This window comes from Ruegeria sp. CDSA246, from assembly GCF_059611225.1.
On the sequence record NZ_JBXWPD010000018.1, the window covers coordinates 1 to 57,671 of the forward strand.

Annotated in this window: 49 protein-coding genes (1 of these 49 running past the window's edge); 20 read left to right on the forward strand and 29 right to left on the reverse strand. The window is 55.4% G+C overall.

Annotated features, from left to right (window positions below):
- Nucleotides 1-32: 32 nt before the first annotated feature.
- The 7 genes from AC2FI9_RS19515 to AC2FI9_RS19545 all read right to left on the reverse strand — a co-directional run bounded on the left by AC2FI9_RS19515 (nucleotide 33) and on the right by AC2FI9_RS19545 (nucleotide 6,278).
- Nucleotides 33-812, reverse strand: coding sequence for a serine hydrolase domain-containing protein (locus AC2FI9_RS19515; protein WP_496769964.1), 780 nt, complete (start codon nucleotides 810-812; stop codon nucleotides 33-35).
- Between the two features lie 411 nt (nucleotides 813-1,223).
- A complete protein-coding gene (locus AC2FI9_RS19520) occupies nucleotides 1,224-1,793 on the reverse strand; it encodes a hypothetical protein (RefSeq protein ID WP_496769967.1) in 570 nt (189 codons plus the stop codon).
- A gap of 153 nt (nucleotides 1,794-1,946) precedes the next feature.
- Entirely contained in the window at nucleotides 1,947-2,048 is a 102-nt protein-coding gene (locus AC2FI9_RS19525) for a DUF2474 family protein (RefSeq protein ID WP_496726963.1), read from the reverse strand.
- Nucleotides 2,045-3,046: a cytochrome d ubiquinol oxidase subunit II gene (cydB, locus tag AC2FI9_RS19530; protein WP_496769969.1), complete on the reverse strand. Its 1,002-nt coding sequence runs from the start codon at nucleotides 3,044-3,046 to the stop codon at nucleotides 2,045-2,047. Before cydB ends, AC2FI9_RS19525 begins: the two co-directional genes overlap by 4 nt.
- Nucleotides 3,046-4,428 (reverse strand): cytochrome ubiquinol oxidase subunit I, encoded by a 1,383-nt coding sequence (locus AC2FI9_RS19535; protein WP_496769973.1) that lies wholly within the window; start codon nucleotides 4,426-4,428, stop codon nucleotides 3,046-3,048. The genes cydB and AC2FI9_RS19535 overlap by 1 nt, the downstream gene beginning before the upstream one ends.
- A 398-nt stretch (nucleotides 4,429-4,826) precedes the next feature.
- Nucleotides 4,827-5,117: a hypothetical protein gene (locus AC2FI9_RS19540; RefSeq protein ID WP_496718691.1), complete on the reverse strand. Its 291-nt coding sequence runs from the start codon at nucleotides 5,115-5,117 to the stop codon at nucleotides 4,827-4,829.
- Between the two features lie 153 nt (nucleotides 5,118-5,270).
- Nucleotides 5,271-6,278 carry a helix-turn-helix domain-containing protein gene (locus AC2FI9_RS19545; RefSeq protein WP_496769976.1) on the reverse strand — a complete coding sequence of 336 codons (1,008 nt, stop codon included), beginning with the start codon at nucleotides 6,276-6,278 and terminating at the stop codon, nucleotides 5,271-5,273.
- A gap of 397 nt (nucleotides 6,279-6,675) precedes the next feature.
- On the opposite strand from AC2FI9_RS19545, the gene AC2FI9_RS19550 reads away from it, so the two are divergent.
- Together AC2FI9_RS19550 and AC2FI9_RS19555 are read left to right on the forward strand one after the other, a co-directional pair.
- Complete coding sequence (locus AC2FI9_RS19550) at nucleotides 6,676-7,056, forward strand: hypothetical protein (RefSeq protein ID WP_496769980.1); 381 nt, start codon at nucleotides 6,676-6,678, stop codon at nucleotides 7,054-7,056.
- A complete protein-coding gene (locus AC2FI9_RS19555; RefSeq protein ID WP_496742054.1) occupies nucleotides 7,053-8,270 on the forward strand; it encodes an HlyD family secretion protein in 1,218 nt (405 codons plus the stop codon). Before AC2FI9_RS19550 ends, AC2FI9_RS19555 begins: the two co-directional genes overlap by 4 nt.
- A gap of 1,058 nt (nucleotides 8,271-9,328) precedes the next feature.
- On the opposite strand, the gene AC2FI9_RS19560 is transcribed toward AC2FI9_RS19555, so the two are convergent.
- Nucleotides 9,329-9,499, reverse strand: coding sequence for a hypothetical protein (locus AC2FI9_RS19560; protein ID WP_496770108.1), 171 nt, complete (start codon nucleotides 9,497-9,499; stop codon nucleotides 9,329-9,331).
- 135 nt (nucleotides 9,500-9,634) lie between these two features.
- Nucleotides 9,635-9,946, reverse strand: a complete 312-nt coding sequence (locus AC2FI9_RS19565) for a recombinase family protein (RefSeq protein ID WP_496769982.1) — start codon at nucleotides 9,944-9,946, stop codon at nucleotides 9,635-9,637.
- A 640-nt stretch (nucleotides 9,947-10,586) separates the two neighbouring features.
- On the opposite strand from AC2FI9_RS19565, the gene AC2FI9_RS19570 reads away from it, so the two are divergent.
- The 4 genes from AC2FI9_RS19570 to AC2FI9_RS19585 all read left to right on the forward strand — a co-directional run bounded on the left by AC2FI9_RS19570 (nucleotide 10,587) and on the right by AC2FI9_RS19585 (nucleotide 15,439).
- Nucleotides 10,587-11,792 (forward strand): YcaO-like family protein, encoded by a 1,206-nt coding sequence (locus AC2FI9_RS19570; RefSeq protein WP_496769984.1) that lies wholly within the window; start codon nucleotides 10,587-10,589, stop codon nucleotides 11,790-11,792.
- Nucleotides 11,789-13,147, forward strand: coding sequence for a TfuA-like protein (locus AC2FI9_RS19575; RefSeq protein WP_496769986.1), 1,359 nt, complete (start codon nucleotides 11,789-11,791; stop codon nucleotides 13,145-13,147). The genes AC2FI9_RS19570 and AC2FI9_RS19575 overlap by 4 nt, the downstream gene beginning before the upstream one ends.
- Nucleotides 13,134-14,429, forward strand: a complete 1,296-nt coding sequence (locus tag AC2FI9_RS19580; protein ID WP_496769988.1) for a gluzincin family metallopeptidase — start codon at nucleotides 13,134-13,136, stop codon at nucleotides 14,427-14,429. Before AC2FI9_RS19575 ends, AC2FI9_RS19580 begins: the two co-directional genes overlap by 14 nt.
- Nucleotides 14,430-14,578: 149 nt before the next feature.
- Entirely contained in the window at nucleotides 14,579-15,439 is an 861-nt protein-coding gene (locus AC2FI9_RS19585) for a hypothetical protein (protein ID WP_496769990.1), read from the forward strand.
- Nucleotides 15,440-15,494: 55 nt separating this feature from the next.
- Here AC2FI9_RS19585 and AC2FI9_RS19590 read toward each other — a convergent pair whose 3' ends face one another.
- A complete protein-coding gene (locus AC2FI9_RS19590; RefSeq protein WP_496726950.1) occupies nucleotides 15,495-17,264 on the reverse strand; it encodes an adenylate/guanylate cyclase domain-containing protein in 1,770 nt (589 codons plus the stop codon).
- A 94-nt stretch (nucleotides 17,265-17,358) separates the two neighbouring features.
- Nucleotides 17,359-17,961 carry a GNAT family N-acetyltransferase gene (locus tag AC2FI9_RS19595; protein WP_496769992.1) on the reverse strand — a complete coding sequence of 201 codons (603 nt, stop codon included), beginning with the start codon at nucleotides 17,959-17,961 and terminating at the stop codon, nucleotides 17,359-17,361.
- Between the two features lie 278 nt (nucleotides 17,962-18,239).
- Between AC2FI9_RS19595 and AC2FI9_RS19600 the strand changes: the two genes are divergently transcribed.
- Entirely contained in the window at nucleotides 18,240-19,082 is an 843-nt protein-coding gene (locus tag AC2FI9_RS19600) for a fumarylacetoacetate hydrolase family protein (protein WP_496769994.1), read from the forward strand.
- A 55-nt stretch (nucleotides 19,083-19,137) separates the two neighbouring features.
- Here the strand turns inward: AC2FI9_RS19600 and phnY are convergent, their stop codons facing one another.
- The 3 genes from phnY to AC2FI9_RS19615 all read right to left on the reverse strand — a co-directional run bounded on the left by phnY (nucleotide 19,138) and on the right by AC2FI9_RS19615 (nucleotide 22,007).
- Entirely contained in the window at nucleotides 19,138-20,586 is a 1,449-nt protein-coding gene (gene phnY, locus AC2FI9_RS19605) for a phosphonoacetaldehyde dehydrogenase (RefSeq protein ID WP_496769996.1), read from the reverse strand.
- 14 nt (nucleotides 20,587-20,600) lie between these two features.
- The gene (locus AC2FI9_RS19610) at nucleotides 20,601-20,831 is read right to left on the reverse strand and encodes a hypothetical protein (protein WP_496769999.1); all 231 of its coding nucleotides are present in this window, start codon (nucleotides 20,829-20,831) and stop codon (nucleotides 20,601-20,603) included.
- Between the two features lie 156 nt (nucleotides 20,832-20,987).
- The gene (locus AC2FI9_RS19615) at nucleotides 20,988-22,007 is read right to left on the reverse strand and encodes a GlxA family transcriptional regulator (protein WP_496770001.1); all 1,020 of its coding nucleotides are present in this window, start codon (nucleotides 22,005-22,007) and stop codon (nucleotides 20,988-20,990) included.
- Between the two features lie 150 nt (nucleotides 22,008-22,157).
- On the opposite strand from AC2FI9_RS19615, the gene AC2FI9_RS19620 reads away from it, so the two are divergent.
- Nucleotides 22,158-22,838 carry a GntR family transcriptional regulator gene (locus AC2FI9_RS19620; RefSeq protein WP_496770003.1) on the forward strand — a complete coding sequence of 227 codons (681 nt, stop codon included), beginning with the start codon at nucleotides 22,158-22,160 and terminating at the stop codon, nucleotides 22,836-22,838.
- 12 nt (nucleotides 22,839-22,850) lie between these two features.
- Here AC2FI9_RS19620 and AC2FI9_RS19625 read toward each other — a convergent pair whose 3' ends face one another.
- From AC2FI9_RS19625 to AC2FI9_RS19655, 7 genes are all read right to left on the reverse strand, one after another.
- On the reverse strand, nucleotides 22,851-23,807 hold the full coding sequence (locus AC2FI9_RS19625; RefSeq protein WP_496770005.1) for an ABC transporter ATP-binding protein: 957 nt from the start codon (nucleotides 23,805-23,807) through the stop codon (nucleotides 22,851-22,853).
- On the reverse strand, nucleotides 23,804-24,781 hold the full coding sequence (locus AC2FI9_RS19630) for an ABC transporter ATP-binding protein (RefSeq protein WP_058277169.1): 978 nt from the start codon (nucleotides 24,779-24,781) through the stop codon (nucleotides 23,804-23,806). Before AC2FI9_RS19630 ends, AC2FI9_RS19625 begins: the two co-directional genes overlap by 4 nt.
- A 4-nt stretch (nucleotides 24,782-24,785) precedes the next feature.
- On the reverse strand, nucleotides 24,786-25,691 hold the full coding sequence (locus AC2FI9_RS19635) for an ABC transporter permease subunit (protein WP_082637042.1): 906 nt from the start codon (nucleotides 25,689-25,691) through the stop codon (nucleotides 24,786-24,788).
- Nucleotides 25,688-26,695 (reverse strand): ABC transporter permease subunit, encoded by a 1,008-nt coding sequence (locus AC2FI9_RS19640; protein ID WP_496770007.1) that lies wholly within the window; start codon nucleotides 26,693-26,695, stop codon nucleotides 25,688-25,690. The genes AC2FI9_RS19635 and AC2FI9_RS19640 overlap by 4 nt, the downstream gene beginning before the upstream one ends.
- Nucleotides 26,695-27,789, reverse strand: coding sequence for a M24 family metallopeptidase (locus AC2FI9_RS19645; RefSeq protein WP_496770009.1), 1,095 nt, complete (start codon nucleotides 27,787-27,789; stop codon nucleotides 26,695-26,697). The genes AC2FI9_RS19640 and AC2FI9_RS19645 overlap by 1 nt, the downstream gene beginning before the upstream one ends.
- Before the next feature lie 68 nt (nucleotides 27,790-27,857).
- On the reverse strand, nucleotides 27,858-29,441 hold the full coding sequence (locus tag AC2FI9_RS19650) for an ABC transporter substrate-binding protein (RefSeq protein ID WP_496740887.1): 1,584 nt from the start codon (nucleotides 29,439-29,441) through the stop codon (nucleotides 27,858-27,860).
- A gap of 227 nt (nucleotides 29,442-29,668) precedes the next feature.
- Entirely contained in the window at nucleotides 29,669-30,589 is a 921-nt protein-coding gene (locus AC2FI9_RS19655; protein ID WP_496740889.1) for a LysR family transcriptional regulator, read from the reverse strand.
- A 345-nt stretch (nucleotides 30,590-30,934) separates the two neighbouring features.
- Here AC2FI9_RS19655 and AC2FI9_RS19660 point away from each other — a divergent pair, with 345 nt between their 5' ends.
- The 3 genes from AC2FI9_RS19660 to AC2FI9_RS19670 are packed head-to-tail and all read left to right on the forward strand — an operon-like array spanning nucleotide 30,935 to nucleotide 38,366.
- Nucleotides 30,935-35,182, forward strand: coding sequence for a beta strand repeat-containing protein (locus AC2FI9_RS19660; RefSeq protein ID WP_496770010.1), 4,248 nt, complete (start codon nucleotides 30,935-30,937; stop codon nucleotides 35,180-35,182).
- Nucleotides 35,183-35,241: 59 nt separating this feature from the next.
- The gene (locus AC2FI9_RS19665; RefSeq protein ID WP_496734589.1) at nucleotides 35,242-36,999 is read left to right on the forward strand and encodes a type I secretion system permease/ATPase; all 1,758 of its coding nucleotides are present in this window, start codon (nucleotides 35,242-35,244) and stop codon (nucleotides 36,997-36,999) included.
- Complete coding sequence (locus AC2FI9_RS19670; protein WP_496770012.1) at nucleotides 36,996-38,366, forward strand: HlyD family type I secretion periplasmic adaptor subunit; 1,371 nt, start codon at nucleotides 36,996-36,998, stop codon at nucleotides 38,364-38,366. The genes AC2FI9_RS19665 and AC2FI9_RS19670 overlap by 4 nt, the downstream gene beginning before the upstream one ends.
- A gap of 70 nt (nucleotides 38,367-38,436) precedes the next feature.
- On the opposite strand, the gene AC2FI9_RS19675 is transcribed toward AC2FI9_RS19670, so the two are convergent.
- A complete protein-coding gene (locus AC2FI9_RS19675; protein WP_496697795.1) occupies nucleotides 38,437-39,054 on the reverse strand; it encodes a TetR/AcrR family transcriptional regulator in 618 nt (205 codons plus the stop codon).
- Between the two features lie 207 nt (nucleotides 39,055-39,261).
- On the opposite strand from AC2FI9_RS19675, the gene AC2FI9_RS19680 reads away from it, so the two are divergent.
- The 5 genes from AC2FI9_RS19680 to AC2FI9_RS19700 all read left to right on the forward strand — a co-directional run bounded on the left by AC2FI9_RS19680 (nucleotide 39,262) and on the right by AC2FI9_RS19700 (nucleotide 43,803).
- Nucleotides 39,262-40,191: an AEC family transporter gene (locus AC2FI9_RS19680; RefSeq protein WP_496770016.1), complete on the forward strand. Its 930-nt coding sequence runs from the start codon at nucleotides 39,262-39,264 to the stop codon at nucleotides 40,189-40,191.
- 101 nt (nucleotides 40,192-40,292) lie between these two features.
- Nucleotides 40,293-41,126 (forward strand): S-formylglutathione hydrolase, encoded by an 834-nt coding sequence (fghA, locus tag AC2FI9_RS19685; RefSeq protein ID WP_496726933.1) that lies wholly within the window; start codon nucleotides 40,293-40,295, stop codon nucleotides 41,124-41,126.
- Nucleotides 41,127-41,129: 3 nt separating this feature from the next.
- A complete protein-coding gene (gene sthA / locus AC2FI9_RS19690) occupies nucleotides 41,130-42,587 on the forward strand; it encodes a Si-specific NAD(P)(+) transhydrogenase (RefSeq protein WP_496770019.1) in 1,458 nt (485 codons plus the stop codon).
- Nucleotides 42,584-43,039, forward strand: a complete 456-nt coding sequence (locus tag AC2FI9_RS19695; protein ID WP_496770021.1) for a YaiI/YqxD family protein — start codon at nucleotides 42,584-42,586, stop codon at nucleotides 43,037-43,039. Before sthA ends, AC2FI9_RS19695 begins: the two co-directional genes overlap by 4 nt.
- 143 nt (nucleotides 43,040-43,182) lie before the next feature.
- On the forward strand, nucleotides 43,183-43,803 hold the full coding sequence (locus AC2FI9_RS19700; RefSeq protein ID WP_496770023.1) for an HAD family hydrolase: 621 nt from the start codon (nucleotides 43,183-43,185) through the stop codon (nucleotides 43,801-43,803).
- 1 nt (nucleotide 43,804) lies between these two features.
- Here AC2FI9_RS19700 and AC2FI9_RS19705 read toward each other — a convergent pair whose 3' ends face one another.
- Nucleotides 43,805-45,040, reverse strand: a complete 1,236-nt coding sequence (locus AC2FI9_RS19705) for an MFS transporter (protein ID WP_496770026.1) — start codon at nucleotides 45,038-45,040, stop codon at nucleotides 43,805-43,807.
- A gap of 146 nt (nucleotides 45,041-45,186) precedes the next feature.
- Here AC2FI9_RS19705 and zapE point away from each other — a divergent pair, with 146 nt between their 5' ends.
- The gene (gene zapE, locus AC2FI9_RS19710; protein ID WP_496770028.1) at nucleotides 45,187-46,245 is read left to right on the forward strand and encodes a cell division protein ZapE; all 1,059 of its coding nucleotides are present in this window, start codon (nucleotides 45,187-45,189) and stop codon (nucleotides 46,243-46,245) included.
- A gap of 77 nt (nucleotides 46,246-46,322) precedes the next feature.
- Here the strand turns inward: zapE and AC2FI9_RS19715 are convergent, their stop codons facing one another.
- Genes AC2FI9_RS19715 through AC2FI9_RS19730 form a run of 4 tightly spaced genes read right to left on the reverse strand, consistent with a single transcriptional unit; the run spans nucleotide 46,323 to nucleotide 52,574 of the window.
- Nucleotides 46,323-47,597, reverse strand: a complete 1,275-nt coding sequence (locus tag AC2FI9_RS19715) for a bifunctional folylpolyglutamate synthase/dihydrofolate synthase (protein ID WP_496770031.1) — start codon at nucleotides 47,595-47,597, stop codon at nucleotides 46,323-46,325.
- Nucleotides 47,594-48,526: an acetyl-CoA carboxylase, carboxyltransferase subunit beta gene (gene accD / locus AC2FI9_RS19720; protein WP_496770032.1), complete on the reverse strand. Its 933-nt coding sequence runs from the start codon at nucleotides 48,524-48,526 to the stop codon at nucleotides 47,594-47,596. The genes AC2FI9_RS19715 and accD overlap by 4 nt, the downstream gene beginning before the upstream one ends.
- Nucleotides 48,527-48,586: 60 nt before the next feature.
- Nucleotides 48,587-49,483, reverse strand: coding sequence for a CPBP family intramembrane glutamic endopeptidase (locus tag AC2FI9_RS19725; protein ID WP_496770033.1), 897 nt, complete (start codon nucleotides 49,481-49,483; stop codon nucleotides 48,587-48,589).
- A complete protein-coding gene (locus tag AC2FI9_RS19730) occupies nucleotides 49,476-52,574 on the reverse strand; it encodes an ABC transporter transmembrane domain-containing protein (RefSeq protein ID WP_496770034.1) in 3,099 nt (1,032 codons plus the stop codon). Before AC2FI9_RS19730 ends, AC2FI9_RS19725 begins: the two co-directional genes overlap by 8 nt.
- 245 nt (nucleotides 52,575-52,819) lie before the next feature.
- Between AC2FI9_RS19730 and AC2FI9_RS19735 the strand changes: the two genes are divergently transcribed.
- From AC2FI9_RS19735 to AC2FI9_RS19745, 3 genes are all read left to right on the forward strand, one after another.
- Nucleotides 52,820-53,581 (forward strand): DUF6478 family protein, encoded by a 762-nt coding sequence (locus tag AC2FI9_RS19735; RefSeq protein ID WP_496770035.1) that lies wholly within the window; start codon nucleotides 52,820-52,822, stop codon nucleotides 53,579-53,581.
- An 11-nt stretch (nucleotides 53,582-53,592) separates the two neighbouring features.
- Nucleotides 53,593-53,952: a hypothetical protein gene (locus AC2FI9_RS19740; RefSeq protein ID WP_496770041.1), complete on the forward strand. Its 360-nt coding sequence runs from the start codon at nucleotides 53,593-53,595 to the stop codon at nucleotides 53,950-53,952.
- 90 nt (nucleotides 53,953-54,042) lie between these two features.
- A complete protein-coding gene (locus AC2FI9_RS19745; protein ID WP_496770043.1) occupies nucleotides 54,043-55,569 on the forward strand; it encodes an MFS transporter in 1,527 nt (508 codons plus the stop codon).
- Between the two features lie 48 nt (nucleotides 55,570-55,617).
- On the opposite strand, the gene AC2FI9_RS19750 is transcribed toward AC2FI9_RS19745, so the two are convergent.
- Both AC2FI9_RS19750 and AC2FI9_RS19755 read right to left on the reverse strand, forming a co-directional pair.
- Nucleotides 55,618-56,958, reverse strand: coding sequence for a S41 family peptidase (locus AC2FI9_RS19750; RefSeq protein ID WP_496740916.1), 1,341 nt, complete (start codon nucleotides 56,956-56,958; stop codon nucleotides 55,618-55,620).
- 6 nt (nucleotides 56,959-56,964) lie between these two features.
- Nucleotides 56,965-57,671, reverse strand: the 3' portion of a protein-coding gene (locus AC2FI9_RS19755) for a murein hydrolase activator EnvC family protein (protein WP_496770046.1). It continues 424 nt past the right edge of the window; only the last 707 of its 1,131 coding nucleotides appear in the window; its start codon lies off the right edge, out of view — the gene reads right to left on this strand; the stop codon is at nucleotides 56,965-56,967.

Here is a 57,671-nt window from a genome sequence, read left to right on the forward strand (position 1 = left end):
AATCAAACCAACCAGATGAGCCACATCCTCTCTTAGATCAGAGCGCCATCTGTCCCAAAATCCCTGACGACGGACACTTCACCGTCTTCTACTAAGTTCTCGCGGTCACTCAGAGAAATCAAATACTCTTTAACGCCAGACTCAGTGTCACAAATTTCAACTTTTTCAGAGAGGTCCTGACCCAAGGAACAGAACAGATCACCGGCATCGTCTAAGTAACCACTGGAAGCATCTTTCCAATCAACAGCAGCGGTCATATCAAGTAGATGTCTAACCCTTGTATTTTTGAATGCTGAGCCATCCAACTCAGGCAGGTATTCAGTGATCAACTTTTTTGGATCTAATTTCCCCGCCTCAACCGCCAACCCTGCTGCCATACCCAACACTGTCTTGGTGATAGAGTGAATGCGGTGGGACGTATCCGCCCTCATGCCATTGAAATACTTTTCAGCGACGAGTTTACCATCGTGATAAATCAAAAAACTATCGGTATGCGTTTGATGCAACCAATCTCTGATATTTTGTTCTTCATTATTGCTAGCCAAAAAAACTAAGTTTTCAAGCTCAGTTGGGTATGGGGCTTTTTCAAGAGTACGTACCCAATCTGACGGTGGAAATCGTGCTAATTCTCCAAAAACATTTGTCCCTTCAAATATCCATGGGCTTCTATCTACAGACTCAACGGTTTCATCCCAGAATGAACCAGCCTCTGCGCTTGCTGGTTCGGTAGGAGAAGTACGTGCCGCACCAGAGCCCAAAAGAGCTATAGCAATAGCGGATGTCACTAACAGCTTTTTAGCATTTCTTTTCATTTTAGGGGATCTCCGCAGGATTAGGTAATGTCTAAGCAATCCAGCTATGCTTCAGCTCTGGTGTCTAGCTTCTTGTGCCTGGGCCGCGGGGCGGTCAGACGACTGCGACCAGTCTTCTGGTAGGACAGCATAGTAGTCGCAAGCGCCGGTTGGCTGATACAAGTGCGCTAGTCGCCTCATGCAATGCCCGCTTCGTCCGGATCTCGGAGGATGTAAAGCTCGTAATGAAGGTCCGCTTCGTGCGAGACCGGTCATCATCAACCGTTGAGCCTAAGGCGGCTTTGTCCGCTCACCGCCATTAGCCGTCTGGTTTCCAACGTCCGGTGTCGGGTGGCTGAAAAGGGGAATTTGCAGCCATCCGCATTTTTGCTCCAAAAGACCGCGGTCAGCCCAAAGCGGAAGTTCACTCGTCTAAGGCGAAACAAGTGGTTTTGGACGATTTTGCATTAGCCTAATCCCAAGTAACAGAGATAAACAACCAAACGCCAATCCCCCTGCGAGGGCATTTGCAATGAAAACACCACCAAATAGGGATATCGCTGTTCTTCCTGCCTGCTCGATAGATGTGCCCGCTACGATAGATACCCAGTCTTGCAGGTATAATGCGAACAGGACCGAGAACCCCACGGGTGAAATGATGAGCGCTGTACCGAGAGAGGCCAATCCTCGCCCGAAGACAGCCCGCAGTGTTGACCCTTTCAAAACTATTGCGGCTGTGAAAGCAAAAACAACAAATGCAGAAAGCAGGACTAGCAACATGTCCACAATTGGAGCGAGGTCTTTCGTGACCGTCCCTGCTAGGGCCGAGGTGAAGGGCAATAGAACAAAGGTAGCAAGCCCTGCGGCAAGGTGCCCGGTGAACAATTTTGGTAACTTGCCAGACGAGCGTTTGTCGCTCCGGTTTTTTGGCTTAGGTGGTTTGGGCAGATCCGGATCAATCTGATCCCACCGCACGGATATTGGTTTTGGACGAGAAAGCATAACAGCCCCCTTGGTTTGTTAAATTTGAGACGACCTAGCCAGCCGCTTGTTCTTGGGAATTTGGTAGGCCGGAACGGAGTTTCTTTCGGCGCTTGGACTGATATTTGCGTGATCTAGACATGCCGACGCGCGAACATTGGTGTCCTTGCCATCTCAAGTGATGAACATCCTGATTACGTAAGCGACAGTCGCTAGGCAAAAGACGCTGCCGAACCAGATCGCGCTGAACCAGAAAACTTGCTTTAGCAGTTTCAATGGTAGCTCTCCTCTGGATCGACCTTTCCGCGGAAAACCCAGTACGTGTAGGCGGTATAGGCCAGGATTATGGGCAACAGAACGACGGCCCCGACCAGAGCGAAGGCCAAGCTCTTATCCGGCGCGGCGGCTTCGGCAATCGTGAGGCTTGGGGGTAGCATATAGGGATAGAAGCTGATCCCAATGCCGATGAAGCAGACGACGAATAAGGCAATGGCCCAGAAGAAGGGTTGATAGTCTCTCTGTTCCCTCAGGCCGCGATCAAGCATCCATGCAATAACAGCAACGATAGCTGGCACTAGTACAGAGAAAACGATACCGGGCCACGAAAACCATCTGATCAGATAGACCGGATCTTGGAACGGGGTCAAAAGACTGATGAGGCCAATCAACGCGAGCGTCATTAGCATCAGCGGGCGGGTAAAAGAACGCATCTGGCGCTGTATCTCGCCCTTGGTTTTCATGTTGAGCCAGGTTGCTCCTAGCAAGGCATACCCGATCACCAAGGCCACACCCGTCGTGACAGAGAACGGCGTCAGCCAATCCCATTGTCCGCCTGCGTACAGCCGATCCTCGACCGGGATACCCTGGACCAGCGCGCCAAGCGCGATGCCTTGGCAGAGGGCGGCTACGGTTGACCCACTGTGAAACGCAACATCCCATAGCCAGCGCCCGCGCTCCGTTCGCCACCGGTATTCGAAGGCGACACCGCGGAAAACAAGCGCAAGAAGCATGATGATGACGGGCATGTAGATCGCGGGCATCACCACAGAATAAGCAAGCGGGAAAACGGCGAACAAACCTCCGCCCCCCATGACCAGCCAGGTCTCGTTACCGTCCCATACAGGCGTGACCGAGTTCATCATGACATCGCGATCTTTGTCGGATTTCGCGAATGGAAAGAGGATTCCAATTCCAAGATCGAAACCGTCCAGGATCACATAAGTCAGAACGGAAAAGGCAATGATACCGGCCCAGATTGTCGAGAGTTCAAGCATTACGCTGTCTCCGACAAAATAGAGATTTCAATGGGTTTGTGACTTTTCTGGAAACCTTCGACAGGTGGTTTCCCCATGAGCCGCAGCATGTAGAACGTGCCCGCTCCGAACACCGCGAAATACACAACGATGAAGGCAATCAGAGACGCGGCAACTGTAGGTGCATCCACTTGTGAGAGTGAGTCCGATGTCCGCATCAGCCCATACACAGTGTACGGTTGGCGCCCGACTTCGGTGGTGATCCAACCGGCCAGTACCGCCACGAACCCGCTGGGCGCCAACAGAACGGATGTCCGGTGCAGCCAACGATCTTCGTTGAGGCGGCCGCGAACCCGCAGAACAAGCGACCACAAGCCGATGCCCAGCATGGCAAAGCCGATAGCGAGCATAATGCGGAAGCTGTAGAACACAATCGCGACCGGGGGTTCTTCGTCGTCGGGGATAGTGTCCAGCCCTTCAAGCGGCGCGTTGGGATCATGTTTCAGGATCAGCGAAGATAGTTTCGGGATTTCGATGGCATAGTCCACGCGTTTTTCATCCTCGTTCGGAATGCCGAACAGGATAAGCGGTGCACCTTCGGGATGGCTGTCGAAGTGACCTTCCATCGCCATCACTTTCTGCGGCTGATGCTCCAGCGTGTTCAAACCATGAAGGTCGCCGGCAACGATCTGCAGAGGGGTGACCAGAACGGCCATCCACATTGCCATCGAGAACATTCGGGTGACCTCAGCCGTGCGATTGCGGCGTAACAAGTGCCAGGCCGCAACACCGGCCACCACGAAAGCAGTGGTGAGGTAAGCGGCAAGAACCATGTGTGTCAGGCGGTAGGGGAAGGACGGATTGAAGACAATCGACCACCAGTCGACGGGAATGAACTGCCCCAGTTCGTTGATGTCAAACCCAGCCGGGGTTTGCATCCAGGAATTGACCGACAATATCCACGTTGCCGAAATCAGCGTGCCAACGGCGACCATCGCCGTGGCCATCATGTGTAAACCGCGACCGACGCGTTCGCGACCGAAAAGCATTATGCCGAGGAAGCCTGCCTCAAGGAAAAAGGCTGTCATGACTTCATAGGCCATCAAGGGGCCGATTACGGGACCAGCGGTGTCCGAGAATGCGCTCCAGTTCGTGCCGAATTGGTAAGACATCACGATGCCGGACACGACACCCATCGCGAAGCCAACGGCGAATATCTTTTTCCAGTAGTTGAAGAGGTTCAGGTAGACCTTGTCTTTTCGCCATAGCCAGAGGCCATTGAGAACAGCCAAGAAGCTTGCCAAGCCGATAGAAAAGGCCGGGAAGATGATGTGAAACGACACGGTAAAGGCAAACTGGATGCGTGCCAGGGTTTCTGCGTCGAAGTTTGCGAATAGGTTCATTGCCGCTTCCTTAGGCATTGGGTTCCAAAGAGCGGCAGTGAACAGAAGTGTTTCGGCTGCCAACTCGTCGATGTCATTCAGATGAGTTGGATTTGGGTTGGTAGCTGTTTCAGTTCGTTTGGGTTCTGGACGGTTGTTTTTGGGTTTTGGACAAAACTCGGTTCGAGATGGGCGACTGAAATTTGAAACCGAGAACGCCGCGAACGTGTGGCGTTCGAAGGCCCAAAACAAAGTTGCCACCCGGCTCGATTACGAGCAGGATGGCAACCTCTCAGAAACTGTGCGAGTTCTGTGTGGGATGGTCAGTCACACAGCGTCTGGATGCTAACAGCGCATGCTGACCGGTCAGGTTTGTTCGGCGGTATTTCTCCTTTTTTTGTTTCGCTGGCGGTCGTGTCTTAGTCGTTCCAGTCTTTGTGTTCTTCTTTAAAGTCGTCGCGACGTTCTTGGGCTTCGTCTTGCGCGTCTTCAAAATTGTCCTTTTGGATCGCACCTCCTACGGCTCCGACCGCGGCACCAGCGGCCGCGCCACCTACGATGCTTTCGCCAGCGATACCGGCGACAGTGGCACCGACAACCGCTCCTTTGATCGCTTTGTCGGTGACGTAGTCAGCATGGGCTGTAGCAGCCATGGTGATCAGAAGTGCGCCTGAGATCGGGGCGATAAAGAATTTCTTCGAGGTCTTCATAGGGTTCATCCTTGTTCTGGGTTAGCAACCACCGCGGCTGCTGTGTGCCATTGAACTAGGTGACCTGACGGCCTGCTTTCTTTTGGAGACGGGACAAGGTTTTGTGGATCTTGGACATCTGGGCGCTTTCTGGATTGCATGGACCAGAAAAAGCTACCGGCCCGTTTTACGGAACCTTGCCGGCGTTTCACCTGTCCACCGTTTGAACGCTACTGAGAAAGCAGCCTGATCGGCGAAACCGAGCATAAAGGCCACGCGGGCGACGCCCTCGCCGCTACGAAGCATCCGCTTGGACAGGTCGCACAACACCCCTTCCAGTAGTGCCTTGAAACTTGTTCCTTCAGCCGACAGATGCCGGGTCATGGTACGCCGCGTCAGTCCAAGCTCTCCGGCTATATCGTCGCCGTTTGGTATCGGTCCGGGAAGACGCTCCCCGAGCATGTCCACAATGCGGTCGGACAGACTGCGGACTGCATCAGGCTGAGCCTTCAGTTGCTCTTCTCCGTGCCTGCGTAAATGCCCTAATAAGGTGGGATCTGCCGTTGGTATCCGAAAACTCATGCCGTTTGAGGGCAGAGCCAGGGCGTATCCGGACTTGAAGCCTAAGACTTCACATCTCGCCAAATCGGCCAGTAGCTGGCAGTGCTCGGCATCGTCCGTTTCCAACTCAATCGAGATCGGGGCAAGGCCGCCAGAGGTGATTTGTTGCACTCGCTTGTAAAGGCCGAAAATCAGCATTTCGCGATGGCGAGGATATTGATGCGCCGGGATAACACTGCTCTCCAGAGTTATCTTTGGCTCGTTGGGCGCCCCGACCACGTCAAGACGCAAGTCAGGGTCTTGCATTGCATAAAAGCGCTGCGTCAATACCAGCGCGTCTTCCACCGTTTCGGCAGCCCGCACGATGTAAGCCAGAAGTGTTCCGGGACCTTGTGCCGAAAGCCCGACCCGAGCGGCGAAGGTCTTGTCTTCCAAAATACGACACGCGGTTTCCACAGCGCCTGCTTCATGTAGCAGCTCGACAGTGGCGTCGGGGCTGTCGACGATATCAGAGGGTGCTCCCGCCATTTCCAGGACTTCAGGAAACGGAACCCGCGCGCCGGGCTCTTGCGAATAACGCAGCCCTACATTTTGCAGTCTATAAGCGCTGATGCGTGGCACTTTTGCGTCCTCCCCTGACTTGCACGCAACCTCCTGCAGTCACTGCAATTGTCCAGAAGCCAATAACAAATGTCCAGAACCCTCAGGATCGCGGATGCGATGACGGTTAGGTCCGGGTCATCAGAAAGGAAACGACCATGATCTACTTCGCAAGGTACTACCGCGTACTGAAGGCAATCCAAGACTCCGCCAAACAAGAGTGGTCCGGGGGGAACATCCACGGTCTGCGCTCATTGGCGCTTGGCGAAAAAACAGCGAACGGACGTCGCTGGGATCCCCCCTATGTCCCGCAGGAACAGCCCTCAGAACCATCTCAAAATCAGACCGAGAACTGAATTTCCACAGACACCTAAAATCTTCACACGCAGCACGGCTGCGAAACAAAAGGACCTGAAAAATGAAACCACCCGCGTTCCTGATGGCCCCTATACTTGGCGTCATCTCAACTCCTGCCTTCGCTGCTGGCGGCGATCCGAGATGGTGGGTCGCGCCCAATCAGACCGACACCTATGCTTGGGTCAGCCTGTTTGTCCTCTTCCTTGCGATCCTACTGGTAGTACACCTCTATGCCCGCTTTGAACGCTATACCGAGCGCAAATCAATCGGCACTCCGCTGCGCACAACTATTCCGGTGATGCTTACCATAGCCTTGGCGTACGAATTGATGCCCGCGCTCAGCCACTTCAGCATTCTGCTGCCAGGCGCGCTGATCCTGACTGCAATCGCCCGCGACTTCATGTTGTGGTGGCGGCCTTCGACAGAGGAGCTGGTAAAATGATTGAACTGCTCGTCACATCTTTTCCGTTTGTCCTGCGGGTGATCTACCTAAAATGGCGCGGGATTCCAGTCACCCTGTACAACGTTCACCGAGCGCTCTTCATGTGGTTCGTACTAGCACTGATCGTCTTCTTTGCCGTGTTCTACTACTACCCAAAATCTTACACAGGTCTTGTGCCATTCAGAACTGTTCCGGTCGTTGCTGAGAACGGTGGAACAGTAACAGATATCTACGTAAAGGGCGGTGATCGTGTAGAACCGGGCGATCCGCTGTTTGCAGTCGAGAATGCGTCGGAACAAGCTGCAGTAGATTTTGCAACCCGTAAAGTTGAGGAGATAGAAAGCGCGAAACTGGCAGCTGAATTGCAGGTCCAAACTGCTCAGGCCGTGGTGGATGCCGCAGTTACCGCCAGAGAACAGGCTGAGCTGGTGCTGATGGATCACGAGGCACTTCAAGCAAAGGGCTCTGCAGCATTTCAAGTGAGCCAGTTGGAACGCGCCCAGGCAACCTTGAGTACTCGGGAAGCAGAGGTTGAGGCTGCGGAAACGCAACTTGGTGTGGCACAAGTCCAAGCTAGTGCCGTTCTGCCTGCCCAACTTGCATCGGCGCGCGCGTCGTTGAAGCAGGCTCAGGTGGAACTGTCAAAGACATTGACGCTCAGCTCTGTCGACGGTGTCGTTGAACAGGTCACCCTAAATGTCGGATCACGCGCAGCGCAAGCCGCGATGAGCCCGGCAATGCTAATTGTACCCGACCGCAAAGAAGTTGAGCGAGGACGTATCGTCGCTGGCTTCTCGCAGGTTTCTCGCACTGAATTGTACGAAGGTATGGCGGCGGAAGTGGCGTGCGAAAGTAACTTCAACATCTCGATGCGCAATACCGTTCTTCCTGCAAGGATCGTACGTATTCAGGAGCAGATTTCTTCCGGTCAGCTAGCGCCTAGCGGTCGCCTGATCGAGCCGAGCGAAAAGGCTAAACGGGGTCAGATCGTTGTGCATCTTGATCTGGTGCACCCAGAACACCGCGAACTTTTGGTTCCAGGTAGCGGTTGCATTGTACAATCCTACACCACCAATTTTGAAGGCGAAATGGAAGGAACACTTGTCGCCCACGGGATTCAGGCCATGGGTATCATCAAAGCGGTCGGTCTACGGGTCAAAGCTTGGTTCGGTCTGACATCGGGTATCGGCTTGATCGGTGGTGGTCACGCCTGACTTTCCAACTCCATCCATTTTCAACAAGTGCGGCTTCCAACAAATGTTGGGAGCCGTTTCGACAATTTGAGACAGATCGCATGTCAATTAAATGCGAGTTATGTGACGGCTTTCTGCCACACGGCGAACGATTTGACTGTCCGCTCAGGTGATCTTATGCAGGAAAATGACAACCACATACAGTAGCCCCGGAATGTCCGTTTTGTCCGCGTTACGGTGTTCCCAATCAAGCCTGGCGTGTGGCTGGTTCGCGCCACCAAACGACGTTGCCGACAGGGCTATGTCATGCTAGCTGAGATCAAGCCCTGATTGTTTTCCACTTAACCGCACCCAACACGGATTTCTCCGTGCCTGCTGTTGTGCGGATTAAAAGGAAAACGAATGAAACGACCAAAGTTGCCGCCAATCCAAGGCAGACGTTTTGACGCCGAGATGCGCCAAGATACGGCATTTTATTTGACCGAGCATGCTTCTAAGGGGCCGACTTGGCTTAGACATTGAGGAAGAATTTCCTTTGTTGTTCTGACAGAGGAGCTTTTCGAACAAGTTTGGCCTGACCATCGGCGCGCTTGGAGCGTGGATGATATGCCAATTCGCCATGAGCAAATGTTGCTCGAAGCGCTTGAGGCTTCGCTATCTCAAGACAATGAAGAATAGAACGTTAAAAGCGTGAGGGCAGGGGGGGCAGAGGTGCTGTAAAACCTGGTCACCTGAAGGAGTTCAGAAAAATTGTTCAATCGCCCTTGCGACAGTTTGCAACCAAGAGAAAACAACATTTCGCTTAGCAGACGTGCACAATAAGAAATGTTATCAGTTATGAGCAAAAATTTTGGCAGAGAACGATGACTAAGATTGGCGATAGCCTCACTAGAGGTGCAAAAGAAGCACTGGAAGTTGCAAAGGGTGAACTCGACCCTGCTGGGGCATCTGTGCCTAGTGAAAAGACCGATAACGCCGCAGATGCTTCCGATAGACCAGCTATCGCCAAGTGCCTTCACGGGATCCCCACAATGCTTGAATCTTCAATTCTATGAAGCCGAACCGACAGGAAACAGCGTCTACTTTTCCTTGCGTGAATGCCCTTCAATCTTGTATTTCACAATTGTTGGGTCGTAAGCATTCTGCGACCCAAGCGGTGCATCGAGCGCGCGAAATATAGTCATCCGAGACACACCCAAATCGTGTGCGATCTGGGCCTTTGATAACCCGCTAGCCGCAAGAGATCGAATTTGTGCGTCATCTACTTATTTTCGTCTGCTACGATAAACACCTCTTTCCTTGGCGGCATCAATACCCGCTCTCTGTCTGTCGCGGATGAATTTCAGTTCCATATCAGCGACCATGCCGAGCACTGTTACCACCATTCAACCAAGATCACAGGCTGTACTCACTTCCGGTTCAAGAACCCGCAGGGAAGCGCCTTTGGCATTCAGTTCATGCACCAGTTTCAGAACATCCTTCGTAGTCCGACCAAGGCGATCAAGTCGGTGAACAACCAGTTCATCACCTACGCGTAATAACTCGAAGATTGTTCCTAATTCCGTGCGCCCGTCACGCGATGCACCTGACCCTGTTTCTGACCGGACGATCTCGCACTCAGCTTTCTTCAATGCTGCCGTTTGAATGTCGAGATCTTGGCTCGTGGTGCTGACTCTGGCATATCCGATGCGGGGCATTTGGTATCTATCACATTAGGGTAGGGGTGATGTTCAATCTGTCACATAGTTGAATTGACCACCCTAATGGGACGGTGGATCGCGTCACATTTAGATGTCATTTTGTGGTGCACCCAATTGTTACATGGAGATGTGTGATCCACCGAAAGTGAACGCAGCATTCTGACACGGCAGGATGTTTGATTTTTCATAGTCGCCAACTCCTCGCAGATCGTGCGTAGACGTCAGAGAGTTCTGTTGGTGACAGTTTGTTCAGGTGGCTCTTGTCAAACACAACCACATCGTTGGATAGAAATTGGTCAATGTTCATCCGGTCCCTGGCTTCGAGGATGAACGAATGTTCAACCGCCAGTGTTGCCAGCAAGCCTCCTGTTTCGATATGCGCGGCTAATTCCCGCTGTAACGCCTGAAAGCTCAACGTATGGCCGCCATTGTCGGTAACAATGAAAATAACGCAGACGATGAAATCGCATAATTGATCTTATGTTAAATATAATGATGTAAGTATTCACCTGTACGTTTCGAACATAACTACTAGAAACCAGCAAGGTTGACCCACGCGAATTCATCTACCATCCTATTTTCGTATAGTTTGTTATATTGTGCGAACCCGCACGTTTGTTTTGGCAAGGTCGATGAAATGACCGATAATTCACAAAAGACCTACGTGCATGACACGCACCGTTTGCGCGACCCCGAGCACACCTTAAGAATTGTGCAACCATTTCTTCGGGAAATGGGCATAACTCGGATCGCAAATCTGACCGGCCTGGATAGGATTGGTTTACCGACTGTTATGGTCGCTCGTCCCAATTCCCGATCTGTTGCGGTGTCACTTGGTAAGGGGCTGTCGCTGCAGGCAGCGCAAGCTTCAGGCGTTATGGAAGCGATCGAATCCTGGCATGCCGAACGTGTGCGACTTCCGCAACGGTTTGCCAGATTTACCGATTTGGCTGATGACGCGACCGTTGTGGAGGTGGAGCGATTGCCTAAGGTCACTGGCGCGCAATTTGATCCCAACGGCAACATGTTATGGGTCGAAGGCTGGGATTTGAAAAGCCAACACACCTGCTGGGTTCCGCTTGAGATGGTGGACACTGACTACACCACGCCTCCACTCGCTGGACAACGCGCCTTTCCCAGAACAACGAATGGTTTGGCTTCGGGCAACAATGTCGCCGAAGCGAGTTGTCATGCAATTTGCGAATTGATTGAGCGCGATGCAACGACGCTGTGGTCTCATCAATCCAAGACCGTGCGTATTGATCCCGGTACTGTCGATGATCAGCGATGTCAGGCGGCCATTGAAAAAATCACCACCGCAAGTCTGGAGATCGGGCTGTGGAACACCACGTCGGATATCGGAATTGCCAGTTTTCGCTGCGTGATCTGCGAGGCTGGCGGGCAGCCTGGTCACATCGGCATCGGCGACGGATGTCATCCGGATCGTGCAATCGCGTTGCTGCGCGCGGTGACAGAGGCTGCTCAGACCCGGCTGACCTATATCTCGGGCGCGCGCGATGATCTGGATCCGGCAGAATTCACTGATCAGGCGCAAACGGATCGGTGTAGATATCTGCGGGATCTGATCGATCGCGCCCCTCCGACAGGGAATTTTCAGGACTGCCCGACGCATTCAACCAAGACATTCGAGGATGACCTGGCTTTGCTGTTAATCAGGTTAGAGGCCGTCGGGGTTTCTCAGGTGGTGATCGTGGACTTGTCTCGGCCTGAATATGATCTATCGGTTGTTCGGGCGGTCATACCGGGCTTGGAAGCGCCGCACGACGACGCGGATTACGTACCGGGCCTAAGAGCGCTGCAGATCAGGCAGGAAACCGCATGAACGTTGTCGTATTTGTGGGCCCTACCCTGCCAGCACACGAAGTTGCCGCACAGTTGAATGCTGCGATCCTGCCCCCTGTTCAGCAGGGTGATGTCTATCGCGCAGCCAAGGATCACCCGCACGCAATTGGGATCATAGATGGGTTCTTCGAAGGTGTGCCCTCGGTCTGGCACAAGGAAATCTTGTGGGCGATGGAACAAGGGATACCGGTCTTTGGCAGCGCCAGCATGGGCGCCCTGCGTGCCGCTGAACTTGCCGATTTTGGAATGATCGGTGTTGGCGGGATCTTTGAGGACTACCTTAGCGGCGTTTTGCAGGATGACGATGAGGTCGCGGTTCTGCACAGTCCGGCAGAGCTGGGGTTTCAACCGCTTAGTACACCGATGGTATCTATCCGAGCCACAGTCAAACAGGCTCAGGCTCAGGGGATTTTACCTTCTGAAAGCGTCGCCACTATCCTAGAGCATGCGAAATCCAGACACTATCGGCACCGTATCTGGCAAAACATCGGCAAAGAGTTAAACGACCTACCCGGAATAGCGGCCTTTTTGGATTGGCTACCCGACGGCCAAATTGATGCGAAAGCAGATGACGCCCGCGCGATGCTGGCCCTTATGGCGGATTGCCTGTCGCAGGGCACCCTACCCCAGAGTCCCGTAACGCGGACCGAACCAACATTGGTGTGGAAACAGTTGCGCAACCGCATCGACACCAACGAGGCAAAGAACCACGCGGTGATCGACGAGTTGAGGTTGGACCCGGAACTTTACGCCGAATTGCGCAACCGCGCAGTGCTGAGTGTGATGGCACAGGAAGAAGCCGCCGAACAGGATCGGCAACCTGATCGTGACGCCCTGATCCGGCAGATGACGGACCATAGAGCCAAAGCTGGATTGTCTCAAAAAGCGCATTTGATGGAATGGCTGGCCGCCAATGATCTGAACCTTGCGGAATACGAGGACATACTGACGGATGCCGCTCGGATCGATGCGACGGTCGCCGCGCGTTTGACCCAGTTGGATGGGCCATTGCTGGCTGAACTGAAACGAACCGGAAAGTATGCCGATCTACGGGAACGGGCGGCCGCCAAGGAAAAAGCTGCGATTGTGAATGGGCACCTTTCGGGCGCGGATCGTCTGCGTATGGTCGTTTGGTATTTTGAAGCGCGCCTTGACCAGGACGTGCCGGATAACCTGGACAGCTACGCAACCTCGCTTGGCCTATCCGGGCGCGTGGAACTGGGTGAATTGATCGAAGCAGAGTTTTTGTTTTGCCACAGGAGTTCCTGTGCGGAGGTTCCAAATAGCAAAGTGACTTCCACCCGGCACGAGGGGTCGATTGATGAACACACATGAGACTGCAAGCGTCGAAGAACCCGGCACACGGTTCCTGCTGTATCCGCAATCGCCTTTTCTGGAACCTGGCGCGCAACCGGAGCTTGTCGAAATTTCGGCTCCGCAAGGCAGCATTGGGCCAGGGCCTTCCGGTCCGCGCATGTACACCGTCAACCCTGTTGGAAAAACCACACCTTACGGTGCCATCGTTCCAGGTCCGAATGGACCGGGTATGTATCTGCCGCCGTGGGACGGGTACATTCAGCCGCCCGCAATGCCCGATGAGTTCGGGAATTTCTTTCATATTGCCCCATCCGACCCCGCATTTGAAGCAGCGCATTTGTTCGGGTCGGCCCATTTTACAATGGATGTGTGGCAAGGGTATTTTGATCGCCCAATCCCGTGGCATTTCGCGCGCGATTTCGACCGGCTTGAATTGTCCCTGCTACCCAGTCTGGATAACGCACATATTGGCTGGGGGTTTCTGGAAACAGGCGGCACGCACGAACATGGAGATGAGTACCGGCCATACAGCCTGAACTTTGACGTTGTCTCCCATGAAATTGGACATGCCATTATCTATAGCGTCATTGGTATGCCGTCAGATGGGGATGCGTCGGGCGAATATTATGGGTTTCACGAGTCAGCTGCCGATATGGTCGCCCTTCTTGCGTCGCTACATTTTGGTTCTGTAGTTGACGCTCTGTTAAAAAACACGCGGGGCAACCTTTACACATTCAATCGTCTGAACCGGTTTGCAGAACTCGGGGAAAACGCGCAAATCCGAATTGCCGCCAACACACGGTCCATGTCAGAGTTTGCGGCCGGATGGACCAGCGAACACGATCTTTCCGAACCGTTGACCGGAGCGATGTTCGACATTTTCGTAGACATTTATCACGAACGCCTGCTGCTGCATGGGCTGATCTCACCTGAAGAAGAACACCTGTCCGATCAACTGGAAGACTCTCCGGATTACAGCGAGGTTATGCAGGGTGTGTTCGATGCCCGTTATGCCGAAAACCCGGAAGGTTTCCGGATCGCTTTGCTTGAAGCGCGCGATTTTCTGGGAACCTATCTGGCCGACACATGGGAGCGACTGGATGCGGATATGCTCAGCTATTTCGGTGTTGAAAAGGCCCTGCTGGCGGTCGACCAGGAAATCACTGGCGGTGCTTTTCGCGACATCATCGAAGGCAACTTCCGCATGCGAGATATTGGTCTGATGTCTGCCGGTCCGCGTCTGCCCGATCCCGAAGAAGAGAGCCACTCGGCCTCGGTTCGCACGCAGGTGCCGGAATGACCTGTAAAATCCTTTATTTTTAAGCGGTTTTGTGGCATGCAATCGGAAGAAGTTTATTGGAACGCATTTGCTCGAATATTTTTCGAGCTTATTTTGAGGGGGAGATGAGGGTTCTGGCTTCGTCGATCCCGTAATTGGGAGAGAGAGATATGGCTGAATCCTTGCTCAGTTTTTCAGAAGTGTTGTTGTTTGGTCGAATTATTGAAGATATAAAAATCCAGTCACAAACCAAAGTAAAAGCAGCCACCACCGCAAATATGCAACCTCCTTTGAAGGGGGCCTCAGTCGACGGCGTGACATTGAAGCCGCGTGACCGCGTATTGGTGAAAAATCAGGCCAATTTGGATCAAAACGGCATTTACACCGTGGCGGACGATACGGACAGCTCCTGGTTTAACAAAACACAAGTTAAACGCGGGACGTTGATCAGAGTGCGGAAGGGCACGCAGTTCGATCCCCAAAAACCGTTTTGGGAGCAAACAGGCAGATTTGATCTTGGGCAACAACAGTTCGAGCAAGTCGGCAGGCGCAGAAAACGGCGCGGCAACAACAATCATCTTGCGGAACAGCTGGATGACGATGCCCAACTCGCCAGGATCTACGGCTTCGCATATGAAGGCACGTACTATGAACTGCCCGAACCCACTATTTTCCTGGTACATGGTGAAGGTGATTCAGCAACCGAAGCGAATGCGCCTGTAGGTCAGGGTTCTCGTGCGCCAGTAAGTCCGACGCTTTCTGGTGTTGCTTCGGCGGATTATCAGTTTTCCAATGATATGCGAGTCTGGGACTACGACAAGGCTGACTTCACATTTCGTATGGATGTGATGACCGGCCAGTTCGAGCAGGTCCTGCTGGACATCTATTTCGGTTTTGACAGCCCGGCGATAAGCGGTGCCAAAGTGAGCGGTGCAAAGGTCAGCGGCGCGAAAGTCAGCGGTGCCAAAGTCAGTGGCGCAAAGGTGAGCGGTGCCAAGGTCAGCGGCGCAAAGGTGCGCGGCGGCGACTAAGCCCGGTTTGCGAGAAATATTCTGGGGCACCCGAAATTGGGTGCCCCTTTGCTTTTCAGAACCCGGCTTTTTTCAGACCTTCCACAAAGTGCTGCGTATCTTCCTCTAGCCGATCCGGTTGAACGGTCGTCCAGCGGGCCAGCGAAAAGTTAGGATGTGCCTCGCGGTGCTTTTCCCTTATAAGACGGGCCATGTCCGTTTGACCCAGCTGAGCATAACTTGCGGCCAGCATACGCTGCCCCTCGGTCGGATTGTTCATCTTGTTGACCGTCTCAATTACATCCTCATAGCGTCTTAGGTTGTAATACGCCCCACCCAGATGCCAAAGGTATTGATCCGGGAAATAGGGATTTAGGCGCATTGCCTGCTGAAGATGCGTTATGGCCGTTTCGTTGTCACCCGAATGGGCTAGCGCATCAGCAAAGTCGGAATGCATATCCGCGTCATTTGGGTTTAACGCCAGCGCCCTCTGATAGGATTGGATGGCTGCGTCATGCTCTTTGCGGTACAGGTGCACATAGCCCAATTCGCCGAAACCACGCGCGTCGGTCGGGTCCAGCTCAATCGCGCGCTGTGCCAACATCAGCGCCTTTTCCAGCGATTGTGACGGCTCTTCGGCCCAGGAATAACGCCAGTCGATATTTAGAGTTCGCGACAGCGCTGCTGCAGCACGGGCATACCCCTCGTCCCGCTCAAGGGCTGATTGATAGAAATTCTGTGCCTTGCGGTTGTCGTTTCGGGTGTATTTGAAGATGTGGTGCTGACCTTGCAGGACCGAACCATAGGCCTCAAGATCGTTTGGAACTGCCTGAATCATGCGCTGCTTTTCATGCGACTCGATCATCACCGCAGTGGCCGCCACAATGCACTCAGTGACCTCATCAAGAATGTCGAAAATATCGTCAATCTTGCGATCGAACCGTTCGCCCCAGATCGTGCGCTCGGTGTTGGCATCAATCAACTCGGCGGAAATCCTGATCCGACTGGCTGACCGACGTACACTGCCGCGCGCGACATAGCGAACATTCAGTTTTTGCGCGGCCTCTTTCGGAGGCATCGATTGTGTCCTGAAGAAAAACGACGAGTTCCGGGCGATGATAAAAAGGTTCCGGAACTTGGACAGATTCATGATTATGTCGTCCGTCAGACCTTCGGCGATCCAGCTGTCGGACTCATCGCCGCCAGAGCTGCTGAAAGGCAGAACGGCCACCGACGGCGTATCCGGCCGTTCGAATATGTCCCCTTTCAAATCCGGGCGCATCGTGCCGGCCATGGTCGCGCCGGCCACTTCGCTGCGGACGCAGTAGGTCGAGACAGGATTCATGATATTCTTGAGCTGTTTTGGCCCCAGAAACTCGTACCCAAAGCGCAGGCGATTGCAGACCTGATCATACACGGCAGAGCTGACATAGACCCGCTCAGGCTCGGCTATTTCTTGCAACCGGGCCGCGATATTGACGTTGTCACCATGAATGCCCCGCTCGTCTATCAGAATCTCACCAAGGTGAATCCCAGCCCGGAACTTGATTCGCTGATCCTGCGCGCGGGTCTTATTCTGATCGCTTGCGATTTGATGCAATTCGACCCCGAATTCCACTGCGCTGGTGGCAGTTTCGAACAGGGCCAAAATCCCGTCCCCACGTACCTCTACCACCCGACCGTTGTACTTTGCGCACGAGGCTTCAAGCAAAGAAATCAATGCTTTCAATTCATTATAGGTATCCAGCTCATTCTCGCTCATGAGCCGGGAGTATCCTACGACATCAGCGAACAATACTGCGCCAAGCCGTTGAGTAATTGGAATGTCAGAAATTGTCGTACTCACAAGTGTTACTCTTTTTTCGGATTCATAGCGGACCCGTAACTAACATATATCAAAAAACGTTTTTGACGACCGAAGCAGTTTTGATCGGAACTGATCACACCTCAGCGATCTGAGGCGGCCATGACCAGGCGGCGCAATCATTCGGCCCCAATGTCACGATTGTATTCGCATCCAGTTCCTGTGCCAAAACGTTTCGGCGAACCATCCACTCGGATTTCAGAATGCCCACAACAACCATATCCTGAAACTCGCCTTCAGCGAACCACGCTTGACGCATCGTCCCTTCAATCTGGAATCCTATCTTGGCAACAAGATCACGGCTGTGATGATTGTCCTCACGATAATAAGACGTTATGCGGTTCAGCCCCAGCTGTCGAAATGCCAGGTCCAGCACCAAAGCGGATGCCCGAAGCCCGACGCCGGATCTACGCATTGCTTTGTTGACGAAAACTGCAACCACTGCATCGCGATTGATGTTCGAGATAGACTCAAGCCCGGCCAGCCCAACGGCCTCACCTGCGGAGGACTCGACGATAAACCAACATTTGCGGCTGGCATCGGAAGACGTAAATGAATCTCTCCAAAATTCTTCGGCATGCGATGTATTGAGGGGCACGCGCGTTGTACGATCGAAACGCGCAAGGTCTTCAACGTCCTGAAACCAACTCAGAACGGAATCCAGATCTGCCCTTTCCATCGGGCGCAACCTGAACGTGTTTTGTGAATTGTTGCTCACGATAAATAGTACCTTTGAAAGAAATCAGTAAAATCTGCTCGGACACTAGCACAAAAATTTCAAAATTACGAAATGAGATTACAGTATCTCTGTCCTCTGTTTAATTCACCACAAGAATTGAGTTTTTGGTGCAGGGGGTCGATAAATGTGCTGTCCGGTCAAATACAACGGAATTTCCCATCCGCACCCCTGATGGCTAATGATGGCCGCGGGCGCTCTGAGCAAAGGGAATACTATCAATGAAATTACTGCGGTTCGGTCCCAAGGGCGCGGAAAAGCCCGGTCTTCTGGATGCCAAGGGCGCAATTCGTGATTTGTCGGGTGTGATTGATGATCTCACAGGCGAGTTGCTTGGCGATGAAGCCCTGGACCGATTGCGCAGGTTGGATACCGCAAGCCTGCCTCTAGTGGATGGTCAACCGCGGATTGGCGCTTGCGTCGGTCAGGTCGGCAAGTTCGTCTGCATAGGTCTGAACTACGCCGATCATGCGGCCGAAAGTGGGATGGAGCTGCCGCAGGAACCGGTAATCTTTTTTAAGGCAACTTCGGCCATTATTGGCCCCAACGACACGGTCGAAATCCCTCGTGGCTCGGTCAAAACCGATTGGGAGGTGGAACTGGGTGTGGTGATCGGGAAAGAGGCCGAATACCTCTCGGAAGCCGAAGCCTTGAACCATGTCGCCGGTTATTGCGTCATCAACGACAAATCAGAACGCGATTTCCAACTGCACCGTTCGGGCCAGTGGGTCAAAGGCAAATCCGCCGACACGTTCGGTCCTATAGGTCCATGGCTTGTGACACGGGATGAGGTACCCAATCCGCAGGACCTGCAGATGTATCTTGAGGTGAACGGGCAACGGCTTCAGAATGGATCGACCCGAACGATGCATTTCGGCATGGCGACAGCAATCTCTCATCTGTCGCAGTTCATGTCGCTACAGCCGGGAGATGTGATTTCGACAGGCACCCCTCCGGGTGTGGGCATGGGCCAAAATCCGCCGACCTATCTAAAACCTGGCGACAGGATGGAGTTGGGCATCAAAGGCTTGGGCGTGCAACGGCAGAACGTTGTGCAGGGCTGAGCCCCCTGTTTGTGCAATTGTCACAATTTCCCGCAACAGAAAGAGGGCTAAAAAGTCACTCGGGCCAGGGCAGTGAATAAGTTTTGACGTTGGTGAAAAATTTCATCGCCTCGATCACGCCTTCCTTGACGCCGTTGCCGCTGTCCTTGATACCGCCAAAAGGAGACATTTCGATCCGGTAGCCGGGCTGTTCCCAGATGTTGCAGGTGCCAACGTTCAAACCGTTGATGTAGGTAATCGCCCGGTTCAGATCATTAGTACAGACACCCGCCGACAAACCAAATGCGGTGCCGTTTGAGATCTGCATGACTTGCGCATCATCATCTGGAACACGAACGATCGGCACGATTGGACCAAATGTCTCTTCCATCACCAACTCGCTGCCGTGGGGCACCTTGTCGACGACGATCGGCGGCAACAGTGCACCGTTGCGGCCGGGGTGATAGAGGATTTCTGCGCCCTCTTGCGCAGCCTTCAGCACGCGGTTTTCGAACAACTCGGCGGCTTGTGCGTGGATAACGCAACCCAATTGCGTTTCTGGGTCCTGAGGGTCACCAAACCGGATCGCTTTTGCCTTTTCCAGAACAAGTGGCACAAATCTATCTGCTACGCTTTCCTGAACCAGAATGCGTTTGATCGCGGTGCAGCGTTGCCCCGAATTACCTGTGGCCCCAGCCACAGCTATACCGGCGGCCTTGTCCAGATCGGCGTCATTCAGATCGTTCAACACGATCAGGGGGTCGTTGCCGCCCAATTCCAGTGCCTGCCGTTTGTAACCCGCCTTGGACGCGATCATCTTGCCGACGGGCACACCACCCGTGAAAGTGATTACGTCGATGTGTTCATTGGTGATCATCTCATCACCGATGTCCTGCGGCCGGCCCGTCACAACCTGAAACATTTCGGGCGGCAACCCTGCCTCGTACAATATGTCCGCCAGGGTCAAAGCCGTCAGTGGGGTTAGCTCGGTCGGTTTGCAGACCATGCAGTTATTGGTGGCAATGGACGGCGCAATCTTGTGGCTGACCATGTTCAGAGGGTGATTGAACGGAGTAATTGCGCTGATGGTCCTGACCGGCTCGCGTTTGGTGAAAATCTTGCGCGCCTTACCGTTGTGGGTCAGATCACACGAGAAAACCTCACCATCGTCCTTCAGGGCCTCGGAGGCGGCGAACTGAAAAACGTCCTGCGCGCGCTTGGTTTCATAGATCGAGTGCTGATAGCAGATGCCAAGCTCAAGCGTCAGCCATTTTGCGAGGTATTCGCGTCTTTCACCAATCAACACGCCAGCGCGCCGTAAAATTTCGCTGCGTTCATAACGGGTCAGTTTGGGCGCGTAATTCGCGGCGATCTCAAAGGCTTTGCGTGCATGTTCAGAAGTGCCGGCAGGGACGGTACCAATAGTCTCGTTCGTATAGGGATAGTGGACCGAGATTTTAAAATCGGTAAAGACAATCTCGCCGCCAATTCGCATGCCTTCATTGCGGATACCGGAAGTGTTCATGATATCGTCCATGATTAATGGGCCGTCGCTGTAGTGGCAAAAGGAAGTGCTTCAAAATGCAGAGTGTCGATCACGCGACTGACGATGAAGGGAGCGTCCTGCTTGGTCAATCCATCGTGGCAGCGTAAGTCGGCCGCTAGCGCGGCCAGATCATGACGGTTCCGGGAAGTACCCGCGTAGGTATTCTCAACCGGTACATTCAGGATTGAATAGACCCGCGGTTGGGCTGTGATCTGGATTTGCATCATCATCTTCGTAGCCTTGGATTAATTGCGCCCGTTCTAATGCCAGCCATAGATCACAGAATTGCAAAATTTCCGCATTGGGTCGAAAGCCAGAGCAATCCACTGTGTCAGTCCAGAGCTTAATTGCACCTCGATATCCAAGTCACACCAATGGTCTTAGCTGCCACTTTCGTGCGACCACGATCTGCGGAAGTTATGCGGCGAAACCTTGTACCGACCTCGGAAATGAACCGAAAGCCTGTCCGTGCTGGAAAACCCGGATGCAAAGGCAATCTCGGATACGCTGAGGTCGGTTTCATTCAATAGGGCGAAGGCACGATCTAGCCTGAGGTTGTTATAATACTGGCCGGGCGACAACTTGGTGTGCTGCTGGAACAGCCGTTCCATATGGCGTCTGGACAGTGACGCCTGATCCGCCACCGCTTCGAGGCTAAGCGGCGATTCAATGTTGTCTCGCATGATCTGGACAGCTTCGACCAGCTTGGCGTTGCGTGTCCCCAAAAGGGCCGAGACGGGCGAAACCTGATTGCTGCCACTTTCACCGACGCGTCGGTGCAAACACATCTCGGACACGTTGATGGCCAGGGCGTTGCCGAACAATTCCTCGATCACTTCCAGCATCATATCGGTGCTGGCGTGCCCTCCCCCGCAAGTGCGCAGCTTGCCGTCAATCTCGTACAGGCTCTGGGTTGGCGTCATTGTCGGAAAATACTCGCAAAAACCGGGGCGGTTTTCCCAATGAACGGTGAACTTCTTGTCGCCGATCAGGCCTGCCTTGGCCAAGGCAAATGCCCCTGTGCAGATACCGCCAAAATCGCATCCATGTGCCTTTTGCCGACGGATCCAATTCAGAACCGGGGTATCAAACGAGGCCATCGGCTCAGTGCCGGAACACACGAAAGTATAGGCCCCCTGCTCCAGATCGTGCATGGGTTGGTCAGCTTGAATGCGGATTCCGTTCGAACACGTGACCGGCGCGCCATCTGCTGAAAGGACATACCATTCGAACAATTGCTTTCGGGCCAGTTGGTTGGAAATACGCAAAGGTTCAATCGCAGCGCTAAACGCCAACATCGTGGTATTCGGCAGCAATAGAAAATGAAAGGCCTTGGGCGGTCCATCATAAGGAACGTCGACGGAAATCGCCCCCTTGGGCAGGAAACGTTGGCTGACCACTACACCCCTCCTTCGCGTTCGAATACCGCATCGTTGCTGGCCTGCTGGAACGCTCGAGCAACTTAAAGTTATCAATAGATGTATGGCCCTTGGAAATCGAACGCTCATTTTGTATTTTGGATACAACTTACACCGACCGAGACCACTCTTATGCCCAGAACCCGCGCGATCGCACGTCAAAGTCTTCCAGAAGTCATCACAAATGATCTGCGGGAACGTATCCTAAGCGGAGAGATGGCCGAAGGTGAAACCATCCGGCAAGAGGCCCTTGCAGAGGACTATGATGTCTCGCGCATGCCGATCCGCGAAGCACTGAAACGGCTGGATGCCGAAGGCCTTGTGCAACTGACAAACAACCGTGGTGCATCGGTGACTTCGCATTCGCTTTCGCAAATTGGCGAGATTTTCGACCTTCGCGTTCTTTTGGAGGTCGACTTGTTCAAACGGTCTATTCCGCAGATGACGGAAGCTGATTTCGCCAGATGCGAGAAGCTGCTCGACGACATGGAAAAGTCTTACGAAGCTTACAATGTCGGGCGGTGGGGTAGCCTGAATTATGAATACCACAAAGCCCTTTATGCGGCTGCTGATCGTGGGCTGACCAATGAGATCCTGCAAAGGGTCAATCTGCAATCGGACCGCTATGTCCGTATGCATCTGAGCGTCATGGAACAGCGCGAGCCCGCCAAGCAAGACCACCGACAGCTTTTGTCGCTGGCACGCAAACGTCAGGTTGATGCCGCAGGTGAACTGCTGACCAAGCATATTCAACGGACCAAGGATCAGTTGTTGGCGATGGTTATCAAGACACGGAAAGGTGAAACCGGCTGAATGTCAGCTTTCTTACCCCAGAGGATGCAGGCACGCCACTTTGTGGTCTGACCCGCTAAGTTCTGGCGGCGCTGCACGGCATTCTTCGGTTGCAAGCCAGCACCGTTGTGCAAAGGCACAGCCTTTGGGGATGTTCATCGGGGACGGAAGCTCGCCTTCCAGTTTGATCCGATCCTTTCGCGCGTCGGGATCTGCGCGGGGCGTCGTCGACAAAAGAGCCTTGGAATAAGGATGTCGAGGGGCAGCAAACAACTTTTCTTTCGGAGCTTTTTCAACCGCGCGGCCCAGATACATGACAATTACATCGTCGGCAAAATGCTTTACCACCGACAAATCATGCGAAATGAACAGATAGGCAAGGTTCAGACCTTCCTGCAGTTCGACCAGCAGGTTCAGAATTTGCGACTGGATCGAGACGTCCAGTGCTGAAACCGGCTCATCCAGCACCAGCACCTTGGGGTTCAGCATCAGGGCGCGGGCAATTGCTATCCGCTGCCGCTGCCCGCCCGAGAACATGTGTGGGTAGCGGTCGTAATGTTCGGGGCGCAGCCCCACGAGGTCGATCATTTCTCGCGCGCGCGCCTCTCGGTCGACTGCGGACATCTCGCGGCGGTTTATGATCAATGGCTCTTGCAGGATTTGACCGATCCGTTGGCGCGGGTTGAGCGAGCCGTAGGGATCCTGAAACACAATCTGCACAGTTTCACGCATCTGGGCCCATTTCGATGGAGATATCTCAACACCATCGATGGTCAGACTACCCGAGGTCGGTTCTTCGATCATCGTCACCACCCTTGCGAGGGTGGACTTCCCACAACCAGACTCCCCCACGATTGCCAGCGTTTTGCCCGGCCGCAGTTCGAAGTCCACGCCAGACAAGGCCTTGACCGTTGCGGCCTTCGACAACAACCCGCCTTTTACGGTGTAGAACCTGGCCAAATCACTGGCCTGAACGATGGGGGCGGTCATGCCAGCTCTCCGGTTGTAATTTTTTCAACGTAATGGCAGCGCGCCTTGCCGAATTCCGCACTGTGCGGGGTTGGGGGTAACGATCGGCACAGATCATCTGCATATTGGCATCTGGGGCTGAACAGACATCCTTTTGGCCGGTCAAACTGCCCTGGAACGACGCCGGGAATGGTCGGTAGCATCTTAGACGTCGCCCGCTCCGGAAGCGCGTTGAGCAACGCAGTTGTGTAGGGGTGACGCGGGGTGCGGAACAGGTCTTTGACTGCCTGCTCCTCGACCTTTTGGCCAGCATATTGGACTTGAACCCGCTCGGCGGTCTCGGCGACAACGCCCATATCATGAGTGATAAGGACCAAACCCATGCCCTGTTCGTCCCGAAGGCGAACCAACAGATCAAGGATTTGCGCCTGAATTGTCACGTCCAGTGCCGTTGTCGGCTCGTCCGCAATCAACAGCTTGGGTTTGCAGGCGATGGCCATCGCAATCATCACCCGTTGGTTCATACCGCCTGACATCTGGTGCGGAAACGTGTTCAGGCGGCTTTCGGGTGCGGGGATTCCGACCTGATCAAACAGTTCGATAGCCCGCTGGTGGCGGTCCTTTCGGTTCAGGCCCAGGTGGATGCGCAAGGCCTCCTTGATCTGGAAGCCGACCGTAAAACAAGGATTCAGCGACGACATCGGTTCCTGAAAAATCATGGCAATGTCCTTGCCAATGATCTTGCGCCGGTCGCGGGCCGAGATTTTGGTCAGATCAATGCCTTCAAAGCTTAGTTGGTCGGCCGTAATCGTGGCCGTCCAGGGTAGGAGACCCATCAATGCCAGCATCGACACCGATTTGCCCGAGCCACTTTCGCCGACGATGGCCATCAACTCGCCCTTGTCGACCGACAGGTCAACACCATCCACAGCCCGGAACTGACCCGAGGCGGTTGCGAATTCGACAGTGAGGTTTCGGATATCCAACAGGCTCATGTCGTCAGCTCCGCTTTAGCTTAGGGTCCAGCGCATCGCGCAGACCGTCGCCCATCAGGTTGATGGCCAGCACTGTGACCAGGATGGCCAGGCCGGGGAATGTCACAACCCACCACGCGCGCAGAATGAATTCACGCGCTTCGGCCAGCATGGTGCCCCATTCCGGCGTGGGTGGCTGCGCCCCCATGCCCAAAAAGCCAAGGGCAGCGGCATCCAGAATGGCGGTCGAAAATGACAGCGCCGCCTGAACGATGATCGGAGCCAGACAATTCGGCAGCACAGTCTTGAACATCAGTCGGGCCTTGCTGGCACCGGCAACGCGGGCAGAGGTCACATAGTCCTTTTGCCGCTCTGCTAACACTGATGCCCGTGTCAAACGCACGTAATGCGGTTGGAAAACAATGGCGATGGCGATCATTGCGTTGGTCAACGAAGGACCAAGGATGGCAACCAGAACCAGCGCAAGCAGCAGTGAGGGGAAGGACAGGATGATATCCATCACCCGCATGATCATCGTATCGACCCATTTGGGCGCGAAACCCGACAGCAGGCCGACAATCACCCCGCCCGTCACGGCCACGCAAACCACCACGATGCCGACAAAGAAGGAATAACGCGATCCCATAATCAGCCGCGAAAGCATATCACGGCCCAGCGGATCGGTGCCCAACGGGAAGGCCCAGCTTCCGCCCTCTTGCCACGCAGGAGGTTGCAGGATGTGATTGCGGAACTGTTCAGTCGGGTCGTAAGGCGCCAACAAAGGTGCAAAGGCCGCACAGAAAACAAAAGCGGCAAAGACCCAAAGGCCCATCACCGCACCGCGGTTTTCGCTGAAGTAATACCAGAACTCACGCAGAGCGCTGGGGCGGTCTTCGGTTTTTGGTGGGGTCGCGGACAATTCAGCCATCATCGCCTCCGGATTTTGGGGTTGATGACGCCGTAAAGGACATCGACCAGCAGGTTCACTAACATGACGATCACGGCGATCATCAGCAGGCCGCCCTGCACCACCGGGTAATCGCGGCGGAAAATGCTGTCGACCATCCACTTGCCGATACCGGGCCAGCTAAAGATTGTCTCGGTCAGGATCGCCCCGGCCAGCAATGTGCCGACTGACAGGCCGATCACTGTAATCACAGGGATCAATGCATTGCGCAGCGCATGCAGCCCATTGATCCGTGCAGGGGCGAGGCCCTTGGCGCGGGCCGTGCGGATGTAATCTTCACCCAACACTTCCAACATGGCCGAACGGGTCTGGCGCGCAATTACGGCCAAAGGGATCGTGCCTAAGACTATGGTCGGCAGGATCAGATGGCGTACAGCCGATCCAAAGGCCCCCTCCTGCCCGGACAGCAGACTGTCGATCAACATGAAGCCTGTGACACTTGGAAAGTAGTACAGCAGGTCGATCCGGCCTGAGACAGGCGTCCAACCAAGGTTGCCTGAAAACACGATGATCAACAACAGCGCCCACCAGAAGATCGGCATGGAATACCCGATCAGCGCGGACGACATCAGCGCCCGGTCGAAGAATTTGCCCCGGTTCACAGCGGCAATAACGCCCGCGGGAAGACCCAAAGCGACGGCGAAAATCATGGCGCAAATCGACAGTTCCAGCGTGGCGGGAAACAGAGCAAAAAACTCGTCCCAAACCGGTTTCTTGGTGACAAAACTTTCGCCCAGATCACCATGCAACACGCCAACCAGATAGTCCCAGTATTGTTGCAGAACAGGTTTGTCGAAGCCCAGCTTCTCGACCATCTCCTGATAGCGTTCTTCGGACATTCCGCGTTCACCGGCCATGACGATGATCGGATCGCCTGGAAGGACCCGAATGAACATGAACGAGATCAGTGTAACGCCCAGAAATGTCGGAATGAACATGCCGAGGCGGGTAATGAAGTAGCCAAACATCAGCGGCCTATGATTGTTAGTTCTTTGGGAAAGCTGGTCAGCGACCGGCAACCGTCTTTGGTCACCAGTACGTCATCTTCAATCCGAACGCCGAAATTGTCCAGATCATAGAGGCCCGGCTCATTTGTCCAAACCATGCCCGCGCGCATGATCTGGTCGTTTCCACGCATGATGTAGGGCGCTTCGTGCACATCGCGGCCCAGCCCATGACCGGTCTTGGTGCGGATACGATCTGCATAGGGCGAGGCCTCGAGCACGCTGGTCACCGCATCGTCGATATCGTGGGCGGTTACTCCTGGTTTGCAAGCTTCGAAGCCGACTAGATTGGCCCGCAGAACGGTGTCGTAGACCGCCCTGCCTTCATCCGAGGCTTCGGCGACGAAAAAGGTACGCGTGATGTCCGCGGCAAACCCGTGTTTACGTGCGCCGAAATCGAACAGCAGCGCGTCGCCCGCTTTGATCTGATAATCCGCGCGCGCTTTACCATGCGGTTGAGCCGAGTTTCCTCCGGCTGTCACGATAGGTGAAAAGGCCAGCGACGCGGCACCTTCTGCGAACAACGCCTGGATCAAGGCTTGTTCAATCTGTACTTCTGTCTGACGCACACGAACATCCGCAATTACCCGCTCTAGCGCTCGTTCCGAGATATCAATCGCGGCTTGCAGCGCTGCAATGTCATCGTCCGTCTTGATGATGCGCAGACCGGATATCTCGCGTTCCGCGTCCACGATCCGCAGCTCAGGCAAGGCACGGGTAAAGGCCTTGGAGACAAAGACCCGCATCACCTGCCCTTCGACCGCGAGAGATCGCAGCGGCATGTGTTCAGCCAGCGCCGCGAAGGCGTCGTCATAGCCCGTCTGGTCGCGCCAGTCGAAGACAGCGCCGTCAAATCCGACCAGCGCCCATGAGCCCAATTCCAGATTGGGAACAATCGCGGCTGGTTCACCTATGGCCGGGATGACGACCACAAAAGGCCGCTCGTGGCTCATGAAGGGTTTTCCCAAAGCTCGGGTAAAATTCGGGCCGGGCACCAGTGCCACGGCATCTACTGACATGTCCTTTGCCAGTTGTTGGTACTCGGACAAATCCGGCATTTGCGCCGACCTCCCAATAAAGAAAACCGAAGCCGCCAATTGGGCGGCTCCGGTCGTTGAGTGGTGGTTTATTCGACGCTCACACCGTAGAAGATGTGGCCGCCCAGCGGGTGCACTTTATAGCCCTGAACCTTATTGCTCATCGGCATGTACACGACCGAGTGCGCAATGGTTGCCCACGGGGCCTGCTCTTTGAAGATGACCTGGGCATCTTCATACAGCTTGGTGCGTTCAGCCTGATCGGTGGACTGTTTGGCCTTCAGGATCAGATCTTCGAACGGCTCATGGCACCATTGTGCTCGGTTCGACGCTTCGCGACCGTCACAGCCCAGCAGAACCGCCAGGAAGTTGTCTGGATCGCCATTGTCACCGGTCCAACCCAGCAGAACGGCACCGTCACGGTCCAGATCTTTCGAACGCGACAGATACTCGCCCCATTCGTAGGACACGATCTCGACGTCCACGCCAACCTTCGCGAAATCCGCCTGGATCAGTTCGGCCATACGGCGCGCATTCGGGTTGTACGGACGCTGTACCGGCATTGCCCATACCTTCATCGACAGGTCGGAAACACCTTCGGCTTCCAGCATCGCCTTGGCCGCTTCCGGATCATAGGCATCGTCGGTGATTGCGTCGTTGTAGCCCCACATTGTTGGCGGGATCGGGTTTTTGGCAACCTGACCCGAGCCCTGGAACACCACGTCGATGATCGCGTTCTTGTCGATCGCCATATTCAGCGCCTTGCGGACATTCGGGTTATCAAACGGCGCCATCGTGGTGTTGTAGGCCAGATAACCGACGTTCAGACCCTCTTGCTCCATCATGTTGATGTCAGCATCATCCTGCATTGCCTGAATGTCGGCCGGGTTGGGATACGGCATGATGTGGCATTCGCCAGCCTTCAGCTTCTGATAACGCACGGATGCGTCCGGAGTGATCGCAAAGATCAGGTTCTCAACATCCGCAGGAGCCTTCCAGTAGTCGGCATTCTGGGCATAGCGGATCACGGCATCTTTCTGGTACGCCAAGAACGAGAATGGGCCAGTACCGATGGGCGCGGTGTTCAGCTTTTCAGGCGTCCCGGCTTCCATCATTGCATCTGCATATTCTGCAGACAGGATCGAAGCGAAATCCATCGCCATATTGGCAACAAACGGCGCTTCAGGCTTGGTCAGCGTGAATTTGACGGTGTAGTCGTCGACCTTTTCGATGGACTCGACCAGATCGGGCATACCCATACCCTTGAAGTATTCCCACGTACCGCCTGACACCTGATTATAAGGATGGCTGTCATCCTTTTGGCGCATGAACGAGAAGATCACGTCATCCGCGTTGAAATCGCGGGTCGGTGTGAATTCGTCATTCGAATGGAATTTAACGCCCTGACGCAGCTTAAATGTGTACTCCAGACCATCATCACTGGCTTCGACGCTTTCGGCCAGACCGGGGATAACGTTGGTCGTACCGGTTTCGAATTCCAGCAGGCGGTTGTAGATCGGGTGCGATGAGGCATCAAAGGTGGTTCCGGCCGTAAAAAGCGCCGGGTCAAACCCTTCGGGTGAGCCTTCTGAACAATAAACAAGCGTATTTGCCTGAGCGGCTGCGCTGGACAGGGCAACTGCCGCTGTTGCAGCCAAAAATTTAAGTTTCATGATTGTCTCCCAGAAAAATTTTCAATCGGCTTTCGCGTTGCTTTTGTTGACCAAGCAATTTCTAACGACTCTCATCGCCGCGAAATCTGTGCCCAATGTATCCAAAATACAAAATCCATTGTCAACTCACTTTGATAGCTCTTGCACAGCTTAACCAAATGCAAAGGAAGCAGCCGAAAGACTGCCCCGCATCATTGCGTTGCATGATCAAAAGGATCGACGGGTATTTATTGCGAGAATGTTGGGGTCACACCAACCGGTGGCCGGTCCTGAATATATGCACCGACACGGTTCAGCACGGGGTTTCTGGGGCATCCCGGGCGGGTCGCGGCCCCAAGGTTGCGTAGGTTTCCTGGGCCCTCAAACGGAACAAAACACAAGGGCCATTTGTCCCGCTTGAATTGCTCGGCAGCCAGGGCCGACACAATTGTACAATCATCAGAATGACAGATGTGCCGACAGATCGTTTCAAACCTCAGCGCGCTCAGATCAAACCGCTTTGCGACCCGGATCGCAGGATCAGCTTTGGGCAAACGGTCCTCAAGCTCATAGCCGAAACTGTGAGGAAGCCGGATAAAGTCATGCGCGGGAACGCCCTCAGGTGCTATTGAAGGAAGCATACACAGCGGATGCCCCTCGCGCATGGCCAGAAACAGGGGTTCGGACCAAATCGACGTGAAAGCCAAAGCGTCACTGTTGTTGACCTGAGCCACCAGCGCCATGTCCAGCTGATGGTCTTCAACCATCTGCAACATGTTCTGTGGAAGATCCTCAATCATTGTCACTCGCATACGCGGAAAAATATCGCTGAACAGCTCTGAAAAATACTGCGTCAGGTACGGTGCAAGCGTTGGCGTCATGCCAATCCGATATGCAACGGCCTCGGGGTCGCGAAATTGGGTGGCGGAATCGCGGATCTTCTGTGCGTCCGACAGAATGGATTCAGCGACACTCAGGATGCTCTGACCAAACGCGGTTGGCCGCACTTCGCTATTCAGCCGCAGAAACAGTTCAACACCCAGTTCCTGTTCCAGCTTCTTGATCTGGTTCGACAGAGCAGGTTGCGAAACGTTGCACGCAACCGCCGCCTGGCTGAACTTGCCATGCTTCGCGATGGCAAGCACGTATTCCAAATCTCTGAAATTCATCCGCCCAATCTCTCTGCGGTCATACAAAAGACGGCACTGGACCGTTCCCTTCTCTACCGTAAAGCGGGGAAAGGTGCATGAAATACAGATCAATTTCGCTGACAAAACTGTTAACCAGCGCATTCGAATAGAACGTCATGCGGGACAATTGTGACGTAACGTGTTGATTTATATAAGTTGAACTTCCCAGACGCTCACGAAAACCGTGATTATTAGCATTTGTTATACAACCGATTTGCACGATGAATTTCAGCTTACACGGGGTGCCGTCTACCCCTTTGCTACGTGGAATGTCCGAAACACCGGGCGGACCGCCAAACGTAACAATTTTTGACGGAGTACCCCATGCTGTCCCAAATGCTGACAAGCCTGCGCGCTCAGCTCTTGACCACGTCTACCATAGCCCAAGAGACCAACCGTGCCGGCCAAACCCTTTTCAATAACTTCTTTCAAAGTACCGTCGTCGACGACACTCCAGCCTTTGTTCTGGCAAATGACTTCTCGCGCCTGCTGAACTTTGGCGAGATCATCACCAACAACGCCGTCGCCGCTGTTCAGGCGCAGGGGCAGGATGTTGACGTATTCAACTTCCGCTCGGGCTTGATTGAGGCGAACAACGGCCCTGACGCATTGGCCACAGGCGTTCAGGTCACCGGCAGCGCAAGCGTTCGCAACTTTGGTGAGATTGCGGGCGAGTTCAACGGTGTGCAGTTTGCGGGCTCTCAAAGCTCTGGCGGTCTGGATAACTTCCGCGGCGGTGTGATCAGTTCGGACAGCCGTGCAGTAGACATTCAGGGCCAAGGCATTGATGTGCGCAACTTTGGCGGCATCATCGGCACCGGCAATCAGCGCAATGGCACGATCTATACCAACAGCACCACCGAAGACATTTCGATCTCGAACTTTGTGGGCGGCACGATTGACGCCGGCGAAGGCAACCAGGGCGCTGGTATCTCGTTGCAAATCGGCGACGAGGTCGGCGACCGTGTGGAAACTGACATCTTCAACGGCTTTGGTGCTACGATTCAGGGCCGTGGCCAAGGTGCGGCCAATACCGGGCTGGCCGGGGACGGCATCCGCATTGATGACGGTGCCGAAGGCGCCACGCTGGAAACCGAAATCATCAACAGCGGCCTGATCTCGACCGAAAGCAACCAGGGCACAGCCGCCGGTATCCGCATCGCCGATGGCGTAAATGCCGAAGGTGAGATCCTGAACACCTCGACCGGTGTGATTGAAGGTCCCCGTAACGGTCTGTATATCGGCGAAGGCGAACACGACCTGGACGTGCTGAACTTTGGCACCATCCAATCCGGCAGCCGCGCAGTGAACATCGACGGCTCGGGTGTCAACCTGATCAACGGCGGTGACATTCTGGGCACTGGCGACCAACGCAACGGTACCGTTTATGCCGACGGCACTGCGGATGATTTCTCGGTTCGCAATCTGGCCAACGGAACGATTGACGCAGGCGAGCACAACCAAGGTTCTGGTTTCGCCGCAGAAATTGGTGGGGCCGCCGACGGCGCCAACACATTCTCGCTGGAAAACGACGGCGTTATCCAGGGTCGCGGCAACGGCGCGGCAGGCACAGGCCTGGCGGGCGACGGTATTCGCATCGGCAACCCCGGCAATGAAGGCGTTGCTGAGGTGAACATTACCAACCGCGGCGAGGTGAGCTCGGAAGGTGCCAATGGCACTGTAGCCGGTGTGCGCTTTGTAGATGGTGTCGGTTTTCAGGGTGAATTCACCAACTCGGGCACGATCTCGGGTGTTCAAAATGGTGTCTACTTTGGCAACGCGGATCACACAGGTGGTAGCTTTGTGAACGAAGCAGGCGGTGTTGTGTCATCTGACAGCCGCGCACTCAACATTGATGGTATCGGTCTTGAGGTTTCCAACCAGGGTGAGATCCTCGGCACCAGCGATCAGCGCAACGGGACGGTTTATGCTGACGGAACCGCGGATGACTTCTCTGTACAGAACTCCGGTCTGATTGACGCAGGTGAGGGCAATCAGGGTTCAGGCATCGGAGTTGAAGTCGGTGGCGCAGAAGACGGTGCAAACACCATTGTGCTAGGTAATGCCGGCGTTATCACTGGGCGCGGAAACGCTGATGCAGCCTCGTCGCTGGCCGGTGACGGCATTCGCATCGGTAGCGTTGGCAACACCGGTACCGTCGACGGGTCGATCGGCAATATCACCATCATTTCGTCAGAAGGGAACAATGGCACCGTCGCTGGCGTCCGTGTTGTCGACGGAGTGAACTTTCAGGGTGAATTTATTAACCTCGGCGGCATCTCCGGTGTGCGCAACGGTGTCTACTTTGGCAATGGCGATCACACAGGTGGTTCGTTCATCAACGGGAGCAACGTGTCTTCCGGCAGTCGCGCTCTGAACATTGATGGCATCGGCCTGACCGTTGAGAACTCTGGGTTCATTTTCGGTACCGGGGATCAGCGCAATGGGACGGTCTACGCCGATGGTACTGCCGATGATTTCTCGGTTATCAACTCTGGCCGGATTGACGCTGGTGAAGACAACCAGGGTTCCGGGTTTGGTGTGGAAATCGGGGGTGCGGCAGACGGTGCTAACACCTTCACGCTGGAAAACTCCGGTGAGATCACCGGGCGCGGAAACGCTGGTGCGGCTACGTCGCTTGCCGGTGATGGCATTCGTATCGGCAATGTCGGCAACACCGGCACCACTGATGCGACCATTCTAAACACCGGAAACGTCTCCTCCAGCGGTGCCAACGGCACAGTTGCTGGCCTTCGTGTCGTCAATGGCGTGAATTTCCAAGGTACGCTGGAAAATCAGGGCTTCATTACCGGCATCCAGAACGGTGTATACTTTGGCACCGGTGACCACTCAGGTGGTTCGTTCGTGAACTCAGGTATTGTCGCTTCGGAAAGCCGCGCGCTGAACATCGATGGCGAAGGCCTTGAGGTCATCAACGAAGGCCAGATTGTCGGCGCAGGCAATCAGCGCAACGGCGCAGTTTATGCCGATGGAACCGCTGACAACTATAACTTCACCAACACTGGTACGGTCAGCGTCAATGATGGCGCCAACGGTTCTGCCGTATCGCTGCAAACCGGTGATGTTGATGGCGATATCGTCTTGGCAACCATCGTAAACCAAGGAATCTTCCAGGGTAACGGCGATGTCACCGAGGGCAATCAAGTCGGCGATGGTCTGCGCCTGTTCACGGGTCAGAACGACGCGTCCTTTGCCGGGGTTGTCATCAACGAAGGTCTCATTGCCGGGTCCGAGCATTCGGGCGCCGCAGCTGGTATCCGTATTGATGGGGGTCTGAACCTTCTGGGTGCGGTCCTGAACGAGGGCGAAATCCGCGGAACGGTCAACGCGATCGATGCATCGGATGCTGGTGACGTTACCATCGTCAACGACGACGAAGGTGTGATCAACGGCAACGTCCTGCTGGGCGATGGCAATGACATCTTTGTCGATCTGGGCACCACCAACGGTGACATCAACGGTGGCGCAGGTGATGATGTTTTGATCGCAGGCGATGCAGACAATGTGCTGACCGGTGGTCTGGGCAATGACTTCATCGACGGTGGAGAAGGCATCGATACAGCCGACTTCTCGGACCTGGATGTCGCAGTCGAAGTTCGTCTGGATGCCAACGGCAACGGCACGGCCACACGCGATACCGGCTTTAATGTCTCGATCGTGGATGCTGCTGTTGTGGCACCGGACCAGTTCGGGGCGAATATCCCGGATGGAGGTTGGTTTGTAGAAGAGGCCGTTCTGGGCAACCTGTACTACAACATCCACACCGCCGACTTCCCTGGTGGGGAAATTCGCGGGCAGCTTCTGGTCGACGGCGACGTGACCGAGAACGGGATCCGCACCGTCACGCTGAGCGGCGGTCTAGACGCGGCGCAAGAGCCTGGGCCGACATCGGACAGCGAGGCCTCCGGCAACGCAACCGTCGTCATCACTCAGAACCTTGCAACCGGCGAAGTCATCTACTCGAGCGAGCTGAGCGTAGTGGGCCTGAACGAAGCCGACCTTGCCACGCCGAACTCCGGTGTCCTCTCGGCAATCCATCTGCACAATGCGCCAGCGGGAGAAAACGGCCCGGTTGTGCAGGACACGTTGGTGGATGCGGGCGCGACGCTGGGTAACGTGGATACAGGTGGCACCGGTGTTGTCGGGCTGGACGTGATCGACAATCAGGTTGAAACCGACGTGCTGGTCTCGATCGAGAATGTCATCGGCTCCAATGATGGTGACGTAATCGTCGGCAGCGATCTGGAGAACGTTCTGAACGGCGCGGATGGCGACGACTTGCTAAACGGTGAGGGCGGCAATGACGTCCTGATTGGCGGCGAAGGCGCTGACACCTTCCTGTTCCAGGGCACCTTTGGTGACGATACCCTCTCGGACTTTGAAACGGGCGTGGACAGAATTCAGATCGGAGATCTGGGCTCTGACTTCGACGGCGGTCCGAGTACCGTTCAGGATGGTGACGACGCCGTCATCAGCTTCGGCGACGCAGGCTCGATCCGTCTGACCGGTGTCGATGCCGCTGACCTGACCGAAAACGACTTCATCGTTTAACCAATCAACAGCGGGGCGGCCCAGGTCGCCCCGTTTGTCAAACCGGAAAGGGTTCCCTGATGTCCCAGCAAACCAATCCCGTAAAAACCGCCTGGGGGTCGTTGCGCAAGGGTTTTGTCGCAGTTGCCTTCTTCAGCTTGTTTCTGAACCTGCTGATGCTGGCTGGTCCGCTTTATATGCTGCAGGTCTATGACCGGGTCCTGACCAGTCAGAATGTCGACACTTTGATCGCGCTGTCTGCATTGCTGGCTGGTGTTTTTGTTGTCGTCGCCTGCCTTGACCTGATGCGGATGCGCATTTTGGGACGTCTGGCCGCCCGCTTTGAGCTGAACGTTGGCGCGCCGGTCCTCGGTGCGGCTATGCGCCGCCGTGTCCATGGCGAAGCCGAGGCTGGCGAAAACCTTGTCGAAGACGTGAACGGCTTTCGTGAATTCATCTCGGGAACCACGCTGACCGCGTTTTTCGACGCGCCGTGGATCCCGCTCTATCTGTTGGTCCTTTATGCCCTTCACCCCTATCTGGGTCTGCTTGGTCTGGCCGGGGCCGTCATGCTGACGATCATGGCTCTGATCAACAACTCGCGCGCCCGGGAGCCGATGCGGTCGGCTTCGCAAGCGCGCGGTCGTTCCGATGCGTTGTTCGGCACCAGTGACAAGAACGCCGAGCTGGTTCAGGCACTTGGCATGAAATCCGATTTGGTGCGGCGTTGGACGTCGCTTCAGGCTGAAGCCCATCTGCACAAAACCCGCGCCGCTGACCGGGTTGCCAGCTTTTCTGTCGTGTCCAAGACCGTTCGGATGGGTTTGCAGTCGGCCATTCTGGGACTTGGCGCGGCACTGGCCATCACCGGAGAATCCACCGCTGGCGTCATGATCGCGGCAACCATCGTGCTGGCCCGTGCACTGGCTCCAATTGACCAATTGATCGGTCAATGGCGCAGCTTTCTGGCCGCGCGCGGGTCGTATTCCAAGCTGGCAAAACTAACCGAAGAGTTTGCCGAAGCCCCACCCAATCTGCACCTGCCGCGCGCGTTCAAATCTCTGGACGTCAAGATTGCGCAGGCAGGCCCCCCGCGCGCCGTCAACGCCTCGCTCCGCCAGATCGACTTTGGCCTTGTGCCCGGAGATGTGTTGGCAGTTATCGGGCATAGCGGTTCGGGCAAGACCACCTTGGGCAAGATGATTGCCGGTATCTGGCACCCCCAACGGGGTGAGGTTCTGCTGGACGGCAGCCCGATGTCCAAATGGAACCACGAGGATCTGGGCAAACAGATCGGTTATCTGCCACAGGATATCGAGCTGTTCGACGGCACGATCCGCGAAAACATCGGGCGCTTCTCTGTCGCCATAGACGATGCCGAAATGCTGCGTGCCGCACGCGAAGCCGGTGTGCACGAAATGATCAGCGCCCTTCCCGATGGATATGAAACGCGCATCGGTCGGGGGTTCTTTCTGTCGGGTGGTCAACGTCAGCGGCTGGCACTGGCCCGGGCGCTTTATGGCGATCCGTTTGTGTTGGTTTTGGACGAGCCGAATTCGGATCTGGATGCCGAAGGCGAACAGGCCCTGCGTGATGCGATTACAGCAGCGCAGTCCCGCGGCGCAATTGCCATCGTCATGACCCATCGTCCTGCAACGTTGCAGGCTGCCAACAAAGTAATGGTTCTGCGAAACGGCGCTCAAACACAGTTCGGGGATAAAGAGGACGTCCTTAAGGTCAATCGCCGGAACGTTCTGGACAAACCGACTCAATCCGGGGCGCAGGAACCCACCGCGCGCTCTGCCAATACAACTCAGATCAGCGGAGCTGCCCAATGACCAAGTTGATGAAACGCACACAATCCCCGAACGTGCTCACCGCCCAGGATGTGCAAGTATTGGACATCACGACCGAAGCCTCTGGCATCAAACGCTATGTCCTGTTTGGGTTGTTTACCCTGATGGCTTTCGTCGGCGGCAGCATCTATTGGGCCTTCGCCTCGAAACTGGATGGTGCGGTCGTCGCGCCAGCACAGTTTGTGGTGGAAGGTGACCGCAAAACGGTTGAACATCTGGACGGAGGGATCATCGACTCGATCCTTGTCACGGACGGTGAATTTGTTCAGGCAGGTCAGCCCCTCGTACGGCTTGACAGCTCGGATATCGACGTAGATCTGAGCGTCCTGGGCAGCCAATTGGGCGAATTGTCGGTCCGGCGCGCCCGCTTGCTGGCGCAGATCAACGGCACGGACAGGTTTGACGAACCAACCGCATTGGCCGGGTTCAGCGATGGAATGCAGCGGCTGCATTGGTTGTCGCCCTACCTGACGCAGAAACAACTATTTGACGCCGAAGCCCGCGCCCGCCGGACCGAGGCTCAAATCAACGCGCAGCGCATTCAGGGGCTGCGCAATCAGATCGCCGGCCTGAACGAACAACGCCTCTCAACCCAAAATCAGAAGGACATCACGCAGGTTGAGCTGTCCAATCTGAAATCTTTGCTGGACAAAGGGCTTGTGGCCGTCACACGGGTCAGCGCGCGCCAGATCGAAATGGAACGTCTGGGCGGTGTCGATGCGTCGTTGCGCACCCAGATCGCGCAGGCCCAGGACCAGATGCAAGAGTTGCAGCTGTCCCTGCTCAGCCAACAAAAGCTGCGCGACGAGGTGATCGCCGGAGAGCTTGCGGTTGTGGATGCCCAGCTTGATCTGATCCGGTCACAATATTCAGGGGCATCGGAACGGTTGAAACGAACACAGGTCCTGGCCCCTGCCAGCGGGCGGGTCGTTAATTTGGCAGTATCTACAACCGGCGGCGTCATTCGCCCCGGAGAGGCGATCATGGATATTGTTCCCGCCAATCAAGCCCTGATCGTCGAAGCACGTATCAAGACCGCCGACATCGACAAGTTGCAGATCGGTCAGGCAACGCGCATTCGCCTGTCAGCCTTTACGCAGACCGATGTGCCTGAAGCCAGCGGCCGGATTTTTGACATCTCAGCCGACGCGCTGGAGGACGATCGCACAGGCGAGCCTTATTACAAAGCCCGGGTGAAACTGGATCCCGATCAACCCATCGAAGTCGCCGCACTGGATCTGTTGCCAGGAATGCCCGCGGATCTGTTCGTGAAAACCGGCGAGCGCGCAGTAATCAGCTATCTGTCACAGCCAATCAGTGACCGGCTGGCCAAGACTTTTATCGAGTGACTTGTTTTGCCCGCATCCGGCTTGCCGGGTGCGGGTCGTTCACATCTTTCTTGTGATTAAATGCAGCAGGTTAGACGCCGTATCGCGCCATGAACATATCAACGGCCTGCGTCGCAATTGCATCCAACTCTGCTTTGGAAAAGCTCTTTTGAACACCGATGGCAGCGCGGGTCCAAATCCGAACCTTGCATAGTTCACTGAACTGTTCGGCCGCCAATTGCAGGTTGTCGATGGCGAGCTCACCCTTGTTGACTGCCTTTTCCAGATACTCGACCATCTGGCGCTGACCGTTCTGCGGCCCGGCCTCATAAAATGTTTGGCCCAGCTCGGGGAACCGGTCACGCTCGGCGATGCAGATGCGGAACATTTGTTGCGAGAAGTCCGAGACTAAAAAAGTCGTCAGTTCCGTCGCCGCGATAGTCAGAACTTCGCGCGCTGGCTTGCAGTCGTCGACCATCGCCACGACGTTTTCGGCCATTCTCCTGCACTCGACCTGCGCCACTTCCATGAACAGCAGGCGTTTGTCCGGGAAATAACTGTAGAGCGTCGCCTTCGACACCCCCGCAGCGCGCGCGATGTCGTCGACGCTTGCACCTTCGAAACCATCCGCCATGAAAACCTCTCGGGCTCCGCGCAGGACCTGATCAAATTTTCGGCCTGTTCGCAGAATGACGGCTGCTTCGGTCATGTACTCTCCTTCGGTCGATTGGGTGACAAATGTATAAACCGTTCAGTTCAGATACAACAAATCGCACAATTAGCAGGCATCTGGCAACACAGATGACGTTAGGTTTTCGATTGACCAGTTAAGTTATTTTACAACGCGCGTCCCCAAAACCCTATAACTGGCCCGTCACATCTTGCAGCCTGTGTGTTACGTGCTACCACGTTGCACATGGTCGATATCTTTCTGCGCACACTGCCCTTTTTTGCGATCATCGGCTTGGGGTACTGGGCCGGGCGCAGTCGATTTTTTTCTGAAGAAGCAACGGCGTACCTGACGAAATTCGTTTTCTATTTTGCGCTGTCGGCCATGCTGTTTCGCTTTGCCGCCACCCTGCCCTTTGCGGATATCTTCAATGCAAGGCTAGTCGTTGGATACTTGATCGGAACCGCCGCTGTGTACGTCTTGGCGACGGTTGTCGCATGGATACGCCGGCTTGATATCCCGACCGCAGCGGTAGAGGCACAATGCGCGGCCATCGGCAATGTCGGTTTTCTGGGCCTGCCCATGCTGGCGCTGCTGTTTACCGAAGCCGCGATTGGCCCGGTTATGCTGGTTCTGACGGTAGATCTTGTGGTGTTTTCATCCCTGATCGTCATCCTGATAAATGGTGGGCGCGACGGACGGTTGACGCCTGCAACCTTCCGCCTGATCGGGATTGGGTTGATCAAGAATCCAATGATTGTTTCGATCTCAGCAGGATTGCTGTGGTCCGCCTTGCAGATCCTCGTTCCTGTCCCATTGAATGATTTCCTGACAATTCTGGGCGGGGCAGCCACACCGGGTGCCCTGTTCGCGATCGGAGCTTCTCTGGCCAGCAAATCCGCGGAACGCGTTCACATTGCAGGCTGGCTGAGCTTTTGTAAATTGGTTGTCCACCCTGCTTGTGTCGCCGTTGTGTTGCTTTGGGTTTTGCCCGTGGCTGCGTTTCCTGCTTCCGTCGCCATCGCCGCCGCGGCACTGCCGGTGGCGGGTAACGTCTATATGCTGGCCGCCCATTACAGGGTGGCGCCGCACCGTGCATCTGCTGCGATACTTTTGTCCACAGCGGCCAGCATTCTGACGGTGCCATTGGTCATCGCCTGGGTTGGAACGCCCTGATCTAGGCCTTGTCAAAAATGGCACATCAAAGCCGCTCAGCCTTTACGTATCGAGCGTGGAAGGATAGCCATGTCGCAAACCCAACGTAAGGACAAAACCAAATGGAAACCCTTTCGGAAAATGCATGTTTCGGAGGCGTTCAGGGCGTCTACCGCCACGCCTCGACTGCCTGCCAATGCGACATGACCTTTGGCCTGTTCCTGCCAGCCGAGGCCAAGGACGGCCCGGTTCCGATTTTGTGGTATCTGTCAGGCCTGACCTGCACCCATGAAAACGCGATGACCAAAGCAGGTGCTCAGGCTTGGGCGGCCGAGCAAGGCATCGCGGTTGTCTTCCCGGACACCTCCCCGCGCGGTGAGGGTGTCGCGGATCACGAGGATTATGATCTGGGCCAGGGCGCCGGGTTCTATCTGAACGCCACGCAGCAACCTTGGGCGCCGCATTTCAACATGTGGGATTACGTGGCCGAAGAATTGCCTGCTTTGCTGATCGAAAACTTCGCGATCGATGCGGAGCGTCAGGCAATAACCGGACATTCGATGGGAGGTCACGGGGCGCTGACGCTCGCGATGAACCTGCCGGGTCGCTTCCGGTCTGTCTCCGCCTTCGCACCCATATCGAACCCGACGGGTGCGGATTGGGGTCGCAAGCAATTAAGCGCCTACCTTGGCGACGATGAGACGGCATGGGTCAAACACGATGCCTCGGTCATGATGAAAGAAATCGGCTTTGATGGCCCTATCCTGATCGACACTGGTGCCAGTGACCAATTCATCGACTTGCTGCGCCCCGAAACTTTGGCGCAGGCGATTGCCGAACGTCGTCAGCAGGCAATCTTCCGCCTGCAACCGGGCTACGATCATTCGTACTTCTTCGTGTCGACCTTCATGGAAGACCACATCACCTTCCACGCTGAGGCACTGTACGGAGACTGAGGCATGAGCCAATACGACTATGACCTGATCATCATCGGGTCCGGCCCCTCGGGTCGGTCGGCCGCGATTCAGGCGGGCAAGCTGAAACGGCGCGTTTTGGTGATTGATCGTAAGGATCGGTTCGGCGGCGTGTCCGTCCACACCGGTACGATCCCGTCAAAGACCTTGCGCGAAACGGTTCTGAACTTGTCGGGCTGGCGCGAGCGCAGCTTCTACGGCCGCTCGTACCGGGTCAAAGATCAGATCCGGGCCGAAGACCTTAAGGCACGTCTTCATATGACGCTGGATCACGAAGTTGACGTGTTGGAGCACCAGTTCAACCGCAACCATGTGGAGACCTTGAACGGATTGGCCAGGTTCGTTGGGCCGCACGAGGTGGAAGTCGCCACTGATGCAGGTGAGACCACGCGACTGACAGCAGCCAAGTTCCTGATAGCAACCGGAACAAAAACCTATCGCCCGGATTATGTGCCATTCAACGGAAAGACCGTTGTGGACGGTGACGATTTTCTTGAGATGGCAGAGATCCCACGCTCGCTGGTCGTGATAGGTGCCGGAGTGATTGGCGTGGAATACGCCACCATGTTCTCGGCATTGGACGTTCGGGTGACGTTAATTGAACCTCGTGAAACCTTCTTAGATTTCATCGACACCCGCCTAATCCATGATTTCACCCATCAGATCCGCGAAAACGGCGTGGACCTACGTCTGGGCTCAGCCGTTCAAAAGATAGAAGACGCTGGGGGCCATGTCGAAGTGACTCTCGAGAATGGCCGCCACGTGCGAGCTGAGATGCTACTGTTCGCCGCCGGGCGCATGGGGGCGACATCGGCATTGAACCTGCAGGCCGTTGGCTTGGAAACCGATCATCGCAATCGGATCGACGTGGATCGCAAGACGTATCAAACTGCAGTGCCGCATATCTACGCGACTGGCGATGTGATTGGGCACCCATCATTGGCCTCAACCTCGCTGCAACAGGGCCGTGTGGCTGCATGTCACGCGCTGGAAACCCCTACCCTGCCGGAAAGTCCCTGGTATCCTTACGGCATTTATTCGGTCCCCGAGATCTCAACTTGCGGCATGTCCGAAGAGGAACTGCAAGAACGCGGCATCCCATACGAAGTTGGCGTGGCGCGGTTCCGGGAGACCTCGCGCGGGCATATCATGGGGTTGGAACACGGCATGCTGAAGATGCTGTTTTCACTAAAAACCCGCCGGGTGTTGGGTGTTCAGATCGTGGGTGAAGGCGCGACCGAGTTGATCCATATCGCGCAGGCGGTCCTGAATCTGAAGGGCACGGTGGATTACTTCGTGCAGAATACGTTCAACTATCCAACCCTGGCCGAGGCCTACAAGATCGCCGGCCTGGATGCATTCAACCGGATGCCCATTCCGGAAGAATTCAAAGTGCGCAAGAAACCAGCAGAACCGACCAAGAAAGAGGCCAAGAAGGCGTGACGACCCTCTATATCGATGGCGATGCCTGCCCCGTGAAAGCCGAGGCTGAACGGGTTGCAACCCGGCACAAAGTTCCGATGGCACTGGTGTCAAACGGTGGCTTGCGGCCGTCTGCAAACCCATTGGTGCAGGTGGTTATCGTGTCCGAGGGTGCGGATGAGGCTGACAAGTGGATCGCCGAACGCTGTGGGCCTAGTGACGTTGTGGTGACATCCGATATCCCGCTGGCCGCAAAATGTGTCGAAGCCGGTGCGCGGGTTCTGCGGCCAAACGGTGAAGCCTTTACCGCGGCCAATATCGGCCAGCAACTGGCCATGCGTGATTTGATGGCCGACTTGCGCGCATCCAACCCATTGGGCGCGGGCGGCGGCGGAAAACCTTTTGGCAAGGCTGACCGATCCCGGTTTTTGGACGCCCTGGAACGGGAATTGAGGGCTGCGCAGCGGGGCTAGTCCTCCCGCTTTCCAGCGACGCATCAAAGATGCGTCTTTGACAATTGGGCCGGGCAGCGCTGCGCGCTGCGGTTGTGCCTTGAACAATTCTGTCGCGCTTGGTTCAGTAGCACCAACTAAGGAACAAGAAGACAGGTACTAACATGTCGGTGAAAGCTGTTGTTTTTGACATCGGGAACGTTCTGATCGAATGGCAACCCGAACGCTATTATGACCGGGTCATCGGAGAAGAGCGCCGTCGCGCCATGTTCTCTGAGGTCGATCTGCACGGAATGAATGACCTCGTGGATCAGGGTCACCACTTCACTGATACGATCTATGATTGGGCCGAGAAGTACCCCGAATGGCGAGATGAAATTCGCCTGTGGCACGACAAGTGGATCGAACTTGCCACGCCCGAAATCCCCCATTCAGTTCGCCTGCAGCGGGCCTTGCGGGCCAAAGGCGTGCCGGTTTTTACATTGACCAATTTCGGGGTGCAAAATTTCGACTATGCGACGACGGTTTACCCGTTTCTCAACGAGTTCGACAAACAATACGTGTCAGGACGGATGCAGACCGTCAAACCGCACGTTCCGATCTATGAAATGGTAGAAGAAGACTGTGGCCTGCCGCCCGAAGCGCTGTTGTTCACCGATGACCGGATCGACAATATCGCAACGGCGCGCGCCCGGGGATGGCAAACGCATCACTTTACCGGACCAGAAGGCTGGGCGGACCGGCTTGTGCAAGAAGGCTTGCTGACGGTCGAAGAGGCGCGATAGCTTAGGCGGTGGCCAATGATCGGTTTTCGCGAATGGGCAGGTGGACGATGGCGCTGAACGCCCCAATCGCAACGCCGATCCACCAGACCATGGTGTAGTCGCCGTACTGGTCGTACATCCGGCCGCCCAACCAGACCCCCAGGAAACTGCCGACCTGATGGCTGAAAAAGATGATCCCATACAGCGTGCCCATGTAGCGCAGCCCATAGAGATGCGCGACCAACCCCGAAGTAAGCGGAACGGTGGCAAGCCAAAGCGAACCCATGACCAGCGAAAACACGATGACCGACAGGGGCGTGATCGGGAACACGATGAAAGCCGCCGCCGCAAGTGTACGCGCTGTATAAACACCTGCCAGAAGGAATTTTTTGGGAAAGTGGTTCCCGGCCCAACCCGCCAACAGAGTGCCTGCAATATTGGCCAGACCAATTAGTGAAATCGAAACAGCCCCTAGTGCTGATGTAGTAGTGATGCCGATCGAATGCAGAACGCCGCCGGGTTGAATGGGTCCGCACATCTCGGTCACAAAAGCGGGAAAGTGTGCGGTGATGAAGCCAAGTTGGTAGCCGCAGCTGAAAAAGCCCAGAAAGATCAGCGTATAGGATGGATCGCGGAACGCTTTGGTCAGGATCTGGCTCATGCTTTCTTCGAGCTCTGCCTTGCTGGCGGCCTGCGGGGCGCGCATGAACGGCAATGTCAGCACCAGTGCCAAAATCACTGTGGCGAATACAATGAACACCTGCTGCCAGGGCATAAAGCTTAGCATCCATTCGGCTGTAGGGGCCCCCAGGACCTGACCGAAACTGCCCGCAGCTGTGATAATCGCGAGCGACATGGAGCGGTTTTCGTCCGACGATGCCCGCGCCACCACGGCAAGGACCACGCCAAATCCTGTTCCCGCGATACCGAACCCCACGAGCCATGCGTACATCTGGTGTTCGAACGGGGTGACGGACCAGGCCGACAGAACCATACCCGCCGCGTAGGTCAGAGCCCCCAGAGTAATCGCGCGCCTGTCGCCGACTTTTTCGGCGATGGCGCCGAATATTGGCTGCCCAATGCCCCAGGCCAAATTCTGAATTGCGATTGCCATCGAAAAGTCCGAGCGCAGCCAGCCGAATTCATCTGCGATGGGGATTTGAAACACGCCAAACGATGCGCGCACGGCAAAACTGACGGTGATGATGATACACCCGACGATCAGGATGGGGTTCAGCAAGCGCGTGTGTTGGGGCATTAGGTCCTCGGGCGTTCAAGAACCAGACGTTACCGCGTTTAGTTTGTGCGTCAATTCAGGAGTTTTGCGGTCACGGATCAGCAAAATTGATGCGTCCGAGAAATGGCTGCTTTTCAACGGGCAAACCGGGCGCTATGCCTCAAAACATGACGGGTTTGATATCGCTTTATGACACGCAGGTGGCCGACGGCACCCTGACCAGAGACGACGCGCAAGAGGCTGTTCTTCCTCATTTCGAACGTATCCGGGCGGCATTGGCCGAACCTGTGAAACGGGGGTTCTTTCGAAAAGCCCCGCCGCCGCCCAAGGGTTTATATCTGTGGGGCGGAGTCGGGCGCGGAAAATCCATGCTGATGGATATGTTCGTCGACTCTTTGGCAGACATCCCCGCCCGCCGAGTGCATTTTCACGCCTTTATGCAGGAAATCCACGCAGGCATGCACAAGGCCCGTAAGGATGGAGTGGAAGACGCGTTGGCTCCAGTGGCCGCCTCGGTGATCAAGTCCGCGCGCGTACTGGCATTTGACGAAATGCAAATCACCGATATCACGGACGCGATGATTGTTGGTCGTCTGTTCGATCTGCTGCATGAAGGTGGTACCGTGGTCGTGACGACATCGAACCGCCATCCGGATGACCTTTACAAGGACGGGCTAAACCGTCAGCTATTTTTGCCTTTCATTGCACATATCAAAGAACAGCTTGAGGTGTGGGAGCTGATCTCACCCACGGATTACCGCCAAAACCGGCTGGAAGGCGCACCTGTTTACTTTACGCCCATAGGCCCCGAAGCACGCGCGAGCATTCGCAGCGTCTGGAATGACCTGGCCGGGGGGGCGGCGGACCCGCTGATCCTGCAGGTCAACGGTCGTGCGGTAGAACTGCCCGCTTTTCGAAACGGCGTGGCGCGGGCCAGTTTTTACGACCTTTGTGGAAGGTTGCTGGGCCCGGCAGATTATCTTGCTATCGCGGAAGCGGTAAAAGTTCTGGTGCTTGAGGACATCCCGCGCCTGTCGCGCAATAATTTTAACGAAGCCAAACGGTTCGTAACGTTGATCGATGCACTGTATGAGGGAAAAGTCCGCTTGATCTGTTCAGCTGCGGCAGAGCCCGAGATGCTGTATGTCGAAGGTGAAGGCACATTTGAGTTTGAACGCACCGCGTCGCGCCTGCGCGAAATGCAGGATCAGGATTGGGGGCAATAGGGGCGCTGCCCCCGCCGCGCTTTGCGCGTCTCCCCGGGATATTTTTGGCCAGATGAAGCTGTGCGGATGTGCGTTCGTCAGCCGTTCTCGCGCAGAATATTACCGGCCAAGTATAGTGATCCACAGATCAGAACCCGCACCTGCGGGTCATTTTCGGTAATGTTTTTCAGGGCCTCGGTCACACTGTCGGCGGTGGACGCTGCTAGCCCAACCCGAGAAGCGGCTTCAGCGGTGTCGTCAGCGCTCAGCGTATTGACCTCACCCGGGATAGAGACTGCCGTCAGGCTTTGCGCCTGCGCGGCAAGCGGAGCCAGATACCCGGTGACGTCCTTTGTGTTCAACATCCCACAGATCATATGGGTTGGACGTGCAGGCAGCTTCGCCAGTAGATCGGCCAATGCCAAACCTGCGGCGGCGTTGTGACCGCCATCCAGCCAGAGCTCGGCCTCGGGGGCCTGTTCGACCAGAGGGCCGGTTTTCAATCGCTGCATGCGGGCTGGCCATTCAGCCTTGGTCACCGCAGCCTCATAGGCGTCTTCCCCAAGATCCAGATAACGCAAGACCGCTAGCGCAGCACCGGCATTTTGATACTGATGTGCGCCCAACAGATTTGGCAGCGGTAGATCGCGCAGGCCAGTTTCGTCCTGATAGACGAGCCGCCCGTTTTCTTCGGTGACGTGCCAGTGTTGGCCATGCACCAACAAAGGTGCACCCAGACGCGCGGCAGTGTATTCAATGACCTCCAGCGCCTCATCCTGTTGCGGGCCAACGATGCAGGGAACACCGGGCTTGATGATGCCGGCCTTTTCTGCGGCGATCTTGCCCAAGGTATCGCCCAAAAATTGCTCATGGTCGATTGAAACCGGCGTGATGACCGTTACCGCTGGGTCGTGAATGACATTGGTCGCATCCAACCGGCCACCCAACCCGACCTCAAGCAACGTGTAGTCCGCCTTGGACCGGGCAAAAGCCAGCAGGGCCGCGCAGGTCGTGATCTCAAAATACGTGATGTTCTCGCCACCGTTGGCGGCATAACATTCGTCCAGAACCGCCGTCAGATCCGGTTCGGAAATGAGTTCACCCGCCAGACGAATACGCTCATGAAACCGGGCCAGGTGGGGCGAGGTATAGGCATGGGCGGTCAGCCCTGCCCCTTCCAGCCCCGCTCGGATCATGGCCTGGGTCGAGCCCTTGCCGTTGGTTCCCGCGATGTGGATCACCGGCGGCAGTTTGTTTTGCGGATTGTCCAGCGCGGCCAGCAGACGCCAGACACGATCCAAGGTCAGGTCAATGATCTTGGGATGCAGCGCCATCATCCTTTCCAGGATGACGTCCGATGTCTGAGGGGTCATTTCTCTTCCGCGTCTTCAGCCGGGGCTTCTGCCACTGCATCTTCGGATTCGGGCGCAGGCAGATCGCCTTTGACCGCCGGAGGCTGGTTCATCAACATCCGCGTGATGGTGATCAACTCATCGCGCATTTCGGTCCGCTTGGTCACACGGTCCAACATGCCGTGATCCAACAGGTATTCCGCGCGTTGGAAGCCTTCGGGCAGCTTTTCCCGGATCGTCTGTTCGATCACGCGGGGACCGGCAAAACAGATCAGCGCATTGGGTTCCGAGATATGGACATCACCCAGCATCGCGTATGAAGCCGTCACACCGCCTGTCGTTGGGTGAGTCAGCACTACGATGTAGGGCAGATTTGCCTCTTTCAGCATTTCTACTGCCACGGTTGTGCGGGGCATCTGCATCAGGCTCAGGATACCTTCTTGCATCCGCGCGCCACCAGCAGCGGAAAACAGGATCAGCGGGCGTTTCTGTTTCACAGCCTCTTGCGCGGCCGCGATGATCGCGTTGCCGACATACATGCCCATGGATCCGCCCATGAACGAAAAGTCTTGCGCGGCCGCAACAATCGGGGTCCGGCCAATTTCGCCTAAGGCGACCAACATCGCCTCTTTCTCGCCCGTTTTCTTTTGGGCGGCTTTCATCCGGTCGGGGTATTTCTTCTGATCGCGGAACTGAAGCGGATCGTCTTTGGGCGCGGGAACCTCAACCTCGGTAAAGATCCCACCATCGAACAGATGATCGAACCGCGCGCGCGGTGTGATCGCCATGTGATGATCGCACTGGGTGCAGACATTCTGGTTTTCTGCCAACTCACGGTGAAACAGCATGGTTCCGCATTCATCGCATTTGTGCCAAAGATTCTCAGGCACTTCTCGGCGCGAGAAGATCGAGTTGATCCGTGGGCGGACGTAGTTTGTAATCCAGTTCATATCGGAACCTTGGCTTGTGCGGCTTTGACGTCAAATAAGACGCTACGGAAAGAAATGCAATCAACGCCTGAGCGCAACCCGCGCCGTTAGCCAACTGACGATCATCACAGCAAAATCCACATACAGCCATTGCCGCAGCGCCCCGGTATCCGACATGTCGTAAGGAAGCAGATACAATGCCAGACCACTTAAGCCATCGGGTAAGGAAACAAACAGCAGAGCGACCATATTATTGAACAGGTGCAATGCGATAGCAGGCCCTAACGTCCCTGCCCGTGCCGTCAGATCCGCCGCCGTCAGGCCAAACATCCCAGACCACACAGCAACCAATAGCGCGTTGTCTCCGGCCGCGCCGGGGGCATAGTGACCTGCCGCGAACAAAATCGACGGTACGCCCAACCAAATAACCGGCGATCGGAATCGCGCTGCCAGACTTTGCTGAATGTATCCCCGAAAAAGCACCTCTTCAGCGCTTGTCTGAATCAGCACTGCAAAAAGCGAGAAAGGCAGAAACAACAGCCAGGTCGACAGTGCCAAATTCTGCGTCAGCGTTGCGCCCATGCCATATGGCGGCAAGATGGCCACGACGATCCCAACGATCAGCAATGCCTTAAAAACACTCCAGAATTGCCCAATGCCCTCGCGCCATGGACCACAGATTGAGCTCAGCGTTCGATGTTGTAGGCGTTTTGCAGCGATGGACACGCCCAATGTGATGAAGCCAAAGCTTGCCAATAGCACCAAAAGTGCAACCGGGGATGCGCCGGTCAACAAACCTTGAGCCCACTCCACGGACCCAAGGCCCGCAACCAATCCAAAAAGTAGAAAATTCAGCAGGATGCCAACCACGCCAACAATGGTCAGCCCGACCAGCAGGCGCCACAGCTCTGGCCGTGCGCGCGAAGGTGCAACCAGCCGTTCATGCGCTATGTATCTGCCGGGGTGGGCGTCAGGCATTGTCGGCCACATCCCGGTTCGGCGCGTCATCGTCGAAGATCAATGAGGTTGCATTGGCGGCGTTCAGCCTTTGGGAAATCGTAGTCAGATAGCCGGCAACCGTCTGCAGCAGCTGCATCGCAACACCTGCATCACTTTCAATAACCGCGCGCAATTCCTCGGCCCCAATGCGCAGGAACGAACAATTCTTGACCGCGACCAAATCAAATTGCCGAATTTCACCCGTGATGATCGACAAGTCTCCGATCAGACGCCCCGGCTCGATGACCGAGATCGTACGCGCGGTTCCGTTCCCTTCATTCCAGATCAGGTCGGCTTCGCCCGAAATACACAGATAAGCGGCATCTGGCGTTTGCCCTTCGGAAAAGATGATCTGCCCGGCTGCGGCATCGTACCATTGCGCCGAAAACGCCAGAAGGCGCTGGTTGCGACCGTCAATGCCGGATAACAGCTCGGTCGACGAGATAATCTTGAGCTTGCGGCTCAGGTCATCTGTTGAGCTGGCCTCTTCTTCTGGACGGGTTCGCGAGACGCCGTCTATTCGACCATCCTTGATCTCGACGAACAGATCATAGGCTTCGGGATGGGCAAAGTAATCCTCCATGAAGACCATGATGGAATCCGGCAACAATTCCCGCAGTTTCAGCCGAGTTCTCAGCCTACTCTCGGAATCATGGCTGGCCAGAGCTTTGTCCAGGATCAACACATCAGGACGCTTGATTCCCGCGCGCGAGAATGCGGCGCGTTCCTGAAATACCGTCGGCAGGTTATTCCCACCCAGACCCGAGGGCAGGTCATAGATAATGGCCGCCGCCCGGCGGCGCAGACCAGCTTCGTTCATGGCTTCGGCGACGACATCTTCGATTTCATCCGTGTGCGCCCCGGCCATCAAAGAAACCCGCCCGAACAGGGCATTTTCCATGACAGTCATGCGTTCAATATATGCATCCGGCGTGACCGGAACGAACATCCCATCCATCGAGGCACGCAGCTGTTCCGCTTGCCCCCTTCGGATGGCCAAGATCTTATCTTTGTACTCGTCCGGAAAATCAGGCCCGATCTGTTCCGCGGTCAGCAGGAACGGAACGGTCAGCAACAAGGCACGCTCGCCCTCGCTGATTGCTTCATCCCCTTTGGCTTTGCGCCGATCCTCGATATCAAGCAGGCGGTGGAACATATCCTTGGCCATACCCAGACGAAGGAACAGCGGGTGATCTGCCCCGTCCCGCCCAAACGTCTGGTGCAGTGTTTCCAGCACCGCGCTTGCAATGCTCATTGCATCATCATCCAGATCGTGATGGCGCAGCATCCACATGAACCGATCATCGCCCGCCAGAATATCCGGTGAGATATCGCGAGACGGAGCGGCAAACAGCAGGTTGCCCCCCAGCGGAACAGCCGGGTTAAAGCGGTCCGGTTCGAACCGATAGACATACCGCGCCAGGTCTTTTTCTTCCAACCTCTGCGCGACCGTATCGCGCAGATTTACGATATCACGCGCCAGGGCAGAATGTTGCACTGGATCGAACTGGGTACGTAATGTCCGGCGGAACATGAACTCGTCGATGCCCATCGCCTCGACCAGCTGAAACCACCAGTTGCGGATATCCTCGATGTCTTCCAACCCTGCCAGGCCGGGATCGATCCACTCATCCGACAGAGAATCCGGAGGGTTCCCGGCCCGCACCGCTTCGATCTGCCACCGGCTTGGGGCCTTCTTTGCGTCGGGTTCGTGTTGTGGATGGGTTCGCAACGGCATCAAAAGGTTATCGCCTAAAGTCCCGTCAAACAGATAGGGTCGCGAATAGGCATAGCCGATCCGCGCCGCAATTACCGTCTGATGGAGTTTTAGCAAATCGTGACCCGCAATTGTGACGCTGCCTTGTATCGGCAAAAGCTCTCGTGTCAGCAGTTGCGCCAACGCGCCGCGCTCGGCGGCGCTTGACGACTGAATAGCAACGCGGGCGCCCTTGGGGATGGTCAGATCGATATCTTCAAGGATGGTTTTCCCGTCATCATCGCGCACTGTTACATTGCGCAGTTCGATATCGCCGCTGAGATGCGGAATGGACTCTGGCTCACCCACAAATAGCTCTTCAGGGATCATGTTGTCCGGGGCAAAGCGTTCAATCACGATTTCCCAACGCAACGACATATCCTGAACCTGGTTGTAATAGGTCAGCAAATCTTTCCATGGGCCGCTAAGGTCCTTGTATGCCCCAAGCGCCGCGACCAACGCACCCACTGTCACTTCACCCGTGATCGCCAGATAGCCACCGACCGAATAGAACAGGAACGGCGTCATCTGAGTGATCAGATTGTTGAGGAACTTCATAAAGAACTTCTTGTTGTAGATCTTGAACCGGATCTCGAACAAGGTTCCCAACCGATGGCTGAATTGTGCCAACCGATAGCGCCAGCCGCCATTGGCCCGCAAATCGCTGATGCCCGCTGCGCTTTCGCCAATTTCCGAGCTGAGGTGGCGGACCTGCTGAATACGTTCCTTGTTCAGCAGGTTGATCTGGCGCTGCAGTTTTGGGATCAGCCATGCCTGCAACGGAATCAACGCGATGCTGGCCAGACCGAACCAAACGCTTTGCATGAACAGAAAGGTGACAATGGTCATCATCTGACCAAACTGGAACACCGGCTGGGCAATCGCATCACCCATCAGGCCGCCCATCGGTTCGGCCTCAGAGGTGATCATTGAAACAAGTTCACCTTGGCTGGTGGTGGCAAAATACGATTTCGGGAATCGCATCGCGCGGTGAATCAGCGTGAACCGAAGCCGGCGCAGCATACGCTCGGCCAATATGCCCTTCATCGTGTTGATGCGCATCTTCATCAAGCCGCTGGCGATTACAGTGGCCAAAAATGCAAAACAGAGGATTAGCAGATATTGGACCTGCGTGAAGGTGAACCCAAAAAGTGTAACGCTATCGTTGGGCGCACCAATTGCGTCGTTGATGATCTGTTTTGGCAGCTCAAGCGAGGCGTAGAGAAACGGAAACGACAACACCGTCAGAAACAACAGCACAAGCTGCTGCTTTTTCGAGTGTTTCCAGATGAACGAAAATAGTGTGGGTTCCATGCCCCGGCCTTGCCTCAAAGAATTTAGTACGCGGTTTTTCGGATAATCCAAAGCAATCAGGTGCCGGACGGTACGCACAGTCCCAGATGATTGCAAGAACGGCGATCGGGGCCTTAGCAGACACAACCAAAACCGCCCAGTCACAACAACGTTAGTGTCGGATAGTTTTATGCGGATTTCACCAATTCGGCCTTATCCTCGCCGTTGTCTTTGACTAAAGAAGGTCAAGTTCAGACGATGGGATCATGGGCAAACTTCTCGAACGATATCTACACCGCAAAACTATTGCGCGTTGGCAACGGGCCGTTCAAGACGCGGCCTGGGCCACGAACCCCCAATTGCGTCAACAGCGCGACGAGGCGCGCAAACTGCGTGCGCAATTGGACCGTTTGCTACGGGAAGCAAACGAAAGACTAACGCTGCCCCTGATTGGATCAAAGCAATTCCCCAAGCCGCTGGGTACTGACTGGTGCTGGCGACCTGATTTGTGGCGGGGTCCCTTGCCCCGGCCTGGTCTCGCCTCAATCCCGCGTAAGGTCGAGTTGGATCAACAGGTAAAGATATTCCATGACTGCGCTCTATCCGAGATCAGTGTTCGACAGGCACGGAACATGGACGAAAAGGACCTAGCCGCTTTTGGACTTGGCGTCGAAGTGTTTGGCTTTGCGGGGTCATTCCTGTCCGTGTCGCTGGATTTGCCGCCCGAGGCTGTGCAAGGTCTGACGCGGCAGCACCTGATGCGGGTCGATGCCCAGATTGAAACAGAGCGTCCGCTGGACGTGACCGCGCGATTGAATATTCGGCACGGCCCAAACACTGATTCCGTTCCACGGTCTCTTGATTTGTCGACAAGTTCGAATGTTCTGGATTTCGATCTTGCCAATTTGCCGCTGAACGAACGGCGTATAGACAAGATCTGGCTGGATCTGGTTCTGACCAATCCGGCTATGAACCGCATAGTTCTGCGGGACCTGACCCTTTGCCGCCACCACCGCGCCGACATGTGAGAGCATTGGCCATGACACAACCAACCCTGACCCCAACCCTGTTCGAAAACGGCCTCTGGCGCGGGTACCTGCAGGCCGACACTGAACCGCACGTCGAAGTCCGTTATATGGGCCAGGCGCTGGAGGGTGTATTCATGACCGCCACCGATGGTGGTTGGGAGCTGAGTGTGCCAGTGCCATCAACCGCGATTGCCGACGGGGTTCATTGCTTTGTAATAGCCGATGCAAACACATCACAGAAGATCGGTGAATTCACAATCATTGCGGGGGCATCAACCGCGGATGATTTGCGGACCGAAATCGCTTTGTTGCGGGCGGAACTCGACTTGTTGAAACGGGCGTTTAGACGGTCTCAGGTACCTTCGGACTGATCCGGGTTTTCTTCGTTTCCAAGCCTTTGTCTATCTTTCAGGCGGAATCCGTGCATCATAAATGTCATCCGAAGCAACCCGGGTGCGAAAATGGACCGCAGCAGTATCGTCAAGGTCATCGCTCTGATGGTGACAGGGTTCGGGATCGGTATCGACTTTACCGGCGCTCTTATTCTTGTCCCCGCCATCGAAAACAGTTTTGACGCTGATATTACCAGCACCCAGTGGGTGCTGAACATCTACGCCTTGTTTTTTGCCATGACTATGGTCGCCGGGGGGCGCATGGGGGACATGTTTGGGCACCGCAAGATGATGATCATTGGGCTGGCAATCTTTCTGTTTGCGTCCGTCATGTGCTTTGTCTCTCCCAGTCTCGACTTTCTGATTGTGGCTCGCGCATTGCAGGGGATTGGCTCCGGCTGCGTTTGGCCTTGCACATTGGCTTTTGGCGCAACCAAAGTCTCGCGCCCCGAACACCGCGCCATGATCATGGGCATGATCCTGGCCGGTGTGACCAGCGGCAATGTCTTTGGTCCGCTGATCAGCGGTGCCGCAGTCAGCTTTGGGGATTGGCGGTTTTTCTTCCTGGCAAACGTTGTGTTCTCGACCATTTCGATGGTTACGGCCTTGATCCTTATGGAACGTGAAACCCAACATAAAAAGGGCGAACATATTGACTTTGCCGGGATGGGTATTCTCTCGCTTGCTGTTCTTTTGCTGCTTTATGGGCTGGACGTCGGTGCGGACTGGGGCTGGACGTCTGTCCCGCTGCTGATGTTGTTTTTCGTCAGCGCCGCGCTGTTCTTCTTTTTCCCGCAAGTCGAAAAGCGCGTGAAAGAGCCTCTCTTGCTGCCACAAATGATGCAGAACCGCGAGTTTCGGATCACGCTGGGACTGAACATGTTCAACGTGTCGGCGGCCTTTGTCGGGCTGCTATACTTCCCTCAATACATGCAAAAGGTCCTTGGTTGGTCTGTGTTTGAGTCGGCGATTGGGCTTGCCCCGCTGACACTCCTGCTGGCCGTCGGTTCGATTGTTTCGGGCACTCTTTATAATGATTTCGGGCCAAAGCGCCTGCTGTTCTGGGGGTATTTGATCGCAACGACTGGCGTTCTCAGCATTATCATCTTGCCGGCGGGGCTGGGCTATTTTCAGATTTTGCCTGGCATGGCGATGATCGGGCTGGGCGCAACACTGACGGTTGGGCCGTCAGGCACTGCAGCCGTGTGCGCCGTCAAACCTGAACGCGCTGGCCTTGTGGGCGGCCTGAGCTTTATGACCCATCTGGTATATGGCGCCATTTCCGTCGCCTTCGCGACCGCAATTATGTATGTTGTCAGCCTGTCCAGCCTCAGCAAACAGCTGGTTGCGGATGGGATCAACATGTCTGTAACCGATCAAAAGGCGATCAACGGTGGAACGCTTACGACCGGTACAGCCCGCGCTGTTATGGAAAAGCTAAGCTCGGAAGAGGCTGAAAAGGTCAAATCTGCCATCGCTGCCGCATTTGATGCAGGCATGAACATGGCCTTTGTCTTTGCGGCCATTTCGGTCTCGATAGGCATTGTTCTGGCGATGATGCTTGACGAAGAGAAACTGCACAAGGTTGAGGGTTGATCCCGGCCTTTGAAGAAAGGGCCGCCAGTATCGGCGGCCCTGTTTGTCTTACTGAGACGGTCCGTTGGGGTTGAACGCCGACAAACCTTTGAGGATGTCGATGGCGTAGGCCAGCTGATAATCCTCTTCCCGCAATTCAGCCGTGGCTTCGGCTTTGGCGCGATCTTCTTCGATTTGACGGATTTCATCTTCGCTCAGGCTGTCATTGTTCAGGCTGCCGCGCAGATCAGCTTCGGACCGCGTGCGGGCGTTGGCTTCCTCTTCCTCGGCATCCGGCGCCGGGCGCGGCTGTTCAACGATGATGTCGGGACTGACGCCAAGTGCCTGAATTGAACGACCCGAGGGCGTGTAGTAGCGCGAAGTCGTCAGGCGCATTGCACCATCGCCGCGCAACGGCATGACCGTTTGCACCGATCCTTTGCCAAAACTCTTGGTGCCGACAACGATCGCACGACGGTGATCTTGCAATGCGCCAGCTACGATTTCCGAGGCTGATGCCGAACCGCCATTGATCAGAACAACAATCGGCTTGCCTTCGGCCAAATCACCCAGCGTTGCGTTGAACCGCTCACCATCGCTTGGGTCGCGACCACGCGTGGACACGATCTCGCCTTCGTTCAGGAATGCGTCCGAAACTTTGATCGCCTGGGTCAGCAACCCGCCGGGATTGTTCCGCAGATCAAGGACAACACCATTGACCTTGTCCAGACCACCGGCTTCCTCAATCTGCTCATTTAGGCCTTCTTGCAGGTTCGGGAATGTCTGATCGTTGAAGGTGGTGACGCGTAGGACTACGCTGGTGCCTTCGGTCCGGGCACGCACGGCTGTCAGTTTGATAGTGTCGCGAATGATGGTGATATCAAACGGCTCTTGCTCGCCTTCGCGGACGACCGTGATCACGATTTCCGACCCGACCGGGCCACGCATCAGATCGACGGCCTTGTCCAATGTCAGGCCAAGGATGCTTTCCCCATCGACATGAGTGATGAAATCACCTGCTTCGATACCAGCCTCATCCGCAGGCGTGTCGTCGATTGGCGAGACAACTTTGACATACCCTTCTTCTTGCGTGACCTCAATGCCCAATCCGCCAAATTCGCCCCGTGTCTGCACGCGCATCTGCTCGGCATCATCGGGTGAAAGGTAGCTGGAATGCGGGTCAAGCGACGTGAGCATGCCGTCAATGGCCGCCTCAATCAGCTCTTCCGGCTCAACGTCTTCGACATACTGGGCGCGGATACGTTCGAAAATATCGCCAAACAGATCCAATTGCTCGTACACGCTGGCCTTGCGGTCAGCTTCTTGCGCCAGCAAAGGACCAGCGATTTGTGTAGTTGCGATTACACCTGCCACGGTTCCGGCCAGACCGGCCATCAGAAATTTCTTCATACTCGTTTATCCATCCTTGTCGGTCCGAAACCATGATTCCGGGTCCACGGGGCTGTTATTCTGTCTTACCTCTATATAGAGCGTTTCTGACCGGTCAGTTCCAGTGCCATCACCGCTTGTTGACAAAATTGCGCCGATTTCGGGCGATTCACCCGGCATCAAACCCACCGGAGTGCCTTCGGGGATGACCTCGCCCATGTCTCCGTAAACGTCTTGCAGCCCGGCGAACACGAACAACAAGCCCGGTTGCGGCTCGAGGATCATGACGTTCCCGAGCTCCAGCAATGGTCCACGATACCGGATCGTTGCCGCGGTTGGCGCTGTAACAATTGCCCGAGGACGGGTGGCCAAAACCACACCGGGGCGCGTCACACCAGCCGCGTCAGTCTCATCCGCGCGGTGCAAAACAACACCTTGGGTCGGCAATTCAATCCGCCCCTTACGGTCAGAGACATCCGCGTCTGTTTCAGCAATTTCGCCTTCCGGGATTTCGGACAATCCGCTGGCAAACCCATCCAGCGTCTCAGTTGATGAGATCAGGATGGCCGTGCGAACCGGATCTTCGACAAAGCGACGGGGCAAATCCGTGCGGTCAGCGATGGCTTCACTGAGGCTGGTGCGCGCGTTTTGCACACCGGTTAACCCTTCGACCAGAGTGTCTGCAGCACTTTGCTGAAGTTTTCGAAGGGTCTGGACCTCTTGCAGATCATGGG

What these genes read in the sequence shown, in the direction of transcription:
- AC2FI9_RS19515 (WP_496769964.1), bottom strand. Translation starts at nt 812, where the DNA reads ATGAAAAGAAATGCTAAAAAGCTGTTAGTGACATCCGCTATTGCTATA.
- AC2FI9_RS19520 (WP_496769967.1), bottom strand. Translation starts at nt 1,793, where the DNA reads ATGCTTTCTCGTCCAAAACCAATATCCGTGCGGTGGGATCAGATTGAT.
- cydB (WP_496769969.1), bottom strand. Translation starts at nt 3,046, where the DNA reads ATGCTTGAACTCTCGACAATCTGGGCCGGTATCATTGCCTTTTCCGTT.
- AC2FI9_RS19535 (WP_496769973.1), bottom strand. Translation starts at nt 4,428, where the DNA reads ATGAACCTATTCGCAAACTTCGACGCAGAAACCCTGGCACGCATCCAG.
- AC2FI9_RS19540 (WP_496718691.1), bottom strand. Translation starts at nt 5,117, where the DNA reads ATGAAGACCTCGAAGAAATTCTTTATCGCCCCGATCTCAGGCGCACTT.
- AC2FI9_RS19550 (WP_496769980.1), top strand. Translation starts at nt 6,676, where the DNA reads ATGAAACCACCCGCGTTCCTGATGGCCCCTATACTTGGCGTCATCTCA.
- AC2FI9_RS19555 (WP_496742054.1), top strand. Translation starts at nt 7,053, where the DNA reads ATGATTGAACTGCTCGTCACATCTTTTCCGTTTGTCCTGCGGGTGATC.
- AC2FI9_RS19565 (WP_496769982.1), bottom strand. Translation starts at nt 9,946, where the DNA reads ATGCCCCGCATCGGATATGCCAGAGTCAGCACCACGAGCCAAGATCTC.
- AC2FI9_RS19570 (WP_496769984.1), top strand. Translation starts at nt 10,587, where the DNA reads ATGACCGATAATTCACAAAAGACCTACGTGCATGACACGCACCGTTTG.
- AC2FI9_RS19575 (WP_496769986.1), top strand. Translation starts at nt 11,789, where the DNA reads ATGAACGTTGTCGTATTTGTGGGCCCTACCCTGCCAGCACACGAAGTT.
- AC2FI9_RS19580 (WP_496769988.1), top strand. Translation starts at nt 13,134, where the DNA reads ATGAACACACATGAGACTGCAAGCGTCGAAGAACCCGGCACACGGTTC.
- AC2FI9_RS19585 (WP_496769990.1), top strand. Translation starts at nt 14,579, where the DNA reads ATGGCTGAATCCTTGCTCAGTTTTTCAGAAGTGTTGTTGTTTGGTCGA.
- AC2FI9_RS19595 (WP_496769992.1), bottom strand. Translation starts at nt 17,961, where the DNA reads ATGGAAAGGGCAGATCTGGATTCCGTTCTGAGTTGGTTTCAGGACGTT.
- AC2FI9_RS19600 (WP_496769994.1), top strand. Translation starts at nt 18,240, where the DNA reads ATGAAATTACTGCGGTTCGGTCCCAAGGGCGCGGAAAAGCCCGGTCTT.
- phnY (WP_496769996.1), bottom strand. Translation starts at nt 20,586, where the DNA reads ATGAACACTTCCGGTATCCGCAATGAAGGCATGCGAATTGGCGGCGAG.
- AC2FI9_RS19610 (WP_496769999.1), bottom strand. Translation starts at nt 20,831, where the DNA reads ATGCAAATCCAGATCACAGCCCAACCGCGGGTCTATTCAATCCTGAAT.
- AC2FI9_RS19620 (WP_496770003.1), top strand. Translation starts at nt 22,158, where the DNA reads ATGCCCAGAACCCGCGCGATCGCACGTCAAAGTCTTCCAGAAGTCATC.
- AC2FI9_RS19625 (WP_496770005.1), bottom strand. Translation starts at nt 23,807, where the DNA reads ATGACCGCCCCCATCGTTCAGGCCAGTGATTTGGCCAGGTTCTACACC.
- AC2FI9_RS19630 (WP_058277169.1), bottom strand. Translation starts at nt 24,781, where the DNA reads ATGAGCCTGTTGGATATCCGAAACCTCACTGTCGAATTCGCAACCGCC.
- AC2FI9_RS19635 (WP_082637042.1), bottom strand. Translation starts at nt 25,691, where the DNA reads ATGATGGCTGAATTGTCCGCGACCCCACCAAAAACCGAAGACCGCCCC.
- AC2FI9_RS19640 (WP_496770007.1), bottom strand. Translation starts at nt 26,695, where the DNA reads ATGTTTGGCTACTTCATTACCCGCCTCGGCATGTTCATTCCGACATTT.
- AC2FI9_RS19645 (WP_496770009.1), bottom strand. Translation starts at nt 27,789, where the DNA reads ATGCCGGATTTGTCCGAGTACCAACAACTGGCAAAGGACATGTCAGTA.
- AC2FI9_RS19650 (WP_496740887.1), bottom strand. Translation starts at nt 29,441, where the DNA reads ATGAAACTTAAATTTTTGGCTGCAACAGCGGCAGTTGCCCTGTCCAGC.
- AC2FI9_RS19655 (WP_496740889.1), bottom strand. Translation starts at nt 30,589, where the DNA reads ATGAATTTCAGAGATTTGGAATACGTGCTTGCCATCGCGAAGCATGGC.
- AC2FI9_RS19660 (WP_496770010.1), top strand. Translation starts at nt 30,935, where the DNA reads ATGCTGTCCCAAATGCTGACAAGCCTGCGCGCTCAGCTCTTGACCACG.
- AC2FI9_RS19665 (WP_496734589.1), top strand. Translation starts at nt 35,242, where the DNA reads ATGTCCCAGCAAACCAATCCCGTAAAAACCGCCTGGGGGTCGTTGCGC.
- AC2FI9_RS19670 (WP_496770012.1), top strand. Translation starts at nt 36,996, where the DNA reads ATGACCAAGTTGATGAAACGCACACAATCCCCGAACGTGCTCACCGCC.
- AC2FI9_RS19675 (WP_496697795.1), bottom strand. Translation starts at nt 39,054, where the DNA reads ATGACCGAAGCAGCCGTCATTCTGCGAACAGGCCGAAAATTTGATCAG.
- AC2FI9_RS19680 (WP_496770016.1), top strand. Translation starts at nt 39,262, where the DNA reads ATGGTCGATATCTTTCTGCGCACACTGCCCTTTTTTGCGATCATCGGC.
- fghA (WP_496726933.1), top strand. Translation starts at nt 40,293, where the DNA reads ATGGAAACCCTTTCGGAAAATGCATGTTTCGGAGGCGTTCAGGGCGTC.
- sthA (WP_496770019.1), top strand. Translation starts at nt 41,130, where the DNA reads ATGAGCCAATACGACTATGACCTGATCATCATCGGGTCCGGCCCCTCG.
- AC2FI9_RS19700 (WP_496770023.1), top strand. Translation starts at nt 43,183, where the DNA reads ATGTCGGTGAAAGCTGTTGTTTTTGACATCGGGAACGTTCTGATCGAA.
- AC2FI9_RS19705 (WP_496770026.1), bottom strand. Translation starts at nt 45,040, where the DNA reads ATGCCCCAACACACGCGCTTGCTGAACCCCATCCTGATCGTCGGGTGT.
- zapE (WP_496770028.1), top strand. Translation starts at nt 45,187, where the DNA reads ATGACGGGTTTGATATCGCTTTATGACACGCAGGTGGCCGACGGCACC.
- AC2FI9_RS19715 (WP_496770031.1), bottom strand. Translation starts at nt 47,597, where the DNA reads ATGACCCCTCAGACATCGGACGTCATCCTGGAAAGGATGATGGCGCTG.
- accD (WP_496770032.1), bottom strand. Translation starts at nt 48,526, where the DNA reads ATGAACTGGATTACAAACTACGTCCGCCCACGGATCAACTCGATCTTC.
- AC2FI9_RS19725 (WP_496770033.1), bottom strand. Translation starts at nt 49,483, where the DNA reads ATGCCTGACGCCCACCCCGGCAGATACATAGCGCATGAACGGCTGGTT.
- AC2FI9_RS19730 (WP_496770034.1), bottom strand. Translation starts at nt 52,574, where the DNA reads ATGGAACCCACACTATTTTCGTTCATCTGGAAACACTCGAAAAAGCAG.
- AC2FI9_RS19735 (WP_496770035.1), top strand. Translation starts at nt 52,820, where the DNA reads ATGGGCAAACTTCTCGAACGATATCTACACCGCAAAACTATTGCGCGT.
- AC2FI9_RS19740 (WP_496770041.1), top strand. Translation starts at nt 53,593, where the DNA reads ATGACACAACCAACCCTGACCCCAACCCTGTTCGAAAACGGCCTCTGG.
- AC2FI9_RS19745 (WP_496770043.1), top strand. Translation starts at nt 54,043, where the DNA reads ATGGACCGCAGCAGTATCGTCAAGGTCATCGCTCTGATGGTGACAGGG.
- AC2FI9_RS19750 (WP_496740916.1), bottom strand. Translation starts at nt 56,958, where the DNA reads ATGAAGAAATTTCTGATGGCCGGTCTGGCCGGAACCGTGGCAGGTGTA.